Source organism: Burkholderia sp. M6-3 (assembly GCF_050858985.1).
Taxonomy (GTDB): Bacteria; Pseudomonadota; Gammaproteobacteria; order Burkholderiales; family Burkholderiaceae; genus Paraburkholderia; species Paraburkholderia caledonica.
On the sequence record NZ_CP110091.1, the window covers coordinates 3207948 to 3265618 of the forward strand.

The following is a 57671-nucleotide window of genomic DNA, read 5'->3' on the forward strand; positions in this document are numbered from 1 at the left end:
GATGCCTCCGTCCAAAGCGTGCAGGCAGACAAGTCACCTCCGGATTGCCTCGCCTTGTTCAAGGTGATGTACCGCGAAAATCCTTCGCCGTTCTCGACCATTGTCTCTGAGCACGGTCAGTGGCTGCGGAAACATGGAGTTATTGAATAAGGAGCTGCTCATGTTGCGTAGCCGTGCGCCCGACAGCGGGCTTGTGAGCAGGCTATTCGCAATGGCCGCGATAGATTCGAGGGAAAGGAAGCCAACGTCGTTTGCCGCCACAACGTGGCGGAAGAATCATTCAACGTCGGGTGGTGAGCCACTGTGCCGAAGTTGAGCCCGTTGCTGTTCAATCTGGCTAAACCAGCTCGAATATACGGACATCAGATTTGGCGTCTTTCCTGAGTGGTGAGAGAAACCATAGCCGCTCCGAATTCATTTCCGGTTGGGCGTGAGCACAAGCCATTCCGCACCACTAGTAAGCAACGCGGACGTCGTGGAAAGGACGAGTGTAGCATCGCTGCGGCTATACCATTCTGGGCGACCGTCATTGCTGACATGGTGTGCGAGATGTGCATAGCGGCGAACCGCTGTCAGAATTTTTAGCGCTCTCTGCAACTTGGTTTCGTCGTTGGTGTCCTTCGGACGGTTGTTCCGTGCCGCTTGGACGGATTCGCTTACGTCCAAGACTGCAAGAATACTGTCAAGCGCGTTGCGGCAGGTCGCAACCACCAAGCTGTATTCGCCGGCAAGCAGCTGCCGCTGGGCAGTGCGCAGCATTCCTGCTGCGCTGGACAATGACAAGGGAATGTCCCGCATGGGAAGCTCGATGCCAACTACGAATACGTCGGCGTACCCAAGTTCTCGCAAAACGTCCGCCCACTTGCTGAGATTGGCCGAGTAGTTGACTGTGTCCGCAACCGGGACGGTCCCGGTCTGCGCATGGCCCAATCCTCGGACGTCGACCTAGAATTCCAGTCCGCCACCGCCGCGCATTGTCTCGAGCGCGAGTATTTGCGTATCGGTGAGTTCGACCCGCATAAGGCAAAAGGACTGATAGGCATGGTCCTCGACCTTCAAAGACAAAGGCGATTCAAACTTACCTAGCCCTAGATATTGAAAATTTCCCCCATCGGACTTTACACTCACCAGTGCGCTGAGCGAGTCGATACGGACGTCCACACCACGTTCGCTCCGGTTAGACATGGAGAAGCGCATGCTTAACTGCAGGAATCTCACTCCGACGCCTCTTGCGCCCGTGAGCCCTGCAACGGTCAAGTCTGCGACCGGCTGCCAGTTGTATTGAAGCGTCATTGTGCCAAGTTCGCGTTAGTGATTACGTATCGTCTCTCTCAATTTGCGATTCCGTTTTAGTGTATAGCTGTAATAGTGCGTATGGTCTTGCCGTAACAAAGCGGTCGTCGTCGCTTTCGAGTTGCACAGCGGTCTTGGTGATAGCCCCGAGCAACGCGGCAGAACCATCATCATCTCTTTCCATACGCGCCTTCGTCTTGGTGACCAGCTCCTGCGCCTGTGATGGTGTCGAGGCGAGCGGTTTTACGCCATTGACTCCTTGCACCACCCATACGTCGGTCACGTCACAATAGAATCCTGGCAATTCTCGCTCGCCGGTGCGAGATACCGCGCGCTCACACAAAAACGGAACTGCGTAGTTCTTACCTTCATATTCGTGCCTCTGTGCCACGGTTCCTCCGCGAACTGCATACTGAAACTCATCAACTGACCACAGCGCAGCAACTGACTTCTACTGGTATCCGAACTCAAAGTCGCAAAAAGCGGCTTGGCGGTTTTTCTATCACGGGTTGCCTTGCTGACGGCGAATCCAATTTGCTAACTGAGTCGTAGACCCCGTAGCCTGCCTCAAGGAGACATACCGCAGCAAAACAGATGAAAATTCTTACAATGAATCTGTGAGCTAAGTTTAGCCAAGTGAGTCGCAGGTTGTTCTTGTCTTGGTTCTGCCGCGTACAAGAAAGGTAAGAGTTTGCGATACGCCAACGTTGCACCCCCTTTACGCTAATCCAACTGCGAACTTCCGAGGTGCCTATCCGATGATATCCTACCAGCTTCAACGCGCGGAAAGCATACCAAGCAAATCCCGTCAAATACAATAACGCCAATGAGATGATTCCGAACGCCATCCAGCGTGGCGCCGAACCAACCTTGTCGCCCCAGACTACTCCCTCGAAATAGGTCAGCACCGGCACGAGTGCTGCCGCTACGAGTAAGTACGTAGTTGCCTTGGAGTCCGCTACTCGCCGTCGCTCTTCCTCTTCGTCGTATAACCGACGAGCTTCCTCGAGCAGAACGTCGTGCTCGAGACGGCCGATGTTGTCACGCAACTGTGCAACATCCTTTACGCACTGATTCCGTGCGTCCTCCATATCGTTTTTTGTCGGTCTGTCGAGATATGGCCAGACCTTATCGGGCAAGCTAATGAGCTTCATCGCAAATTGATTGGAGTTCGTCGACGATGGCCGCCGTTATCGGTAAGCCGGTGCGCGTTTCAATCCACGCCCACTGGCCGTTTGGGTTGATTTCGAGAAACCAATATTTGTTGTCAGTATCCAAGACGAGGTCGATTGCGCCGAACCGCAAGCCAAAGCGCTTCACGATTGCTACGCATTTCTCCCTAATGTCGGGCGGAAGCTGCACGACACTGTGCTCTAGGTGTGGATTGTTTCCCCGCCGCCAATCGACGGACGACTCAACAGTAGTTTGCGAATGAATTGCGACGGAAAATACGGCGTTTCCTACCACCGTGACTCGAACGTCCAACGCTTTGACGATTTGCCGCTGGAAGATGATTGGCGCGACTGCGACGGCAGCATCATCGATTGCGGATGCGTCAGCGATTTGCTCTGTGAAGATGACGCGTTCGTCGTTAGCTATGCCTATAAGTGCTGTACGGAGAGGCTTGCCAATCGTCTTACCGCCGGCCAAAAGTCGCCTTGCTTCTCGCGCGTCGTTCGTGATGCATGTTTCAGGAATGGAAAATCCTAGGGCTGAAGCAATAAATAACTGGTACGGTTTGTTCTCCGCCGCGTCAATGCGTTGTGGTGAATTCAACCAGCGGGTGTCAAGGAACGCGTAGAGCGCTCTCAGCGACGCACCCCATTCGCCCTCACAGTAGGCTAGATATTGCTCCGGCACCAAACCTGCAGCATGCGGGACTCCGGGGCGTCGATAATATGCAGCACCGAATTCTGCCAGAGAAACAAGACGCTCGCCTATCGTCAGTTGGAAGCCATGTGCGCCCGACTCAGGGGTGAGGCGCAATATGCCCTGCGCTAGAGATTCGCTGTTAAGGCGAACGTATGGAACGCCACGCCGCTGCATCTCCAAAATTACGAAGTCTGTGGTTACATCTTGGCGGTTCGTGACGACTAATACTGAGCGGCTGATGATTTTTCTCCTGACATCCTTCGAACTGTCACTCGCGCTGGGTTGCGAGCGCGAACTCACGTTTGCCTCTTCCCTGCTTTTTTCGGGAAACGTCAAATACCATGGGCGCGTCTAGATGCCGCCCTTAAAAGGCCGCTCCTTACTGAAAACGCCCAGTAGCTATTCGCTAGAACCTTTAGAGTTGAACTTCAAACTTTTTGCCTAGCACATCTGACGGCGCGCCCGGAGTCTGGGTGCAATCGAGCCACTTTCGCAAACTCGCATCGAGTGCTAGCTTGGGACGGCGCATTTTACTAAGTTCCCAATGCCACCTCGTCTTTGACCTGATGCACTGTGCTCTGATTCGGCCGCGCTCATCCTTTAGCAATGCTGGGTGAATCTCACCACAAGTCTATTGGCTGTTACGCAATGGCTGCGCCGGAGTACCTCTGCTTCGAGCGTTTTATCGAGTACCGGTATCCCTGAGAAAACCTATTGCTACCCGATTGACGTCGGTCAGTCCTTTCTGAGATACGTCAGCAGCCGTCGAGATGGTAATGTGTGCCATCATTGGTCCTCTGGTGAGTGTTATTTCCCTTTGCGTAGGTCCAAATCGCGGAGCTCCTCAAGCGTGCGAACGACCGCCTCTACCTGTTCGCCATCGAAGTCATCCCGGTCCGCCTCTTCATGTGTGCCTTTGTTCAGGTAAGTCCAGATAAGGCTGGTCCCTGGGATGCCGAGAATGCGCTCCAGTGCTCCAACAATTATTTCCTTGTTGGCGTGATTGAACGAGCCTGCATCGCGCAGCTTCTTACGCAGCGCCTCGCACAGGTTTCTAAGCGCCGGCTCGGCGCCGGCACCGGCGAGTGGCACACTGAGCGTACCTAGGTCATGTGTTCCCAGCCATCGCCAGACCTTCTCGGTTAGCATCTCGAGCGCCTGCCGTGATGCAGACAAAGCTTCCCGGTCGTTCAATACGTCCCGAGCAGCTCGCGCTTTCGCAACGTAGTTCGCAGTTGGGACATTGCCGGTCACGCGCGGATGATGGTCTCCCGTATGGTGGCGGAAGAGATAAACCTGACAGTCGCGCTCTCGGGGCAGATGTTGCTGGATGTCCTTGATGAATTCGTTGCTGTGGCAGGTGACGATGATTTGAGTGTCCGCGAACGTATCGCTCTCAAATATCGCTTCCCGGATACCTCCGCGGTGGTCGTGGTCAATCGCGTTGATTGCATCGTCGAAAACAATCGTCGGTGAGTCGATGCTCTTCGCCTTTGCCAACAGAATCGCGAGGCCAAGACAGCGGACATGACCTTCACTCAGGACATGCAATGCATCAACACGTCTGTCTTGGTCGCCGCGGAAGGTGACTTCAATTTTCCCATCGTCCGTCAAGGGCAAATGCATTGCCGCAAGCTTGTCGGCGTCCAGGTCGTTGCGATTGAACTCGTTGTACAGATTGAGCGCCGTCTCGTTGAGGCCCGCCATCAATTGACTCGGGAGGTGGTCCCGGTACGACCGCAGCTCCTCGAGGAACCGGTCATACGTAGCCTTCAGCGGTGTGTCGCGGGCAATAGCGAGGCGCTCCTGTTCAGCCTCTTCTATCAGTTGAGCGTTTGCAACGTCAAAATCTTCAATGCGCTTGCTGGCGGCAGCGACGTTATCCTTAAGTGTCTGCCGTTTTTGGTCTTGTGCTTGGACCTTCAGGCGAAAATCCTCGAGACGCCTGCGCTCCTCAACGTGGGGTTGGCGGTCCTGTTGCGCTTGATGCGAAGCGGCATCTTGTGCCTCCATACGCTCCACAATTGCAAACAGTTCCCGCTGCACGTCGGGGTTGGCTGGTTGTGCAGGCTCTTTGGGATAGATGCCTGCCCACCATGCGCCGTCAGGGGCTGGCGGCAACGTAGCAAGAAACTGCGTGAGCAATGCTGGCTTCTCAGTCAGAGAAGCGAGAAACCCGGATACCAGACTGAGCATCTCTCGAAGTTCCCGGGATGCTTGGTCCACTTCGCGCTGTGCGGCAGTTTGCTTATCCTGAAGGGTGCCAAGCTCCTCGAGCTGCTTAAGTCCTGCCGATGCTTTCTCGTACGGGTTGGTCGCCACCCGCACCGGCCCGGCAAGTGGTGTATTGCACGCGGGGCACCGGTCTCCGACAGACTCCTTCAGGGCAACGACCGCGTCGTACAGCCCTTTGAACGACACTTGCTCGCTGCGGGCACGGAGGGCAGCAGTATGTCCGTCAACTGTACTCCGACACTCGTTCGCCTTTTCAAATGCTGCAATGAGTCCCAGACGCGTTACACCGATGATGTTTGGCGGCACGCGTTCCAGAATGGCATCGAGTGCATGGAGCCGGCCAGGTTCCACCTCGGAGCCAATGAACTGCTTAAGCATTTCATAGGTGGTGCCTTCGGCGTATTCGAGGCCCAACCTGGCCTCCTCGGCATCAAGCCCGCGAAGTGACTCCGCTTCGCCTTTGACGGTTTGTTGGTCAGTGGCCAGCGTGGCACGCTGCGCGGCCAACGCTTTTTGCTTGTTATCGGTCAAAACCAACTGGCCGTCGATGTTTTCATTGAAGTTGCCGACAAAGTCGCTGAACTGGCCCATGCCAAACAGCGTGGCTATCAGTTCTGCTCGTTGTGCTGGCGGCCGCGCAGCAATCCGAGAAAAGGAGTCAATTCGGTTCTTCTCTACGAAGCAGAAGCGATACGCATCGGGATTCGCGGCGACATTGATTTCATCGCCCCGGTGGCCCGTTGCCGTCAGGACGGGGTCAACGAAGCGCCCGGCATGCAAGTTCGCGAGGTACGTGCGCGCGACAATTCGCTTGGCGCCTGCTTCCTCGACCTCGCCTAGCAGCGCGTATTCCAATCCTTCGCACAAGCTAGTCTTCCCGCTTCCATTCGGGCCATAGAAGAGGACCACCTGCTTGGTCAGGTCGAAGGTTTCAGGGTTTTTGAATCCACGGAAAGGGCCAAGAGTGAACTTGCGCAGCCGCTTCCATGCCCACACGCCAGCGACGGCTTGAGCCGCCGGTGCTGGCACGGCGTCCGCAATTTCCGGCACTGAGTCGCGTATTAGCCGCGCCAGAGTAATTGAGCGCTGACTGCGTTGTCTGGTGGTGGCCGCAAGCTCATCGAAGTTCTGCAAGCAGAGCATCGCCAGACGGCGCACGTCGGCAGGCATTGCTCTATCCGGCTCGTAGAGCCGGCGGACGAAGTGTTCAAAATCTTGTTTGGCAGTAGCCATTACTGCTCCTCCCAATGTCGTTGTAATGTTCGCCGTAACTTCACCAGACCACCGCTTCTTGGAGCCCGCGGCTTTGGGCTTATTTGGTCGTCGGTTCGTCCGTCGCAGAGCGCGCAGTACTTCGAGCGAATGCCAGGGCGCCGTCAATATCGAGATGCGCCGATGCGAACGCGGCGCGCTTCACGGACATCGGTAGCGCCCAGTCCCATTTTTCCCGGTCAAGATTTTCTATCTCAGCTACGGCCTTGATGGCCGTCGCCTGGTCTAACTGACCTATCTGATGTAGAGCTGCCGTCACGCGCTCTGCGCTGCCGTTCGAAATGCCGATGACTGCGCCATTGTTAAACGCATCGAATTTGTTGGCACGTAACAGCAGAACCAGAGCGTCGTTGAGATAATCACCTTGCCACGTGGCAATAAGGGTATCCGAGCCCTCTCGGAAAATGGCGGTCCGTTCCAGTGACGCCTCGGCATAGTACCGACGCGCCTCGCGCAGCATTCCTTGGCCCGCGGCGTCCAGAAACAATACGGGTTCGGCGCCCGCCAGAAGACGCCGCATCTCGCGCCGCACCTCGTCATGAACCATCGCGCCGTTGCCATCAAATTGCGGCGGAGCGCCACCTTTGTCGGGTGTGATGTAAATGGTCTTTCCTTCCTGGTCGACTTCTTCGACACGCCAGCGCCGTCCGCCAAATATCAAGCCCTGACCTTTGGTCAGCGGGTGCGCCACTGGGAGGCTTCCAAGCTGGCGTCCGCCAGCAATCACCCGAAATTCTTCATCGCTGGCGAAAGCCGAGTAGAACTCGTAGTGGTTGACCAGTTTTTCACCGACCCCGCCGTGAAGGAGCAGCCCGTTTGACGATTGGACAAGAAGGTCCAGCTTGCCCAGATTCTGCAAGACCTCCGTGAATGAGGCCTTATCTATTGCCTCGAATGTGCCGCTGGCAATCAGGCTGGCCCAAAGCTCTGCGGCCGTACACCCACCACGCTCGGCGATGATGGACAGAATTTGCTGGATTAGAGTCGACGCATGCATTCCACCAACCCTGGGCGGCTCGAACCATCCTCGCATCAACAAACTTACCATCGCGACTGACTGGACCAGACTTTCCCGTATCCGGTCGGAAAAATCGGAATCCGCCCTAAGTTCCGATTCGACGCAGTACCCGCGCAAGATTGCCGGCTCGCCTTTGCGCCGGCCTGAGCGCCCGAGACGCTGGCGGAGGCTCGCTACCGATGGCGGTGCGCCAATCTGCGCGATGCTCTTGACTGCACCGATGTCGATGCCAAGTTCTAGGGTGGTCGTGCAGATGGCGCTGGCCGGCCTGGTACCGTCCTTGAGTGCTTGCTCCGTGTCCTCGCGGAGCTCCTTCGACAGGCTTCCATGGTGAGGCCAGAATTCGTTCGGATATCCGTCTCTTTCGCAAGCGCGGCGCAAAAGGTCGGCATAGGTCTCGACGAGCCGCCGGCTATTGGGGAATATGAGATTGTTTGAGCCACGCAGCGACTTGTACAGCTGGTTCGCGATGTCGACGGTACTTCCGGGGACGGCATCCTCCAGCACCGAGTTTTCTAAATCGGGTTCCAGTTCGATTCTGGGCGGTCGGAGGACAAAGCCCTTTATCAGGACCTTCAGTTCCTGACCGCCGCTCTTCGATTCGATGACCTCGACGGCGGCGTCGTGGCGAGGCCGAAGGAATTGCGCTGCAAGCTGCATGTCGCCGAGCGTGGCGGAAAGTCCAACGCGAGGAACCCGCCGTCCGCATGTGCGCTCGACCCGGTGCATCAGTGACTGGAGCTGCTTCCCGCGCTCAGACCCAATGAACGCATGCAATTCATCGACAACGATGTAGCGCAGCGCGCCGAATGTTGCCTGCAAGGACGAACCACGATTGACAAACATCGCTTCGAGAGACTCGGGCGTTATCAGGAGAACGCCCTTTGGATTCTTAAAGAATCGCTGCTTGCGGCTAGCTGACACGTCTCCGTGCCAACCAATCACGGGAATCTCAAGCTCTTCGCAAAGGTCATTCAATCGCGACCATTGGTCGTTGATAAGGGCCTTCAACGGGCTGATATAGAGCACCGACCCGGTACACGACTCGTCGCGCAGCAGATTCGACAGAATGGGAAGGAACGCAGCTTCCGTTTTCCCGGCCGCTGTCGCTGCTGCGATGATGATGTCACGGTCTGCATTGATGAGCGCGGGAACGGCGCGCTCCTGCGCGTCGCGTAGCTCCGTCCACCCCTCCCTCCAGACCCAACGTCGAATCTTTTCGTGGAGCAGGTCGAAGCTTCGGGAGTCAGCCGAGGCGGAAACTGGCGAGTTCATCGTCACCCTCGGTCGCAACGTCAGCCACGCCTCCCGTATCCTTCTCGACTTCGAGCGTCCCAATCAACTGCCGCCAGTCAGCCGACGGATTCTGTTCCAGAACCGCTAACAGGTTAATGAACGCCGTTATCGTCGTGCGCGGTGTTCTGAAATAGGTGTCTCCGAGCCGCATTGCGCAATGCGCCATGAAGGCCGGAATCGCCTCCTGCGGCAAAATCGCCTTGGTCGCGTCGCCGAACGCGTGGACGATACGAATCTTATCCAGGAGGACATAAAAGTCCTCAGGCGTAAGGCTGGCCAGCCGTATCACTGGACCGGTGTAGTCGACAAAACCATTCGTGGCGAACGTGTTTTCGGCAAGCCGCGACTGAAGGGCGGTGTAGCTATAGAGCCCCCGCTTCGTATCGAGCAGAAACTCGGGAGTACCCCCAAGAACGAAGCCCAATCCTTCTGCAGACCCTTGGAGCGAATCGTTGAGAATCCGCAGAATCTGTTCGTAGTTCGAGTTTCGCGCCTGGACGTTCGCGAGTTTGTACAGGTTCACCAGCTCGTCGAGGCATACCATCATCCCGCCATACCCTGCGAGTTTGACAAACCGAGCCATGAGCTTCAGTTGGTCGTACACCGATGCGTCATCAATGATGGTGCGAACCCCGAGTGCCGCCCGTGCATCGGTCTTGGTGGAGAACTCGCCGCGAAACCACCGAATCGCGTCTCCCTTGAGCTCCTCGTTTCCTTCGTCGAACCCGCGGCAGTATGCTGCGATAACTTCGGCAAAGTCGTATCCATTGACCATCTCGGTCAACTGACTGAGCTGCAAGCGAATCACCTCCTCGCTCGTTCGCCCCGAGGCCTTAGCCTCGGTTTTGGCCTGCCCGATGAACTTCTCTACGATGCCCGCGAGCGCACCGCCGTCGGGCTTCGTGCGAGTTGACATGTTCTTCGCCAGTTCGGCGTACAGTGAACGTGCCTGACCACCGGAGGCATGCAATCTTCTATCAGGATTCAGGTCCGCATGGACCGTGACCAGCTTCTTTTCGAGTGCGATGGCTCTAACGAGATTCAGGAAGAAAGTCTTCCCCGCGCCGTATTCGCCGACCACCACCCGAAAGCTCGAGCCACCGTCCGCGACACGACCGATGTCCTGAATCAAAGCTTCCAGTTCTTTTGCGCGACCGACCTGGATTAGATGTTGCCCGATGCGCGGAACGACGCCGGCGCGAAGAGACTGAAGAACCGCATCGCGGTCCTTCGGGCGAATTGTTGTCATGAGGCTAACCTTTGTGCAAATTCCTGATTGATTTCGACTGGGTCATCGCCGTCAGTCAGCGGTTCGTCCCAATGGTCGAGCGAGGCTTCGTTTACCTGTTCAATTGCGCCGTCGAGCATCAGTTCCAGGTCCGACGCCGCGTCAGAAAGCTCGGAGCGAGTCCATGACGGACGTGACAGCAGAAGGCGCAAAAATGTCGAGTGCGCGTCGTCCAGTCCTAGCAGGCTTGCAGAGCCAGTCTGTGGCTCCAGGGCTTCTTGGACAGGTTCTGCAACCGGGACCTCTTCCGCAAACACATCAGCCAATAAGGCGGAGACTTTTGCCGTCTCCATTTGCAGTGCCTCGATTTTCGAGGTATCCAGAACAAAAGCCGTTTGCTCCAAGCTGCTCGGCGCATTGCCAGCCGCTGACAACGTTCTCGATACGTTGGAGGAACGAGCAACATTGTTTCCGTGCAGGTCCCCATAAAGCCGCTGAGGGTCGAGACCAAGCATTTGGTAGAGTTTTTCCAGCATTTTTACTTCGGCCGGCGAGACAAACCCATCCGCATTTGCTGTCTGCACAAGTAACGTGGCGACGGAAACTCTTGCCTCCGCGGAAAGCTGTTCGAGCCGCTTCTTCAGGCTCACCGGTGTGGGCGGCTGGGCAATCTGCACTGCCGCGCGGGCTCTGAGCCGGTCCTGCTGTCGGGCGGTCAATTGCGGCCACGACTCAATCTGGCGATGAATCAACGCAACTTCCTGTTCGGACGCGCTACCGTCAGCGGTTGCAATCGATGCCGCCATATCCACCATTAGCGCGAAAGTCTGGTAACTGTCGTCGGCGAAACTGGTTGAGTTGCTTGGAGGCGTCGCATACAACCCGACGTAGTCGGCGCTCTTCGGAGTCCGGCCCGAGATTCGCACATCCGGTTCGATAGCAATGCCGGCCTCTCCCAGAACACGGGCAAAAGTGGTCAGCTTGTCGCGCGAGATGTTGCCCGACGCTTTGAATCGCTCGAACAGGCTGCCGAAGGTCGTCACAACGGTCACATTGCCAACATCTTTCGCCAGCGACTCGAGTTCCTGCCGAGCGCTTTCTGGCCATAGTTCGACTGGCAGCAGGAGCGCGCCTTCCAGCGACCCTTTCGCATCGGGGTCGCGGCCGAGAAATCGACTATATGCGTCAAGGGAGTCGGAGCACTCATTGACCAGTTGCTGGATTTTGTTGCGTGGCCCCGATACCGCAGCAATATCCGGGAGTGCCGTAATGTAGTCCGGGTATTCGACGTTCTGCAGTGCAGGGAACGCGGCGCGGGCAGACACCCTTAGCTTTGTCTTGTTCGCCGTGAGCATCATGCCTTCGCGAAATCGCTCTCGGTACTTCCGCAAAAACAGTTGACGAAATTCGCTTTCGCAGCGCGTCACTGGCGTGCGCTTACTTACACCTGGGTCTGATAGCGCCCAGGTGATTGCCCAATCGGGCGGAACCGGCTTCTTATCAAGCGCGGCTTGGCCAAACGCTACACGTAGGCTTAGGGGTACCTCGAAACCTCCCTTGATTGTTCCCGGCGCATGCTCGTATTGGCGCTTAGGGTGTGTCAAATGCACGAAGATAAACTCTAGCAACCCGTCAATGTATCCCGTCCTCAGGGCGTCCGAATATATTGTATTCAGGCGCCTCAGCTCATTCCCGATAGCTTCGAATTCGTCGTTCGGCACCTTTCCCTGCATCCCGTCGACGAGGACGCGCCTCTCCAGACCATACAGGTAGAAAACGGCAAAGCTTCGATGCAATCGTGGGTCCGAGCGGTCGGATGCCAACCACTGAAGGTAAGCGCTCCGCTGCTCGGCCGAAAAGCCGTTATAGCTGAGCCAGTAGTCCTCCAATCCATTGGAGACGTCGCTGGCCGAACGTGCGATGTTGGCTTTTGGATTGAGCGCGCACGCGTCGAGTCCTCTGTGCGCCTCACCCCGTCGCGGCACGCCCAGATAAAACATGCCACCACGGATTGCTACGCCGCCAATCTCAATTGTTTCGCCGACGCTGACCCAGCGGACGTTGGGCGCCGATTCGAGCGAAGGGCGAGCAATTCGATAAGACGAAGAAGTTGAATCGGATGAGAGGGTCACCGTCAGAAATTCGTCTTCGGGCTGAGCGCGACTGCCAATATTGTTTGGCGACATTGGAGGGTTTGATTTGATATCGCCTGGCTCGGCTGAGCGCGAGGGCTTGCCGCTGGAAACAGTCGACTTCTCCTTTTTCTGGCTAAAGGCAGCAACAAGCGCGGAAACGAGCAAGAAGAGAAGGAAGACGGTCCAGCCGCCCTTCGGGGCAACTACGATTGCTAGCAATAGGGCCAACACCAGCATGCCCGTGCCGGAGCCCGATTTTTTCGCCTTCCGGCCCATGGTCTCAACTCTCGCGTCTTTTGAACTATACGGGTTGACTCGTCCGGTCATTTCCGCCAATTTTCGAGCAGTATAGTACGAACAAAGCAAGGAGCCCCGCGTCGCCGGCTGCAATGCGGAATTCGTCGTCAGCCGACCAAGACGCGACGTTGCATCTGTGGAAACAGTCTGAACTCAACGGGCGAAGACCGATTTGACGGAACGACGGGCGTTCTACCTGCTATTCGTCGGATGGCGGTCAGTCACCGAAGCCGCTCCGTCGCTGTACAGCGATATAGAGCAAATCGCTGTACTAGCGATGGAAAAATCTGACGTTGTCAGTGGCCAATGTGTAAGTGTGCGCTCACTTATCTTGCGAGCCGTGGTGCCGACTTGCTCGACTGCTTCCTGGCTGACGCGCTGACCGAAATTGAGGTGGCGTCAAGAAGATTTCTGACGCCAGTTTCATGCGCCTGAGGCGTGCGCTCGACCGGATGGCCTGCGCACAAAGCGTCTTGGAATCAATGGGGACCGGTGGCGCTCCGGCACGCGGCGGCGGCGCAACGGCAGAGCGGATTCGGGAAGCGCTGGAATTGCTGGCAAAGGAGTGGCCGGAGGATTATCCGGCCGGCGCGGTGGAGTGGTTGCTACTGGAGCGTTGAGGGTTATCGACAGGCCGGGGAGGACGGCATTCTTGGACCCGACGCGCGAAATCACCCCCCGCTAATAGTGTCCCGAAAAGTCCATTTTGTCGAAATTTTCCCAGAAAAAGCGGGGGTAAAAAAGCTGCTTTTCAATCCGCAACGGCGACCCCAAATGAAAGCGTCCGAACCCTTGCTGTGCAAGGGTTTGCAGGAGAATTCACCCCCACTGTCGGACGCTTCTATTGAGACGTTTCGGACGCTTTCATTATTTCCGGGCATGGACCGCAACGCAGCCAGCCGCTCACTCTACCGTCACCGACTTCGCCACATTCCACATTTTGTCGACGTTAGATTGAAAGGCATCAACGTCTAAACCCGCTCGAAGCATTCGTAGGCGTATGCGTCGTGCGATTGCGGACGGCAAGGAACGACGAACCTATGGTCGCGAGGCTGCACCACATGTAGCTCTAGAGAAAGCCGATGGCGCACTATGGGCGTTAGGCGAACGACCAGCGCCAGCAGCAGAAGTCGCCTAATACGCCGCCTCGCGATTTGCAGACTGGAAAACGACGGTCACATCATAATGGGGCGTCGTTCCCGCGCGTTTGACGTCATTTCACGCGCCATCATCTGGACTATCGGAGCGCATCCATCGATGCCTCAGTGAGTGCCCTCCAAAGTCTCATGCCATGGTTCTCGCTACATACAGTCAGGCAACAGCGTCTCGCTGCTAATCCTAGATACTCTTCGACCACTCAGGGATTTTCTGGATGATTGTCACTGCCAAGTCCGTTCCGAAGTTATTCCGACAATGCAATTGCTTCGGTCGGTTCGCAATTTGAATCGACGCTAAATTTCATTTTCGATATTCGCCTTTATAAAACCGCGCACTGGAAAGTCAGAAATTTCCAGAAAAATCTTGCAAGCCTCTCAGACGAAAGAAAATAGCTTTGGAGTCCATGCACGTGAGTTTCGAACTCTTCGCCAACTATGACTCTACAATCCAGCACTATCGAAGCCCGAAGACCACGCCGATACGCATCTCGCGAAGGCGACCTAGCGCTAAATCAAGCAACGTTCGAGCTGGGAAATCCGTCGGCAACCCTCGTTCTCGTCTACATTACTCCGGGAACGCAAAAGGCTGACATCGCGCTGACCGAAACGCCGCGCCCGCTGCTTCGCGCTGGACAACGCCGGACGGCTTGTGCTTCGTGCTGCCAAACGTTGCATGAATTCAGATGTGGCGAAATCACGACACTCCCCCTAGAGAAACCCGAGGTGGACGGACGCCAACTAACGCCCGTTTGAAACGCTACGTATTGCAACCGACATTGCTCGCTCCAAATTCCGTTTAACTGATTGCTGGGTCGCATTGCATACCAGCGAGTTTCACGAAATGTCCGTGTTTAACGACAGCAACAGTACATGTGGTCTGACCAACACAGAAACTAGACGTCGACACCTTGGTGCGAGCCAGCCAGGAAAATCCCTCATTACTTGAAAAAACGTGTCGTAGGAAATTGGCGTCCCAATTCGACGCAATCGTCTCAGATATATCTTGCACTCCTAATCACATTTAATATGGTCGGAGCACGTCAATGAACCTGGTTTCGCAAAACAATTCGACGAACAGTCGCTATGTCGGTGCGTACCCACTCATCGAGACCACTGAAGGAAAACAGCGCATCACCGTCTTCGACGTCGACGGTCGGATTATGGAAATCCCAAGTGTCTGGCTCAACACTGCTGAGCTCAAGGACTCCTCGTTGAGACTGCAAGCAAGGAACATTTGCTACATAGCGAATGCCATGCACGAATGCATGATATTCCCGAAGCTTCCCTTTGACAGGAAGGTCCATCTCCTCAATAGAAACCACGTCGAAACATATGTCAACTATGAAGTAGGAAGGCGCCTCGAAGAGACGACCGTGCATTCGCGCGAGATGACACTCTTCAAGTTACTTGTTTTCATGGACGAGTCCAATGGTTCTCTACATCGCCCACTGAAAGACGGCCCTTATAGGGATACGCGAAAGATTACAAGCGGGAGATACGGCTATCTACCTAAGGAACTCACAGAGAATCAGATGATTTCTCTTTTGAACAATCTGCATAACGAGTGTGAGCGCGCTTTAGTGCATTTTATCTTCGACACCGGAATCCGAATCACACAGGTAGTGCAGCTGACCAATGTCTCTCTTCCCGACGAAGTGGCAGCCGCCGGTGGGCATGTCTTGATGAAGCTGGCGGCCAACAAGCAGCGAAAAAACGGTAGGCGAGAGCAGATAACTTTGCTTTCAACACCTGTTCTGGCCCGCGTGCAGCGCTATCACAACAACGACTCCGCATACAGGAAGCGGTATCCCTCCAGGCATGCATCTGGGAACCTCGTTTTTCTATCGGCGACCGGTCAACCCTGGACGAGACAGAATCTCACAAAGCAGATGCGGGCCGCGGCTTCCCGCGCGGGCTTCAATCTCGACGAACCCCGCATGTTCGACAGCGGCAGCGGCAAAAAACGGCGAGTTCAGATAAGTCCTCACGTATTGCGGCATTCGTTTGCGTGCAATGTCTTGCGTTCTACCGATTTGGGTGCGGACTACATGGAGCGACGAGTCCTTGTCCAACAGTGCCTGTGCCATAGGTCACTGGAAGCCGGCGACCCGTACGCCACCATGGTTCCGCGGCAACTTGCAGAATCAAAGGACAACACTTTCAGCAAGTACGAACAAGCTAAACGAATTGACCTTGCCACGTTCAAGGCGCCGCGCAAGCACCTTGAACGCCGCGGACATAACGCGAAATGAAAACACCGACACGCATCGAACGGCACCTTCCTGAGCCAAAAGCCGATGAGCCCTTCGCTCAGCTGGACTATCTAGTTTCTCGCATGTTCCGAAGCGCCGGGAGAGACAAGAAAAAGAAGCTGGGCTACGCGTCAAAGCACTACAGGCAATTCGTCGCCGCCACGCTTGGTGCTCAGCATCCCCTCGACATTGTCGTTGACTGGCACGAAGACGCGCTTGCTGATTTCCAGCGTTGGATTGAATTCTGTAATCCGACCGATAAGGATGGCTCCCTTTCACCCCACTCGGTTCGTCAGCTCGTGAGCGGCATGAAAGTGGTTATGGACTACGCCTATGCGAACAACTACATCGATGTTCCCGTTTATGCTCTCTCTCGTCCGCCCGGAAAACGCACGACGTTCTTGCGGTCATCGTATTCCGACGAGGAGCTCCGGGTTGTGCTGGAGGCTTTGCAACCTGCTATCCAGTGGTCGTTGAAGCTCAGCGAAGGCTATCAAGTTACGGGTAGAGGCACTGCCCCGTTTGGTAAAGCGTCAACCTTCCACAAGCAGGAAGACCTTTTGTGGTATTGGCGGAATGTGGTGGACAATCGTTCGGTCACTCGACGACAGGTTGAGCGGACTCACCACTACTTCTATCAATCAGTCACGAAAGCCTTCGGAACCTGGGACCAGTTTCTCAGGACCGCAGCCGCGCAGGAACAGACGTCAGTTACCCTGCCAACTCATGCTGCGCAGGGAGAAGACCCACGCATGAAGCCAATGAACTTCTCAGAGCCCGACAACATGGTCTGGTACTTCGAGAACGTCATGCATTGCAAGCCTCTTCCAAGCACAGAGCTAGGCCGCAAATGCTCTCCGTTGGCCGACGCAGTTAGAGCGAGGTACGGCGACGTAGAGTCCTGGTATCGCTCGATGGGGACCACTCTTTACATAGACCACGACATCGTGACTCCCCTTCTTTACAAGCTCGCCAGCGAGACCGGCCTGAACGCGGAGTGTCTGCTCACCCTGACGCGGGATTGCTTCGTTAAGGACGACGCACTGACTGGGCAAAACTACATCGTTTATTGGAAATCACGGTCGACCGGAGAAAAGCGTCTTCCTGTAACCCTTCTTGACGACGATGATGCGATTGAAGTCTCTGAAGACAAAGACGCGCCGGTCAGGTGTGTCCGACCGCTGAATTCCAAGCAAAGCATCGTGGTCGAAAGGACGGTCCAAAGAATTCTCGCTCTTACCGCGCCCTTGGTCGAAAGAGCCGCCCCGGATGCGCGAAACTTTCTGCTTTTGTACGAGCCTCGCGGGGGAGGTCAACTGGGGACGGTTGCCCCACTGACCACCGACGGCGTTTCCAAATGGAGTCTAAAGTTCTTCTTCAATGGAAAAAAGCGCGATATCAGGGACCCTACTCGAGTTGTAAATATCAGTCGATTTCGACCCACTCTTGTCACGGAAATGGTCAAGAGGGGATTCGACATCTTCGATTTAGCCGTACTGCTTGGACACCGCTCCGTACTCACAACAGCCATCTATCTGGACAAGCACGGGCTCGAACCCCAGTTTGAGCGCGAGATGAGGTATCAGCTAGACCAGATTCGGAAGAACCACCACGACGTACAAACGGGAGCGGCCCAAGAGCCCAATTCGTCCGCAACCATTCGTGTTTTTCCAACCAGCGGCCTCTGCGGATGCCGCGACCCTTTCAACCCACCGGAGCGCATCAGGCGTGCCACGAACTTCGAGGAGGGAAAAGCGTGCGGATACTACAGCATGTGCCTGACATGCAAGCACGTGGTTATTACTGAGCAGTTCATTCCACGCCTCTTCAAGCATCTGTACGTATTGGAACTGGAATTGGACAAGGGTCTCGGGAGCGAGCCCTTACGTGACCAGTTGTATCAAAGACAGATTTCCGTGCTTCGGCAGGTGCTCTCCCCAGATTTCCTCTTCTCTGCGGACACACTGAAACGTGCCGACGAACAGTCAAAATACTTCATAGACGAGCTTCACGATGACTTCCTCTATCATTAGCCTGCCCGCAGTGGTTTCACCCGCCACAAGTGATTCAAATCGGTACCAACCAGTCAAGAGGATAGCGCCGACCACGGCCGTTTCACCTGCTAGCATCTTCTCCGACGACTGCTGGTCATATTACGACGACAGCCTACGAAACTCTCTTGACTATCGCTGCGAAGTGGAAATTCACTGGAGCGATTATCGAGACGTCATGAGAGAGAGTCTCATAACCGAATTTAAGGTGCTGACATACGTCTGCATAAACAGGCATTTTGTTCTTTACTCAAAGCGAGGAGTGAAACCGAAGACTGTCGTAGCCGAAGTGAAGCGTTTGATAAGCGCAATGACTAGGTATTTGAATCTCAGGCACATCGGCTACTTTTCAGATGTCACAGCATCCGAATGGAGGTCAATGATTGACTCCGTCAAATCGCGCACTATCGTCAAAGCAATTTTGAAGAAGTTGGCCCATCCGGCTGTCGCCGATTACCTTCCCGGTGGCCAGCCTTCGCTCCGCCTCGAACACCTTCGCGCGCTACATCATGGGAGCTCCGACGCAAACGCTACTGTCGGTCTCCCGTCAGAACTATTCGGCATGCTGTCCCAAGTCTCACAGCGAACCGTTTTGGTCTTTCTAAATCTCATCGACTGCCCAGCGCGCTCCCCGGATTGCGCGCAACTGCTGCCGGTTAGCGAGGCCATGGCGTACAAGGGAAAACTTTCGCGCGCGTTCAATGAGTACAAAGACTACGCCTCGAAAGTATCAGCGAAGAAGCTAAGCCATGAGAAGCGAAAGCAGTTTAAGAAACGGTTTGAGGCGGAGTTCGGCCTCACGCTACATCTCTTTGTCGTCTATCTTAGGCTTGTTCACAGTGCCGCACTTAGTTTTGTCGCCCTGTACACGGGCATGCGAGCCTCTGAACTTAGACTTCTGCGCAAAAAGGCGCTGTTCTCGAAGGATGGACACTCCTATATAAGGACTACCGTTTCGAAGCATCGGCCACTCGCAAATGCTGTCGATTGTGACCGTTGGGTGGCGACGGATGCCCTCGTCGATGCGATGAATTGCTTGCAACTGTTGTCGGCAATCGACGGCTCGTCGTTCCTCGCTCGACAACCGACAATGCAGCCCGCGTTAGGCTCAATACAGACACAAAGACCACCTAGCCTTATAGCAATCGCGAAAGGCATGCAGGAATATTTCCGCGCCGTTGTTCGTACAGGCCGCTACGCCTCATGGAGGTTAACCCCTCAGCAGTTCCGCGAGGGATTAGCCGAGCAGATGGCGCGCATGCACGTAAAGATGCCCTACGCGTCTATGCAACTGAAACATCTGGCTGTGTCCTCTCAACGTGCGTTGCGCGGGCTTCCTGCTGACATCACCATGCGATACGGTAACTATCCGCGAACCTTGTTGTCGACCGTTGTTGGCGTCGACGCCGTCGCCCGTATCAAGACAGAGCAGGCGAGAAGTCTTTTCGGTGCGCAACGCGCATTCGCCGGAGGGGGAGCGCAATTACATCGCGAAAAAGTGGAGGCGTACTTTGCCGGCATGGGACTTGAAGGAAAGGAGCGAGAGGACTTTATCGCAAAGATTGCCCCGCATGTGTCAGTGTATGCCTCAGGCATCGGATTCTGTTCTTTAAATTTGTTGAGCGAACGTGTCTCGAGCACTCCGCCATGCTTGGGCGACTTGCAGTGTAATCCGTTCGACTGTTCCAACTCGGTTGTACCTGCATACAACCGCCCTGCAATCAAACTTCGCCTAGAGAAATGTGACGAGGCGATGGCATCGGGTGACGTCGTCGATAAGGAAAGGCTGCAACGACTGCGCAACGCTTACCTCAGCATGCTGGAACAATTGGACGAGGCATGAACAGCGGACTCCAAGAATACAAAGACACTGAGTATGACCGACTCACCGCTGCGCTGAAGGCGGCTTTGCTTCAGATTCGCTCCGACCCGCACTTAGAGGCTACGGTCGCACAGGTGTCGCGTATGGCTCATTGCTCCCGACAGGTGCTTTACAGCCCCGGCCGCAGATGGGTGGTCACACGTGTCACGCGAATAGCTCGTTCCCGAGCGCTTCGTGACAAGAAGCTAAGCCAAAGCGGCAACGGGGCTAGCATCAAAGACGATGATAGCTTTGAGAAGACATTGCAGAACATGAGGCAAGAAAATGCCAAGCTCTTTCACGAGAAGCTCCTGTTGGAAAAGGAACTCGAAGCTATCCGTGACGAGAACAAACAATTGGGACGTAACCTGGAATCTTCCGAACAGCAGTTGTATGCGCTGAGACAGGAACTTAGGCAGATGGTCAGCAGCAACGTTGTCCGTCGAAAACGATGAACGACGAGATTCCGGGTGGTCTCAAAGCACGGCCACCACGTGGGCATTAGCTTGACACTTTTGGCTGTCAAGTGAAGCCACTGGACGGCGTGCGCCACTAGCCAACATTGGTTTGACACGACTTAGGTTGCTAAAAGACGGCGTAGCCTGCGAGCACCGCCTCCACGCCGCGCATGATCTCCTTCATTTCCTGCGATTTGCCGACGAAACCATGAACGCCCGAGCGCATTGCGCGCGGCGCGAAAGTGGCGGGGTCGTGCCCTGACAGCACCATCACGCGGATGGACGGATGCACGAGTTTGAGTCGCGGAATAACGTCAAGTCCGCTGATGCGCGGAATGTCGAGATCCAGAATGACGAGGTCGGGCTTGTGCTGGCGAGCCATTTCGACGGCGGTCTGACCGTTGTCCGCCTCGATCACTTGTTCGACGCTCAGCAATTGCATTAGCTGCAACCTGACGATCATCCGAAACGCTGGGTGGTCGTCGATAATCAGAATAGTTGACATGTGTTGCGTTCCTCCTGAAAAACATCCATTGCCGGTTGCGGTCCATACGGCCCTTGCAGCTCATTGCGGCCGTCTGCTGCCATGCGCCACATGCGTGATGGACTATGACGCCCGGCGGCGATACAAAGGCACGTTAGGGAGTGGCAACGACGAGCTCGATCTCCACCCGGCGATTCGGTGCGAGACATCGCACCAGATCATCACGCCTGGTTTGCCGGCACTCGACCAGTTGATTTGCGCTGGCCAGGCCACGAGTCGCAATCGGCGAGGTAACGCCGCGAGTGCGCAAATACCGCGCTACCGTTTCTGCACGCTGCAGTGACAAGCTCTGGTTACGCGCGTTGTCGCCGAGACGGTCGCTGTAGCCGGTGATTGTCAGACCGCCGGGCGTCGCATCTGTCTTTAGCCCGCGTGCCACCCTGTCCAGCGCGCGCCTTCCGGCGGGCAGCATTGCGACATCGTTGCCGCCGTTGAAACGGAACAAGGCATCGGCGCGTAACGTGACTGTCCTAGGCGACTTCGCATTCGCCGTCGTTGCGCTCGTGGCGACGTCCTGCTTGCATTGCAACACCCTTTCAGCCGACTTACGCAAGTTGTCCTGAATATCTGAGAGACGCTTTTCGGCATTGGAGAAGCTTCGCATCCACGCGTCGTGTCCAGCTTGCATGAGCCCTACTTCGGCGCACGCCAGCGACGGTTGCGCCTCGTGACACGACGCGACGGCGGGATCCGACTTGATGGTATTGGCGATCTGCCAAAGATCGGGACGCACAGTGGACGCGGTGCGCAGCGCAGGATTAGCGGCGGATACCGGTGTGCCGCTTTCCAGGCCCATGGTAATGACCGCCGCCTCGCCGATGGCTTCTTCGACGAAACCCCAATGGTCGCCCGCTTGCCGCGTTTGTTGAGCAGCGTTGATCCAGCATTGCGCCTTTGCGCGAAAGTAACCGTTCGGTTGCGGCGGCATGCGGTCGAGCCGCGCTTGCAACGAGGCCAGCGCCGAAGCGCCGTTATGGACAATTGCGTATGTTTGGACCCATTGCGGGTTGGCGGCGCCTGCGGCCTCGTCTTGCGAAGCGCCAACGCCGGATGTAAGCAAAGTGGAATCCTGGATACCGAGCCGTTCGCGCGCGGCGTGGTCCGCGCAAGCTGTCAGCGTCAGCGCGCACAAGCACGGTTAGCGGGGTTTTCATTAAATGTCTGCGTCTCGCGCATCTTCTTATCGAGGGATAAAAGTATGACGAGACGGACAAGCCCGCGGAATGGGATGAATCTTAGAACAATGTCAAGAGTTGTCGAATGGCGTGCTGCTTCAATGAACGTGGCGATACACGCCGGCCCACGCTTATGCCCTGATTGCCCGTGCCGCATTGCGGCCGCGAAGCCACTCGAGCGCCAGCAACAGGCAGGTCGAGAAAACAATCAGGATGGTGGCGAGCGCCGCAATAGTCGGGCTGATATTTTCGCGGATGCCGGTGAACATTTGTCGTGGCAGCGTCGTCTGATCGGCGCCGGCGAGAAATAGCGTGACGACGACTTCATCGAACGATGTCGCAAACGCGAACAGCGCGCCTGAGATCACACCCGGCGCGATCACAGGCAGCGTGATGCGGAAGAACGTCTTCACCGGATTCGCACCGAGCGACAGGCTCGCGCGCACGAGGTTGTAATTGAAACCCTGCAGCGTCGCGGCCACCGTCGTCACGACGAACGGCACACCGAGCGACGCGTGCGCGAGAATCAGGCCGATATACGTATTGGCGAGACCGAGCGGCGCAAAGAACAGATACATGCCGACGCCCACTACGACGACCGGCACGATCATCGGCGAAATGAGGATTGCCATGAGCAACCCCTTGCCGCGGAAATTCGCTTTGGTGAGCCCGATTGCCGCGAGTGTGCCCAGCACGGTGGCGACTACCGTCGCGGATGGCGCAACGATAAAACTGTTCTTAGCCGCCATCCGCCACTCATCAGACGCAATCAGATTCTGATACCAACGCAGCGACCAGCCCGGAATCGGATATACCAGAAAAGTACTCGATGAAAACGACAGCGGCACGATCGCGAGCACGGGCAGAATCAGGTACAGCAGCGTGAGCACGGCGAGTGCGCGCAACGCGAAATACCATACGCGCTCGATCAGCGACGTGTGTGGCGCAAAGAGGGGCTTGGCGAGTTTCATGGCGGTGGGCTCCGTTCAGCCAAGGCTCAGCGATGAGCGCGTGAAGCGTCCGTAGATCGCATACAGCACGAGCGTGGCGGCAAGCAGCAGCCCGCCGAGCGCGCATGCCATGCCCCAGTTGATCGTCACGTTGGTGAAGTAGGCGACGTAGTAGCTGACCATCTGGTCGTTCGGTCCGCCGAGCAGCGCCGGTGTGATGTAGTAGCCAATTGCCAGAATGAAAACCAGCAACGCGCCCGCGCCGATGCCCGGATAAGTCTGCGGCACATACACGCGCCAGAATGCGGCGAACGGATGACTGCCGAGCGAGACCGCCGCGCGTTGATACGTGGGCGGAATGGACTTCATCACGCTATAAAGCGGCAGGATCATGAACGGCAGCAGGATGTGCGTCATCGAGATGTACACACCCGTGCGGTTAAACAGCAGCGCCAGCGGATCGTGCAGTAAGCCGCTACCGATCAGCGCTTTGTTCACGAGCCCTTCGCTCTGCAAGATCACGATCCATGCGGCGACGCGGACCAGGATCGATGTCCAGAACGGAATCAGCACGAGAATCATCACGAGATTCGCGCGACGCTCAGGCAGCGTCGAAATCCAGTAAGCAAGCGGGTAACCGAGCAGCAGTGCAAAAAGAGTGACTGCCGCGCCAATCACGAAAGTACGGCTGAAAACGGCGAGATAGATCTGCTGGTCGGGATCGGTCGGAATGATGTGGCCGAACGCGTCCTGCTTATGGTCGAGCGAAGCAAGCAGGTAAAACGGCGAATACGGGCTGCCGTTCTTCGCGATGGCTTGCCAGTACGCGATGTTGCTCCAGCGTTCGTCCAGTTCGGCGAACTTCGCGTGGAACTCGGCCGGAGATAGTTGCAACGGCTTGTTGTTGTCGTCGACGAACGGCATGGCGTGCGCCGACTTGGCAACGAGCGACCGGTAACCGGGAATCTCCACGTTGAGCCGTCGCGCGAGGGCACCCATGCCGTCGCTGTCGGCGATCGCGGTGAGGTCGGTCGCCAACGCGGCGTATGCGGCGTCGGGCGGCGGCGTCTTGCGATCCCACGTGCTCAATGCGCTGAGCGTATGCGGCAACGCGTTCACGACTTCCGGATTCTGCGCAGCGCGTGTCAGCAATGCGCCGATCGGCACGACGAAGATCAGCAGCAGAAAAATCGCAAGCGGCGCAATGAGCAGCAAGGCTGTAGCGCGCTTTTTCGCTTCCGCGGCCTTCAGTTCACGCTTGAGCCGGCCGGTCGATTCCGGCGTCGAATCGGCGGCGATCGTCATCGTAGTCACACCCGTTCTCCTGTCGACGGCAGTTAGTGCTTTAGCACCTACTGCCGTCCCATGCAGAGCTGTCGACGGCAGTTAGCGCTTTAGCGCTTACTGCCGTCCCATGCCTCGAAACCCACGCGCGCCGGACTCATCCCTGCGCGCGCTTCTTCACATGACCCGCTTCCTACTTCGAAGCCCACGACGAAAAACGCTGCTCCAGTTCGTCGCCATGGTCCGTCCAGAACGACAAATTCTGCAGAACCGCGTTCTTGCCGTTGGCCGGCGAGTTCGGCAGATTCGCAAGCGTCTTCGCGTCGAGCGCCTTGATCGCCGCCACGTTCACCGGACCATAGGCGATGTGGTGCGCGTAGTCCTGCTGCGGCTTCGACGAAATCGTAAAGGCGATGTACTTCTCGGCGAGCGCCTTGTTCGGTGAGCCCTTCGGAATCCCCCAATAGTCGAGGTCGTAAATGCTGCCGTTCCACACGACCTTCAGGTTCTTGCCTTCTTTCTGCGCGGCATCGATCCGGCCGTTGTACGCCGTCGACATCACCACGTCGCCGGCCACGAGGAATTGCGGCGGCTGCGCGCCCGCTTCCCACCACTGGATGTTCGGCTTCAACTCGTCGAGCTTCTTGAATGCGCGGTCCTGGCCTTCCTTGGTCGCCAGCACCTTGTAGACGTCTTTCGGTGCAACGCCGTCGGCCATCAACGCAAATTCGAGGTTGTAACGCGCGCCCTTGCGCATCGCGCGCTTGCCGGGGATCTTCTTCACGTCCCAGAAGTCGGCCCAGCCCGACGGCGCAGTCTTCAGCTTGTCGGCGTTATACGCGAGCGCCGTCGACCACACGAAAAAGCCGACGCCACAAGTTTGCGGCGCCTCCGGAATCAGATCCGATTTCTTGCCGATCTTCGACCAGTCAAGCTTTTCGTACAGACCTTCGTCACAACCTCGGCCGATGTCGCCCGATTCGACCTCCACCACGTCCCAGTTCACGTGCTTGGCCTCAACCATCGCCTTGACCTTGGCCTGCTCACCGTTGTATTCGACAGCGGTCACCTTGCTGCCGCTCTGCGACTCGAACGGCTGGTTGAAGGCCGCCTTTTGCGCGTCCCCGTTCGCGCCGCCGAAATTCACGACCGTCAGTTCGGCCGCATTGACCTGCGCCGCGCCGAGCGCGAGCGCCACAGCACCGACAGCGACGGCGCAGCGCGATTTCCCGATCTTGCTCATGGTGTGTTGCTCTCCTTTGGTGGTGGTTTCAAGCATCATTCATGCAACTTTTTTATGTGCTGCTGACCGCTCTTCTCATGCAATCATGCGCGCGTTTCACGCAATCACGCCCCCCGCGAATACCCGCAGATGCTCGGGCGCAAACTCGAGTGCGACTGGTGAGCCAGGTGCGAACGTATTGAGCGCATCGGTGCCGAGCGGCACCTTGACGAAGCACTCGTCCTGTTGCGGCAAGCCGCAACGCATGCGCACGTGGTCGCCAAAATAGATGAGTCCGCGCGCTTCGCCGCTGAGCGCATTGGCACCCGCTCGCGGCGCGCCGTTGCCGTGACTCGCCAGCTTCATGCGTTCAGGACGGATGCACGCAACTGCCGGCGTGCCCGCGCGCGCGCCGCCGATGTTGCGGCCAGTCAGCCGCGTACCGTCGACAAGGTGAAACTCGCAATACTCGCCGTCCACGTTTGCGATCGTGCCCCGCAGCTTGTTGCTGTCGCCGATGAAGTTTGCGACGAACTCGTTGCACGGCGATTCGTACAGGCGGTCCACGGTGTCGAGCTGCTGCACGATGCCTTTGTCGAACACGGCGACGCGATCGGACATGGTCAGCGCCTCTCCCTGATCGTGGGTGACATACACGAACGTCACGCCGAGCTTCTCGTGCAGCGACTTCAGTTCGTACTGCATGTGTTCGCGCAACTGCTTGTCGAGTGCGCCGAGCGGTTCATCCATCAGCACGAGTTTGGGCTCGAACACGAGCGCCCGCGCGAGCGCGATGCGCTGCTGCTGTCCGCCGGAAAGCTGCGCCGGATACCGCTTCGCGAAGCTCTCCATGCGCACCATCTTCAGCGCGTTGTTGGTGCGATGAGTACGCTCTTCGGCGGATAGCTTGCGCACCGTCAGCGGATACGCGACGTTCTGCTCGACTGTCAGATGCGGAAACAGCGCATAGTTCTGAAACACCATGCCGATGTTGCGCTTGTGGGGCGGCACGGTGTTGAGCAACGTGCCGTCGAGCCAGATCTCGCCGCCGGTGGGGAATTCGAAACCCGCGAGCATCATCAGGCAGGTTGTTTTGCCGGAACCAGACGGCCCGAGCAGCGTCAGGAATTCGCCCTGGTAGATGTCCAGATCCAGTTGTTTGACGACCAGCGTTTCGCCGTCGTACGTCTTGCGCACGCCTCGAAAGCTGACGATCACTTCATCCGTTTTCATCGCCGTAGTCTCCTCTGCCTGTCCGGCCGGCTGCCTTCGATAAGCAGCGGGCTTGCATCGATTGCGTGGCCCACTATAGACCGTTACGGTTCTACAATATGGAACCATTTCATTATTCCGGATAGAACCACTTGGATACGATCATCTTGTCGGATTGGCTCGCCGCCAGGCTTGATCGCGCGGCCGCCGAGCCGATCTACCGGCAGACTTTGCGGTTGATGCAGCAGGCGATCCTCGCCGGCCAGTTGCCGCCGGGCACCAAGCTGCCAAGCTCGCGCACGCTTGCCGAAGACCTCGGTATCGCGCGCAATACGGTGCTGCACGTGTACGACCAGTTGACCGCCGAAGGCTATGTGATCTCGACCACCGGCAGCGGGACATATGTCGCCGATACGCAGCCGGACACAGCCGCGGTCAACGCGCGGCGCAAGCCAGCAGTCACGGCAGTGGACACGGAAGGCAGGCCTGTCGCGGTTCCGGGCAAGACGGCAAAGCGCGATCTGAACGATCTGTCCAATCGCGGCCGGCGCCTGATCGGTCAGGCGGGCGTGTCTGCAAAACAGTGGGGCGCGTTCATGCCGGGCGTGCCCGACGTCGCCGAATTTCCGGCGCGAACCTGGAGCCGCCTGCAAGCGCGCTTATGGAAGGAAGCCAATCCCGATCTGCTCACCTATGCGCCGGGCGGCGGCTACCGGCCGCTGCGCCGCGCGTTGTCCGACTATTTGCGGGTCGCGCGCTCGGTGAATTGCACGCCTGATCAGATCATCATCACTACGGGTATTCACCAATCCATCGATCTCGCGGTTCGATTGCTGACCGACGTCGGCGACCGCGCGTGGGTCGAGGAGCCGTGCTATTGGGGCGCGCGCAGCGTGCTGCAGTCATCGGGTATCACACTCGTTCCAGTGCCGGTCGACGAAGAAGGCCTCAATCCGCGCGAGCAGGATTTGCAGCAACCGCCGCGTCTCGCGCTCGTCACGCCGTCGCATCAATATCCGCTTGGCATGGTGATGAGCCTCGCGCGCCGCCGCACGCTGCTCGAGTACGCGCGCCAGCACAACGTGTGGATCATCGAAGACGACTACGACAGCGAGTTTCGCTACGGCAGCCGGCCGCTAGCGTCGCTGCAAGGTCTCGACGACGCAGGTCAGGTGATCTACGTCGGCAGTCTCGGCAAAATGCTTTTTCCCGGCTTGCGCATGGGCTACATGATCGCGCCGGAGCATCTCGTGGACACGTTCCGTATGGGCATCGCCGAACTGTATCGCGAAGGTCAGTTGATGCAGCAGGCGGTCATGACAGACTTCATCATGGACGGCCATCTCACCTCGCATGTCCGGCGAATGCGAGCGTTATACGGTGAGCGCCGGCAGATTCTGATCGATGCGATTACCGCGCGGTTTGGCACCGAACTGCCCGTCATGGGTGACGAGGCCGGTTTGCATCTCGTGCTCGGACTGCCCGATCATGCCGACGATCGCGCGGTCACGGCAGCAGCGTTCGACGCTGGCGTGATCGTGAGGCCGCTCGCGAGCTACTACAGCAGCGATCCGCCCGCCATGCGCGGACTGCTGCTCGGTTACGCGTGTGTGCCGAACGAAAAGATCGGACCGGCATTCGACACGCTCGCGCGCGTGATCGAGCAGACGGCGCTGAAGACGCCGACGCGCGCGGCCTGAGGACGATGCACGAGGAGCGCGCGAAGGCGTCGCTCACTTCAGCCCAAAATCGACTCGCGTGGTCGCACCTTTATCGTTGATGCCGTCTGCGTCCAGCTTCGGTGCGACGATAAACACGCGGCTGCTGTCGATCTTGCCGTCCAGATACTGCTGCACGCTCTGCGCCCGCTGCTGCGCGAGCTGTCGCAAGCTGGCCTCGTCGATCGGCGCGTTGGCCGCGAGCGCGCTCTTCATGTCGTCGACGGGCATGCTCTTTGTCAGGCCGACGAAATTGCGCGGCTTCTTGAAGTCCGCGGATTTATAAGCCTTGGTCAGGTACTTGTCGTATTCCTTCGCATCGACGGTGACGCTCGACAAGTCCACGCTCTGGCCGTTGCCCACTACGTCCTTGATTTTCTGCTGTTTGACGAGGCGATCCACATAGCGCGCGCGCAATGCGGGCTCGTCGAGTTTCGGATCCACACGGCCGATCAGGTCCATTTTGATCGACGGTTTGGAGCCGAGCGCCTTCACGATCGTGTCGAGCTTCTTGTTGTCGTCTTCCGAGAGCTGCGCCGAGCCCGGTTCGAATTCCACATAGCCCAACTCCTCGCCACTTCCGCCGAACGCATGGGCAATCAGCGAGAACGGCGCGGTGACCGCCTTTTGCAGCAGATTGAGCACCGCATGCCAGATCAGCCCGCCAATGCTGAACTCAGGGTTCGACAACGAGCCTGACACGGGCAGATTCACGTCGATTTCGCCACGCGAATTCTTCAGCAGCGAAATGGCGAGCCGCACCGGCAATTTGGTCGCCGTGTCGTTTTCGACGTGATCGCCGAACGTCAGCTGATCAATGAACAGATGGTTGTCCGCATTTAGCTGATCGTTGTCGAGCTTGTAATGCAGATCGACGTTCAACTTGCCCTTGGTGATCGGATATCCGGCATATTTCGCGGAATACGGCGTGAGATTAGTCAGTTCGATGTCGTGCGCGCTCGCGGTCAGATCGAGCGCCGGCTTCGCAATCAGCGGATTGACGGTGCCGCGAATGGACAGCGGGCCGTTGGCCGCCAGCTTCGCCGCGATCTCCACAGGCGCAGACGTTGTCGACTGTGTACCGAACGCGCCTACCGTGCCTTGAATGCCGACCAGGTTCGCGGTGTAGTTCGGCTTGATGAAGTTATCGGTGTACGTTACACGGCCTTGCTGCAGGACAAGTTGGCCGAAATGCAGCTTGACCGGGTTTTGCGGCGGTGTTGCGGCCGTCACTGTCGCGGGTGCAGCAGACGACGCCGGCGCAGACGCAGAGGCCACCACTGGCGCCGACGAGTTGACGACAGCCGACGCCGTGGGCGGCGTCAACGGGACCGGTTCGGCACCGCCCTTGTTGTTCTTGTCGCGCGTGAGCGACTGCGCTGCGCCGCTTTCGTGCGCGACCACGTCGGTGAGATTCAGCTTGCCTTGTGCGTCCAGCAGCACGCGTCCGTAGAACTTCGTGAAGGTGACGCGCTCTGCGTCCACCGACGTGCCGTGCTCGTCGTAGTCCGCTTTCAGCTTTGACAGCGCGAGCGAACGCCATCCCGCGAACGGGTCCGAAGTTGCCTTGTCGAGCATCCGAACGTCGACAAGCGCAACGTCGCCGCGATAGCTCGCCTTCAACGACTTCGCCTGGCTCAACGCAAGATCGCCGCTGGCATTGAGCAGCGCGCTCGCGATCGCAGCATTCAACCTGCTGCCGAAATACGGTTCGAAAGCCGCGGCGTCGAGCCGGTTCGCGTTCACCTTGACAGCGACCTTCAGCGGCGTTGCCGTAACGTCGCCCTTGAGGTCGAGCGTGCCTTTCCCGTTCAGCGTGGCTTGCAGTTCGACCGGCAGCGGGCGGCCAAGGTCGTTGCTAATCTGCCGCACTTTCAACTGCAGCGGCGTGATGCCCAGTTTCACCGGCTGCGGCGTGGTGTTGTCGGTGAAATTGGCTGTGGCGTCTTTGACATTCAGTTCGCCGATCTTGTAGCGCCACGCCGGTCCTTCGGCTTGTGCCTTCTTCGCCGCATGAATCGCCGTGCGCGTCGGCTCGGCTTCATGAGCCGCCCCGAGCGACGCAAGGTTGATGCTGCCGTCTTTCAGGCGTTGCACGTCGACTGCGAGGTCTGTGGTGTCAACGCTCGTGACGTCGGCCGTGCGGGCATTCAGGTCCACCTGCTTGACCTTCACGCTGCCCTGGGCGAGCGCGATGAGCGGCTGCTTATCGCCGCGCGCCGCCACTTTCAACGAACGCAAATCGAGTTGCGTGTCCGCGATCATCACGGCAGCCGGCGACTTTGACCAGTTCGCGCCGATATTCGCCGTCGTGGAAAGCGCGCCGTCCGTCACCTGCGCAGTGGTCGCGGCGTCGAGATACGGTTGCAGCAGCGGCAAATTCAGTGACTTGACGTCGAGCTTCGCGCTCGCGGTCTTAGCGGCGAGGCTCAATGCACCCGCCAGGCCGAGTGAACCACCGCTGCGCTTCAAGTCGGTATTCAGCGTGTAATGCGCGGGTGCGGTGGCCAGCGTGGAAAAATCGGTCAGCGTGACAGCGAGTTTTTCCAGACCAGCGTCGACGGGGCGCGACGCGGCTTCGTCTCGCACGTTCACCGTACCGTCATTGAGCACAAAGCGTTTGATCGAGAGATCGAGCGGCGGTACAGGCTTCGCGGCGTCCTTCGTGGCGTCGGTCTTTGCAGCACTTTTCGCATCACTTGCGCTCGATGCCGCCGCCGGCGCGCTCGCCGATTCAGCTACCGCCTTTGCAGGGGCCGGCGTGGGTGCAAACATCCGCTCCACGCTCAGCACGCCGCTTCTGTCACGCGCGAGATTCGCGCTTGGCGCGTCTATACGAATATCGTCGAAATGGTAGAGGCTTTTCAGCGGTTCGAGCGTGCGCGCGGCGACATGCACGGCGCGCGCAGCAAAAAACGGCGCCTTGCTCGGGTCCTGCACATTCACGTCGTTCAGATCGACGGTGCCGGCAACTCGCAGCGTCGGCGCGTCGTTCGACATGACGAAGTTCAGTTTCAGATCGGTCGACAGCTTGCCCGACTGCACGATCACAGGCAGCTTTGTCGGCACGTAAGAGATCAGGCGCGGCACGTCTAGCCCGTCGAAGCGCAACGACACCTCCGACTCACGCGACGCAGCGAACGGCTTCGTTTTGCCGTCGATGGCAAGCGGACTGCCGTCGATCCGCGCGCGCAGCAACGGCTCGACGAAGATATCCGTTTTGGAAGGCAACGTAGCGATAAACGGAATGCCGAGCTTCCATTGATCGATTACATGAGTGGCGCCGAGCAGTTTGTCGTCGAATGTGATCTGGCCGTTCTCGAGACGAATGTTCGATATGGAAAAGAGCGTCGGCTTGGTATCTGGCGTGCTCGGCTGCTTCGAAAATTTTTCGATCAGATCGGTGAAATTAAAGCGCTGCGCGTCGTAGCGAACCACATGGAAGCGCGGCGAATCGACCTGGACTTCGTCGATAATCGGCGCTGCGCGAAACAGCGAACTCCACGACGGCTGTACGATGAGCCGCTCGATATCCACGAAATTGCCGGCACCGCCACGTTCGCCAATATGTACGCGGTCGGCTTCCAGTTTGAGCGTGTAGGGATTAAGCGCAATACGGCCGATAGTTGCGGGCCGGTCGAGCTGCTTGCTGAGTTGCTGTTCGGCGAGGTGGCGAATCAGCGGCGGCGCCGCGAAAAAGCCCAGCAGACCGAACAATACGATGAAGATCAGCAGACCTGCAATGACGCGCCTTGTGCGCCGCGATTGCGCGACGTCGCGCATGGTCCGCATGGAAGAGGCGAATGATGCTTTATTAATGCTTGCCATGCTCGGTTTTGGGTAATGCGGCGGCAAGCCCGCCGCTAAACGAAAATCCCGCAAGCGGCAGTATAAGTCGTGAATCTTTCGTGGGATATAAATGTAAGCTGAGCTTACACAATTGCTCGCGCGATAAAGCCGCGCGTCCGCCACTCATATGCTGCCGTGACGGACGCGCTGATCGGCCTTCGAATCTCCCGGATCAGCGGGCAGTAGACTCGCGCGAATTACTGACGCACGACGGCCGGCGGTTGCCAGGTGCCGTCGGTGGCTTGAGGCTTCGGCGCGTACAAGCGCAGCACCAGTTGCAGATCCGCGCGCGGCGCCGGCAGCCAGTTACCGCCCTTGCCGCGCGTGGACGACACGGTCACGTCGAGCGATCCGTCGCGATTGCGACGCGCGCCGTTGCGATCGCCCACCGCGATACGCGCCGGCGCACTTTCGCCTAGCGCGCCGTCTTTCGTGTAAGCGGTGATCGACCAGAAGCCGCGCACCGGCGGCAACTGATTCGGCGCAAAGTGAATTACGTAGCGATTCGCACCGTTGAGTGCGTGACCGTCGCTGTCCTGAGTGACGACCGCTCGCACTTCATCATCTTTCGTGCCGATGCCGGGCTGCGCGTACGCGGCGTATGCGCGCAGTGCGTAGTCGGGGCCGTAGTTACCCACGCCATCGCCGAACCAGCTCCAGCCATTGCCAGTCAGTAAGTTCGACGGTGGCGTCACCACGCGTTCGTGACCATCGGCGAGCCCGGCTGCAATCGCCTCCGATGCGCCAGGCAGCTTGACGGGCTGGTCCGGGGTCACACCAAGGTCGGAGAGGATTTTCAGCGCATGCGGATCGGCGGGCTCGGGCGGGTTGTCGGCCAGCGCCTGCGCGAGCCGGTTGAAGAAGCCGTTCGCGTCGAGCGCTGCGACTTGCGCGGCGGGCGTGCCCGATGCGTTCGCGGAAGCGGCGGAATCGGCACTGCTGCGCGGCGGCACAATCGACGCCGAACGCGCGTCGCCCACATAAACGGAAAGCGGCGTGACGCGGATCGCCCGTTGCAGCTTGCGAACCGCGGTCAGATCACGGGTGCCGTTCGACTGAATGCGCACGCTCACCCATGCGTTGCGGGTCGGCACATCGACGCGCTTCACGTTTTTCGGCAGATCGCCCTGCCAGCCCGGGCCGACGAAGGCGATGGCTTGAGCCTTAATGCCTGCCGCGCGGGTGGCGAACTGATCGCTCGTCGACCAGACCACGTTGGTCCACATGTCGAGCACGCGAGCGTCGACGTAGCGGCCATGCGAATCAGGCAGCGCAATGATCACGGGTTCCGTGCCGACATCCAGCCAGCCGGTCGAATCCAGCGTATCGAGGCTCGGCTGCATCGGATTGGCCGCGCCGATGGGCGGCAGCGCCTGCGCATGGCGCAGCGTATTGAGCGGCGCCCGGCCGGGGTCGGTGCCGATTGCCGCGTCGCGCGCGACGCCCATCAGTACCAACGGATAGCCGAACACGTATGAGTCGGCGACTTCGTCCTTGATCCAGCCAGTGGATTTTTGCGTCGTGGAAGGCGTCGACGCACAACCGGTGAGGAATGCGAGGCCCGCGATGGATGCGCAGGTCCAGTAATTCGAAAACAGTGCTCGGCGATTTTTTATCATTCGTTCAGTGGGCGGAACATGCTGTCCAAAAGGGAGACGCCGGCGCGAGCGCAACGGTGCTCGCGCGGTCTCCCAAAACCCAGCGCAGCCAGTCCGCGTCGCATCGCCGACAACATCGCGTTGTATCGTATCCGCGCTTCTCAGGCAAGCGCAAAGGCGTGAATAGCATTTTGTTTCCGAAGCGCGGCGCGATTTCCGTAACGGTGGCTCGCCGCCTGTTCCAGGAATGTTTGCAGTCGCGTTTGAGGCATGAGCTTGACCTTCCCATCATGGGAAGGTCGATACTAGGCTTCATCATGCCGCTCAATGCCGTCGCCAGCCTGACCCACCATGACCGAACTTGCCACTGCTTCACACGACACCGACGCCACCCCGACTCGTACCGCCGAACTCGAAATCGGCGGGATGACCTGCGCCTCTTGCGCGATGCGCGTTGAGAAGGCGCTGGCGAAGGTGCCGGGCGTCGCCTCCGCGTCCGTGAATCTGGCCACCGAGACCGCGAGCGTCAATCTGACTGCAGCCGCAGCAGCCGCCGCATCGGACGCGCTGATCGCCGCCGTCAAGAAAGCAGGCTATGAAGCCGCGCTGCTCGCGCCGCCGGATGCAGCGCCAGAACCAGACGATGCCGACGTTGCCAGCGCTCCGGAAACGACCGCTGACGCCGCCGTCCCTACCGCCGCCGAGCGCAAACGCAGCCAGACGCGTCGCGAACTGGTAGCCGTGCTCGTCTGCGCGTTGCTGACGTTGCCGCTCATCGTGCCGATGCTGGGCGAATGGTTCGGCGTGCACGCGATGCTTCCGCCGTGGCTGCAATTCGGCCTCGCCTCGATCGTGCAGTTCGTGTTCGGCGCGCGCTTCTATCGCGCGGCTTACCGCGCCGTGCGCGCCGGCGCCGGAAATATGGACTTGCTGGTGGCGCTCGGCACGTCGGCGGCCTATGGCATCAGCGTGTATCAATTAGCGACTCATCCAGACGACGCGATGCATCTTTACTTCGAAGCCTCGGCCGTCGTCATCACGCTGGTGCGCTTCGGCAAATGGCTTGAAGCGCGCGCCAAGCGCCAAACCACTGACGCAATCCGCGCGCTGCAGGCGCTGCGTCCCGACCGGGCCCGCATTCGCGTCGGCGCGGACGAGCGCGAAGTGCCGCTCGCGCAAGTCAAGGTGGGGACCGTCGTGATCGTGCGGCCGGGCGAACGGGTTCCGGTAGATGGCGCGGTGCTGGAAGGCCGCACTCATATCGACGAATCGCTGATTACCGGCGAAAGCATGCCGGTGGCCAAACAGACGGGCGACGCGGTGACCGCCGGCTCCATCAACGGCGAAGGCGCCATTGCCGTCACGACCACCGCGATCGGCGCCGAAACGACACTCGCTCGGATTATTCGCCTCGTCGAGAGTGCGCAGGCGGAGAAGGCGCCGATCCAGCGGCTCGTCGACCGCGTCAGCGAAATCTTCGTACCGACGATCCTGGCCATAGCCGCGCTCACGCTGATCGGCTGGCTGATGGCTGGCGCCGGCGGCGAAACGGCGATCCTGAACGCGGTCGCCGTGCTGGTGATCGCCTGCCCCTGTGCGCTCGGCCTCGCGACGCCTGCGGCGATCATGGCCGGAACCGGCGTCGCGGCGCGCCACGGCGTGCTCATCAAAGACGCCGAGGCGCTGGAAACCGCGCATCGCGTGAATGTTGTTGCGTTCGACAAAACCGGCACGCTGACGATCGGCCAACCGTCGGTGACAGCGTTCGAACCGGTCGGCAGCATGGACCGACACGAAGCACTGGCGCTCGCCGCCGCCGTGCAGCGCCAAAGCGATCATCCGTTGGCACGCGCCGTCGTCAAGGCGCATGAAGCGGCGGCGTCCGGTGCGCGAGTGCTCAATGCGAGCGCCGCACGGGCCGTTGCCGGTCGCGGCGTCGAAGCGGACGTCGAAGGCCGCTCGCTTGCGCTCGGCAGCGCGCGCTGGCTTCGCGAACTTGGCATCGACCTGTCGCCGGAAGCCGAGGCGCGCGCCCGCGAACTCGAAGCCGCGGGCAATACCGTGTCTTGGCTCATGCAGCGCGATTCACAATCAGGTGTCGCGCTCGCGCTGATCGCATTCGGCGACACGGTGAAGCCGACGGCGCGCGCCGCTATCGACAGGCTCCGGGCCATGGGCGTCAAAAGCGTGCTCGTGACCGGCGACAACCGGGGCAGTGCGGCGAGCGTTGCAGACGCGCTCGGCATCGACGAATTTCATGCGGAAGTGCTGCCGGACGACAAGGCCCGCGTGATCCGCGACCTGAAAATGCGCAGCGCGGGCATCGTTGCGATGGCCGGCGACGGCATCAACGACGCGCCCGCATTGGCCGCCGCCGACATCGGCATCGCCATGGCAACCGGCACCGACGTCGCCATGCACGCAGCGGGCATCACACTGATGCGTGGCGACCCGGCGCTCGTCGCCGACGCGATCGATATTTCTCGCAAAACCTGGCGCAAGATCCAGCAGAACCTGTTCTGGGCGTTCGTGTACAACCTGATCGGCATTCCGCTCGCCGCTTTCGGCTTGTTGAACCCGATGCTGGCCGGCGCGGCGATGGCGTTCTCCAGTGTGAGCGTCGTCACAAATGCGCTGTTGTTGCGCACGTGGCGGGCGAAGGTATGACGCCAAGGCGCTCGCAACGAGCGCCTCACTATTACAGAAAGCTTCCACCTGTCTAAAGAAAGCGTCGATTGCGGCCGTAAACCAGACACGTTGCCGGAGAGTGCCTATGCGCTAGCCGTGTCTTGTTTGTCCCTTTTACTCCGCATACGCTCATGGAATTTCTCTCTTTGCGCCGCGCCAGCGTCGGCGCCCGGCTCGCCGTTCTGTCATGCGTGCTGGTGGCGTTGATTTTCGCCTCCTTCACGTGGGCACTCACGCGCAGCGCCGGCACGCAGGTCAGCGACCAGGTGCTCGAGCGCATCGCAGAAAAGGACCGCTCGATCGCCGCGATGATCACGTTGTTCGACAAGGCGTTGTCCACCGAAGTCGACCGCTCGACGTCGATGTTCGCGAGCTTCCTGCCCACTACCTACACGCTCGACGAAACGCAGAAGATCGACGTAAACGGTGTGGCCACGCCCACGTTCAAGGCCGGCGACAAAGTCCTGAACATGGATTTCAGCATTCCCGACCAGTTTCTCGAACGCAGTGGCGCAGTGGCGACCATCTTCGCGCGCACCGGCGACGACTTCGTGCGCGTGACAACATCGTTGAAGAAGCAGGACGGCTCGCGTGCAATCGGCACGCTGCTCGACCGCAAAGGGCCGGCTTACGCGCTCCTCGTCGCGAACAAGCCTTATACGGGGCTCGCAGCGCTATTCGGCAAGCGCTGGATCACGCAATATCGGCCGGTTACCGATGCAAGCGGCCGCGTGATCGGCGCGCTCTTTGTCGGTGTGAATGTCGACCAGGAAATCCAGCAGGTCGAAGACGGCATTCGCAAGCTGAAGATCGGCGACAGTGGATATTACTTCGTGCTCAACGCGTCGAAGGGCCCGGATCGGGGCAAGCTGATCGTGCATCCGGCCGCCGCCGGCCAGGCCGCGGACAATGCGAACGCGCCGTATCAGCGGATGCTCGACATGAAGGAAGGCCGCCTGGAATACAGTTCCGCCGACGCCACGCTCGGCGAGAAAGGCGAGCGCAGCAAGTTCGTTTCGTTCATCACGGTGCCGGAATGGCAATGGCTAGTAGGCGGCATCGCGCCGCGCGACGAAGTAATGGCCGATATCACCGCCACGCGCAATCGCTTCCTGGTACTCGGCTTTGTGCTGGTCGGCGTGTTCGCGGTCGTGTTCCTGTTTGCGGTGCGGCGCCTCGTCAGCCGGCCGCTCGATGAAGCCGCAAAGGCATCTGAGCGCTTCGCTTCGGGCGATCTCAGCGTTCGCGTCGCGAAAAGCGCGAGCAGCCGCGCCGACGAGATTGGCCGCCTGATGCGGTCGATCGACGGCATCGGCGAAGGGCTTGCACGAATTGTTTCGCAAGTGCGCAGCGCGTCCACCGATATGTCGCACGGCACCGAGAAGATCGCCGCGGGCAGCGGCAACATTGCGTCGCGCATCGCCACACAGGCGAGCAGCCTTGAAGAAACGGCAGCGAGCATGGAGCAGATCACATCGACGGTGCAGCAGAACGCCGACCACGCGGCACAAGCGAACAACCTCGTCACGCGCGCTGCGAACGCGGCGCTCGAAGGTGGGCGTGCAGTGGAACGCGTTGTGTCCACGATGGGCGAGATCAGCCGCTCGTCGCAAAAGATTGCGGAGATCACGAGCGTGATCGAAGGCATTGCGTTCCAGACCAACATTCTTGCGCTGAACGCAGCCGTTGAAGCGGCCCGCGCGGGCGAGCACGGCAAAGGCTTTGCGGTGGTCGCCTCCGAAGTACGCGCGCTCGCTCAGCGCAGCGCGGCTTCGGTCAAGGAGATCGAAGGTCTGATCGCCGAATCGACGGCGACCGTGCAAAGCGGCTTCCAGATTGCCGAGCAGGCCAGCACGACGATGCAAGGAATCGTTCAGCAGGTCGGCCAGGTCCGCGCGATCATGGGCGAGATCAGCGTTGCGTCGCGCGAACAATCGGGCGGGATCGAACAGGTGAACCTCGCGGTCACGCAGATCGGCGAAGCCACACAGCAGAACGCGACGATTGTCGGCGAAGCGGAAGACGCGGCCGCCGAATTGCGCGATCACGCCGCGCGTCTTGCGCAAGTGGTCAGCGTCTTCAAACTCGAAAGCGGGCGGGACTGAGTCGCCGCAGGATCGCAGCCGGGCGACCGAAGCGTCGGACGTCAGAATTCGACATCCAGTTCGTCAATCTCGTCGGCTTCCTGCTGCGCGTCCGCGATCCATTGCTGCATGTCGGGCAGAGCCATGATGCGCTGCCCGTATTCCGCGATATGCGGCTCGAGCTTCACGTCGTATGTCACGAAACGCGTCACGACCGGCGCATACATGGCATCGGCCGCAGTGCGCTCGCCGAACAGAAACGGACCGCCGTACTGTTCGAGACACTCGTTCCAGATAGTCACGATGCGGTCGATATCCGACTGCGCGCGCGCCCAGACCTTGAAGTCGGGGAAGTGCGCCTTGAGGTTCATCGGCAGCGCGGAGCGCAGCGAAGCAAAACCCGAATGCATCTCGCCGCAAATCGAGCGGCAATGCGCTCGCGCGCGAATGTCTTCCGGCAGCAATGCTGCTTTGGGTTTGACTTCGTTCAGATATTCGGCAATGGCGAGCGTGTCCCAGATCTTGATGCCGTCGTGAAATAGACAAGGCACGAGAATCGAAGGCGACAGAAGTAGCAGTTCGGCGCGCGCCGCCGGATCGTCGATGGGCATCACGATCTCTTCGAACGGCAAGCCGCTGAACCGCGTCAGCAGCCAGCCGCGTAGCGACCACGACGAATAATTCTTGCTGCTGATGGTGAGCGTGGTATTCGCCATACGTATCCCCTCCTGATGGGGCGTTCAACCGACGTCCGACGGCACGCATGCACGTTGCCGTGCGCCGTTGCACCAAAGCGCGGCAAATTCGGACCGCTTTCACGACCCGCGCAAATGCTATGCCAATGTGCCGCCGCGGCTGTTGCGTGCAAACGCAATGGCATGTGACTTGCCTTCTATTCGGGCTCCTTCATTTCAACGCTTGCGCGCGGATGCATGAACCTGTTCGCCTATCCAACCTATCAAGCGTTCGCGGACATGATGCTGCCCATGCGTCACGGCGCGGCGCTGATGAACCGTTCGCTCGACACGTGGCCCGCGTTTGGCGCCACTTCGCATGGACGGTCGCTTCGCGCGGCTTGCGATCTGCTGACGCTCGCGGGCCTCACGCCCGTACGGCCGCCGTTCGAAATCGACAACGTGACAATGGACGGCAAGCCTGTTCCGGTCGTCGAAGAAGTCGCCGCGCGTACTCCGTTCTGCTCACTGCTGCACTTTCGCAAGCAGACGACTGTGCCGGCGCCACAGCCGCGCGTGCTCGTGATCGCGCCGATGTCCGGCCATTTCGCCACGCTGCTGCGCGGCACCGTGCGCACCATGCTCGCCGAGCACGACGTCTACGTCACCGACTGGCATAACCCGCGCGACGTGCCGCTAAGTCAGGGCCGCTTCGGGTTCGACGAATTCGTGCAGCAGGTAATCGACTTCACCGAAACGATTGGACCTGGCGCGCATCTGCTCGCCGTTTGTCAACCGACCGTTGCGGCGTTAGCCGCCGTCGCGCTGATGGCCGCCGACGACCATCCCGCACAACCCGCCAGCATGACGTTGATGGCAGGTCCGATCGACACGCGCATCAATCCGACGCGGGTCAACGAGCTGGCGAAAAGCAAACCGATCGAGTGGTTCGAGAGAAACCTGATTAGCGCGGTGCCGTTCGGCTTCGCAGGCGCGCATCGACGCGTCTATCCGGGATTCGTGCAGCTGAGCGCGTTCATGTCGATGAATCTGAGCCGGCATCTCGACTCGTTCGAAACCCTGCATTACGAACGGGCCAAAGGAGATCCGGCGAAAGCCGACACGATCTTCTCGTTCTACGAAGAATACTTCGCGACGATGGACCTGACCGCCGATTTTTATCTGGAAACTGTCGATACGGTTTTTCAGCGGCACGCGCTGCCGTTAGGCGAACTCACGGTGATGGGCCGGCTGGTCGATCCGTCAGCAATACGCCGTACTGCGTTGCTTACCGTTGAAGGCGAAAAGGACGACATCTGCGCGGTAGGACAGACGCTCGCCGCACAGGACATGTGTGACAAGTTGCGGCCGTACCTGAAGACTCATCATGTGCAGACCGGTGTCGGGCATTACGGCGTGTTCAATGGACAGCGATGGGAGCGGCAGATTTATCCGCGAGTGCGGGCCGTGATCTACGACAACGAACCTCGAGCCGTGCTGGTGAGTTCGCATGCTCGTACGATCCGGCCGGTGCCCGCCGCCGCGGCCGTTGCCGCCGAACTCGTGGCCGCGGCGCCGGTAGCCTCCGCGGTGGATTCCGTGGAACAGGCGGATGCGAAAGCGGTGGTTGTATCGAATGCGCAGGATTCGGGGGAAAGCAGCGCTGCCCGTCCGGACGCGAAGCCGCGGGCATCGCGCCGACGGCCGCCCGCAACGGGATGAGGGCCCGCTCGCACGCGCCGTCTGGACGCGGCGCCGTTTATGCGGTCGGGCGGAACATCTGAAACATGTTGCCTATCTCGGCGTAGTCCCCGCGATAGCCGGCGCGCATGATGGGCTGCGCGGCGTGCGTATCGAACAGACCGTCCTTCAGATACGCCTCGTTGATGTGCACGCCGACCACCTGGCCGAGCGACAGATAGTTGTCCATCGGCTTGCCGTCGAGATTATGCAGCCGCACCACCTGCAGCAGTTTGCATTCGAGCGCGGCCGGCGATTCGGCGACGTGCGGCACCTGCACGTTGCGCCCAGGCGCAGGCGTGAGTCCGGCGAGTTCGAATTCATCGACGTGCGGCGCAACGGGCGCTGACGAACGGTTCATCTGCTCGGCGAGCGGTTTCGTCGCCAGATTCCAGACGAACTCGCCGGTCGCTTCGATGTTGGCAACGCTGTCTTTGCGGCCCTCGCTGCAAAAACCGATGATCGGCGGGGAACTCGCGAATGCGCCGAAGAAGCTGTAAGGCGCGAGGTTCAGTGTGCCTTCGGTGTCGCGTGAGGAGATCCAGCCGATCAGCCGTGGCGCGACGATGGCTTTGAACGGGTCATGCGCAAGGTTGTGGCCGGCGGCGGGGTCGTAAAAGTAATGGGACATGGAGCGGAGCGTGAAAAAGGCGACGGGTATTTATACCGCAGACTGACGGGCGGCACATTGGGCCGGACCGAAAACTGGCGATGAATGCCGTACGACGCCACGGCAGCTACCCGCCTTCTGGCGGCATTTGCTCAAGTGCCGGGCCCCGGTTCGCTACCCTTGAGCAATGACGCGCTTGCGGCCTGCCTTGACTTGCGCAAGGTGTGCGTCGTCCCAGTCATAGAAGCCCGCGCCGCTGCGCACGCCCACACGCCCCGCCTGCACCTGTTGACGCAACAGGTCGAGCACGTTTTCGTCCTTCGCCAGTTCGGGCATCAGATGCGTGGAGATGTCGAGGAAAGTATCCAGCCCGCCCATGTCCGCGGCTTCCAGCGGCCCGACTATTCCCCACCGGCGCCCCAGCGACGTTTTCATGACGCGATCCACCACGTCCGGCGTTGCAGCGCCCGACCGTACGATATTGAGCGCCTCGCGCAACACCGCAAACTGCAAGCGGTTGCCGACAAATCCAGGAATCGCTTTTGTGAGAACGACCGGCTCCATGCCGATTGCGCTCATCAATTCTGCGGTCTTCGCCGTGACGTCGGGCGCGGTCGCGCTTCCAGGCACCACTTCGACGAGCGGAATCATGTGCGGTGGATTCCAGAAATGCGCGATCACGAAACGCTCTTTTGCAACCAGCGGAGCGACGAGCTGATCCGGCGGGAAGCCGCTCGTATTGCTGGCGAGAATAGCGTTCGGAGCGAGAATCGCAGTCAGCTTTTCATACAGACGGTGCTTCAACTCGAGCACCTCAGGGATCGCTTCGATGACGAAATCCGCCGACCGCATGACGTCCAGTGCGGCGTGAGTCTCGATGAGGGCGAGCGCGGCCTGTTTCGCCTTCGAGTCGATGCGGCCGGCGTCGATCAGTTCGTCGAGCACCGCTTCCGCTTTCGGCGCGACGCTCGCAAGACGCGCCGCGTCCACGTCGTGCACGACAGTCCGGTATCCGTGCAATGCACTTTGCGTGGCGATGCCAACGCCCATCAACCCCGTCCCAACGACCCCTATTACTGCCTTCGCTGCCTTGCTCACGACCGCTCCCTTTGCTGACATCGACGAAAGCGTTAGAGGATAGCGCAGTACGCAAGTGGACAATGCCGAATGCGACAAAGCCGGCCTTCCGCGAGGAAGAGCCGGCTTCGCCGGGTCACGCCGCAAGAGGCGGCGCGGTCATGTGCGAATTAGTAGCGCGGGGGCGGACGATGTTCGTCGCGACCGTGGTGACGCGGATCATAGTCGTGCGGATGGTGGCGCATCCAGTCGTCGTGATCCCAATAGCGGTGACCGTCGTAATAGCGGTCGCCATGCCACCCGATGTTGATCGACACGCCCACCGGCGTCATGTGCGGCTGACCATACACGACCGGTCCCGGACCGCGTTCCACGATCACGCGTTCTTGTGCAGACGCGCTGCCGGCTGCCAGCAAGGCGCCGCCCGCGAGCAAAGCTGCAATGATCGAACGCGATGTTTTGTTGAAGGCTTTCATAGTTCTCTCCCGTCAAGGTTGAATCGAGCCAGCGCCTTGCAGGTCGGGCTTCGAAGTTCCGGCCCGTCAAGGACGCCCTGCGCTTGAAAACAACTTTAGCGACGCAACTCGCATGAAGACGTGAGCACTTGTAAGCGCACATTTCAAAGAAAGGGACGAATTGCGGAACCGTTAGTTCCGTTCCGACGTCCGTCCGCATAAGGCTTCTGCGGCAATTTGGCCGGCTTGCGGGTTGCCGATACGTGAGGCGCCGTTACATTCATTTCGGCCGGGAAATATTCGGCGACGAAAAAGGCGCCGCCGAAGGTAGACCGACGCCCTAACGAATGCCCAGATGAAACAAAGCCACGGCGCGCTTTCGCGGACCGTGGCTCGAATGACGCACGCGCATTGACATGCGCACCCGGCGCGACGACCGCGCCCGGTTTCCAGACCTGTTATTAGTCGGACAACTTGATGCCGAACAGCGTCGCTTGCGCCTTGCGCTGACGCTCAGCTTCCCGCGAACGCGCTGCGTACGAGTAGTCCGAGTCAAGCGGCAAGTGGGGCGACGCAAAGAGGTCGCTGACCTTTTGGAACAATGCAAAGATGAAGCTCATGGCGACTCCCGGTTGATTACTGCATTTGCTAGGGTTTTCCCTTAAGAAGCATTATAGGGTTTTCCCTAGGCAAAAGCTAGTGCAATGCAACATTAATTTGCTGTGACGCGCTGGCGCGGCCTATGGGCGGTGATATTGCGTTGCAGCATTACAACGTCCCTGTTTTTATCGAGGCTTCGGTGCGCGGCGACGGACATGGAAGCGGGCGGGGGCTTGGCTTCGTGATGGCTACCTGGCGCCCGGTTTGCACGCTCTGGAGGGATTCGCGAGGCGTTCGGACGCCTTTCACTGCGGAATGCGTGGGGCGAGAAGGATGGAAGCTGCCGCCGCGGCCAGCGTTCGCCGGCACGGCAGGCAGCCGTTCGCAGGTTGTCAGTGCGAATTTGCCGTTTTCGGCTTTCTGATGTGCCGCGCGTGCACGGCGCGCTGGCCGTTCGCGGATTCCGGAACCATGAGCGCCTGCTGCGGCGCGGGCGGCGGTGTGAGCGTGGGCGGGGCGGCATGGGCGGCTGCATTGGCCATCGCCATTTGTGTGTCGAGCACGCTGGCCATCGCGGTCTGCTGGCCCTGCAACATCTGTTCGATCCGATGCTGTTGCGCGGTGGTTTCGCGGGTGAGGCGCATAAGCAGCATGGTCTGCGTAATGCCGATTGCGACCGTCATGAGCAGCGCGCCGACCACGATCGACAGCATCCATTTCATGCGACGCGAATGGTCCGTCGCTGCACGGCGCTGGTCGGCGATCACGCCGTACAGCGCGTCGACGGTGTCGGCAAAGGCCGTTGCCCGCGCACGGTCGAGTTCCGGGGCTGCGCGCTGCACGGCGGCGGCAGCCGCAGCGGCTTCCGCTCGTTGCGCTTCTTGCCAGGGTGCGGCGAACGCCGAGCCCACGTCGGCGGATGAAGCCTTAGCCGTCGTCTCACGCGTTGAGCGGTCCGCCTCGGCCGATTGGTTCGCGTTGTGCGCCGATGCCGACGCCGATGCACTGACTTCACCCTGTGCGCTCGCGGCGGACCCTTCAGCTAAGTCCGCCTGATCTGAAGCCGCCGCTTCCATCTTCCTGCCCGAAGCCGAACGCTGCGAAGATTTGCCGCCTGTCCCCGGCCGGGTTCCTACCGCAGATTCCACCGTCTCGACCTCCCGCTCGGCTGCCTGACGCAGCGCGGTGACACTGCGCGCCACCGTCGCGGCGGCCATCGCGGGGGACAGCGGAGGAATGGCCTCGCGCGGCGATACGACTGCGTCATTCTGGTCACCCAGACCGGCAGCCGGCAACGGATGCGCGGCGTCTGGCCCGGTCACCGTCGAGGGCTCGATTTCGAGACCGCTCAATTGCGCGTCTACTCGGGCCGGTTCATCGGCCTTGGCTGCTCGTGGCGCGCGGCGCGCCGCTTTTGCGTCGGCTGACATGCTGTCGCTCGGCGTATCGAGCGCGCCCACGGCCGCCAGCACGACATCGGGCAGTTCAAAGCCGTGCAGTGTGCCCTGGCGGACGTCGATGTTCATCGCTTCCAGCGTGGCACGCGTCGGATCGTCGGGGAACAGGTCGAGCGTGCTGTCGTCGCGTGAGACGTCGCTCAGTTGTGCAAGGCGTTGTGCCGAGCGCGCGGCGCGCGCCAGCTTTTTTTCGGTTTCGGTCGAGACCGTGGCCTCGCGGCGCTTCTTCGTGGAAGCGTCGCGCCGAGGCCGGGATTGCGTGGATACTGCGGAATCTGCCATAGAGAAAAGAGCGGTCGTCGCGGGGAGCGGGCGCCGGCACCGCTCGTCAATGCCATTGGAATTTTTCGAGACCGCATTGTCGCATGGCGTCCACCGCCACCGAAGCCATTCTCCGACGTTTTTCCGGTTTCAAGACGACGCGTCGTGCTGCCTGAACTCCCTGACGCCGCGCAGTTGGCGCGAGCGCGTGCAGATCTCATCCTCGCAGGTATCAAGCCCCTTGAGCGGCGGTTCATCACGGTCAAGCAGCGCCGCCAAGTCCGCCATCCGCGAGGGATCCAGCACGACATGCTCGCCAGTGAGGACTTCGGCGAAACCCTAGGCCGATACGATCATGATCAGCGCCGAGCCCACGCATACCGGCATATGCGTGCGCAATCCCGCCTCACGAAAGACGCTCGCGCTCATAGCCGATGACGCCGCAGAGCACCGCGGCCAACACCAGGGGGGAGACAAGTTCGAGGTTACCCAGCAGCGCGTTCTCTCCGTCTTGAAATTATTTGAGTGTTTTCCTCGTCGATTTTGGGCGCCGGCTGCGTTCGGTTTCCATTATCCTAAGCCGCAGGCCGCCGCTGCCCCATGCTTGTCCCATGCTTCCCCCGCGTCTGCAACCGCGGCACGTGTGCCGGTGCGGCCGGCAAATGCACTACCGCTTGACGCACGCTCGCTGACCCGAGCGCTTTGAAACATCGCGTTTGAAACATAACTATGCCCAGCAAGAATCCTGACGTAGCCCCGACCATCGCGCTCGCCGCGGGACTGCGCGAGCACTTCAACAACGTGATCCTGCCGATGTGGCGCGGGCCCGGTTTCAACGAAGCGCTCAAACTGCCGTACGAAGCGCTCAGCGCGGAACATCACCTTCCAGAGCCCGCGCAACGCTATCGGGCAATGGCCTGCGCGCGCCAACTGTTTGTGTTCTCCGAAGCCGGCGACGCAGCTCATGCGCAAGTCCTGTTCGATTCCCTTACGCACACTTTTCAGGACACGGAACACGGCGGTTGGTTCTACAGCGTCGATGCGCAAGGCGTTCCACTCGACACCACGAAAGACCTGTACACCCATGCGTTCGTCGTCTTCGCCTGCGCGGAATATGGCCGACGCTCCGGCAATCGCGACGCGCTGGAAATCGTGCATCGCACGTCCGCGCTGATTCAGTCCAAATTCGCCGCTGAAGACAATCTCTTCAATGCTTCGCTCACGGCCGACTTCACCGCAGTAACCGGCACACCGGTTCAGAACCCGTTGATGCATCTAACGGAGGCTTGGCTCGCGGCCCGCGAAGCTACGCGCGACAACGCTTTCGACGCCGCACTAAGGCGCTTGGCCGGCGCAGTCGCTCGTCACTTCGTGCATGCGCCGTCGGGCTGCATCGCCGAATTGCCGATTGGCACCCACGACAATCGCCTCGAGCCGGGACATCAGTTCGAATGGTTCTGGCTGGCAAAGCGGGCAGGCGCCCTATTCGAGGGATCAGATCTTATGGAAACACTGACGCGTGCGTTCGATTTCGCGCAACGCAATGGTGTGGATCAGGAAACGGGCGGCGTCTGTGCGTCACTCGATGAAAACGGGCGGATCAAAGATCCGACTCAACGCATCTGGGCGCAAACGGAATATCTGCGAGCACTCGCGAGCCACGACGAAGCCATCGTGCGAGCCGATCTGCCGCGGCAAATCGAACTGTTCCAGCAACGTTTCTTGCGGCCGCAAGGCTGGTTCGAATGCAAAACCTCAACAGGTGAAGTAGCGCGCGCCGACATGCCGTCGACCACGCCATATCACCTCGCAACGGCTTTTAACGCGCTGCCGGCCTGATACGGCAGGCCGACGCACAAGCGAGGCGAACGCTCGTTTGCGGCGGCCTCGCCCTCAGTCGAGATCCGCCAAACATTCGCCGCGGCGCGACTCGCTCCAGCCGCCCGGTCACTCAATACTCTTCGCGCTGCCAAGGGCCCCAATCCGCACCGGCCGATCTGGTCCGCATATACGTTGCGCTTTGGCCAGTAGGCGTGTCGGACGTGCCGCCTTGCGGCTTACGGTCGGTGGTGTGGAGGGCAAAAGCCTGGCGGTCGTCGGCGTCCACGGTGATTCGGCCGACGGGGTCCGGCGCGTCGTCTTGAGGTGATTTAGACTCCAATACCGCGAGATACGGGGTCAAACGGCTCCAGAACGACGTAAGTTCTTCTTGCAAATAATGTGTCAATGTTTTTCCTGGAAGAGTAATACAAGCAGTTTACCCTACCCGGAGGCACGTCCTTTTTTGTGCCCTCGACGCCTCGAAAAGGCCGAAGCCGGGGAATACCCGAATACTGGTTGATTGGCGTCCGTCATAAAGACGTGATACAACTCGTACTTCGCGCTCGATCTCGATTTGAGAAATAGCGGTCGCGAATGCAATACACAACATTTACTGGATCAAAAATGGCAACAGGTACTGTGAAGTGGTTTAACGATGCAAAGGGCTTTGGTTTCATCACGCCGGACGACGGCGGCGAAGACCTGTTTGCACACTTTTCGGAAGTTCAAGGCAGCGGCTTTAAGTCCCTGCAGGAAAACCAGAAAGTGTCGTTCGAAGTGAAGCAGGGCCCGAAGGGCAAGCAAGCTGCGAACATCACGCCGGCCTAAGTACCAACGGTACGTTGAGGCACGCGTAGGCGCTTGCGCCTAATACAAGAATGGCCCGCTTCCGCGGGCCATTTTTCTTTTCTGGCTGCCTGATTTTTGAGCGCGAGCCGTTTAAATCGCGCGCATTCCAGACACCGCAAATTGCCCGAATGCCGCCGGCGTTTCGTCGATCTGTTGTGTGCGCAACACAGCCGCCGAAATTTCGAACACGGAAACCGCCTGCTTCAATTGCTGAGTCTGTTGATGCAGCGAAGCCGCCGCTGCCGCAGCCTGCTCGACGAGCGCCGCGTTTTGCTGCGTCATCTCGTCCATTTGCACGACCGCCTGGTTCACCTGCTCGATGCCCGTGCTTTGCTCGAGCGACGACGCGCTGATTTCAGCCATCATCTGCGTCACGCGCGAGATCGAGGCGGACACGTTGCTCATCGCTTCGCCGGCATGCTCGACGAGCGCCGATCCGCCCTGAATCTCGGCGACTGATTCGCTGATCAGTGTCTTGATTTCCTTGGCCGACTGCGCGCTGCGCTGCGCCAGTCCGCGAACTTCGCCTGCCACGACTGCAAAGCCGCGGCCCTGTTCGCCTGCGCGCGCCGCCTCGACGGCCGCATTCAGCGCGAGAATATTGGTCTGGAACGCAATGCCGTCGATCACCGAAATAATCTCGGCAATCTTGTCCGAGCTCTGCGCAATGCCGCGCATCTTGTCCACCACCTTGTCGACCACTTCGCTGCCGCGCGAGGTCGCCTCGAGTGCCGTTTCGGCAAGCGCGTTTGCTTCGCGCGCATGATCGGCGTTCTGACGCACTGTGGCAGTCAATTCCTCCATGCTCGACGCAGTTTCTTCAAGCGATGCGGCCTGGTTTTCAGTGCGTGCGGAAAGATCGGCGTTGCCGGTCGCGATTTCATCGGCGCCGAGGTGAATGGAGTCGGCCGACTCGCGAACGGTCTGCACGGTGCGCGCGACGCTCGCCTGCATCTTGGCAAGGCCTGAGAACAGCCGGCCGATTTCGTTGGTGCCCCGGGCGGCGATCGGCTGATCGAGACGCCCTTGCGCAATCCGGTCGAAGTGACGGCCCGCTTCCTCCAGCGGTGCGACTACGCCACGGCGCAACGCCATATGCACCGCGAACGTCCCGCCGACCAGCGCCAGCAGAATCACAATGCTGACGACCCGGAACGTGGCCATGCGCGCGTCGATGGAATCGAGCGACGCGCGGCTCGCCGCATTGCCGAATTGCGTGAACTTATGCAACTCGGTCAGATAGCTGTCCTGGAACGATTGCGTCGGCTGGTCGAGAAACGCCTGGATGTTGTTTGCGTCCAGAAACTGCGCCAGTTCCGTGAGCGCGCCGTGCAGCTTCTTGTAGCGCTCGGCGAGGGCTGCGGCACGGGCGCCGTTTTCGTCGCTCGTTTTCGGCGCGCTCATGAAGGCGTTGAACGATTGCTCGGCGGCCGTCAGCTGCTCGCGCGCATGCTGAACGATTTCGGTCGGCTCCGCGCCGCCGCGCACCATGCGCGTACCGGCACGGGACAGGTTGATGCGGGCGTCCATCAGATGCTGCGTGGTTTCGTTGACGGCATCCACCTGCTTGAGCGCGATGTTTGAAAGATCGCCAACGTCGTCATGGGTGCGCGTGAGCGACCAGAAACCGAGACCTACCGTGACAAGCTGGAAAACGCAGAATGCGGCCAGGACACACAACAGGCCGGATGCGACCTTGATCTTGCTGAACATCGTGAACACCTGAAGGCAGAGAATGACGGGGAGTACCTCAGGGTTAACGGCAGCACCATTCTTTGCTTAAGGTCAAAAACTTCAAAGATCGTCTTACGTCGCATTTACGTCGGCCAACGTCTGAATTCCTACCGTCGCAAGCAACAATGCCGGGCAGATATTTCCGATTCACCTTGACGGCGCGCGTTGGCACTTCCTAGAGTGGGTAGGGACTGACGCGCGCACGCCAGTGCGCACTGCCACCGCAGGCCTTCCTCGAAGGAATCACAATGACCGACCTACTCGACCGGGCGCGCGGCGCACTGCACGCCCAGCCGTTCAGCATGCTGTTAGGCGCAGAACTGATGCACACGGGCACCGACGAACTGACGCTGAGCCTGCCGATCCGCGACGAGTTGCGGCAGCAGCACGGCTTCGTGCATGGCGGGGTAGTCAGCTATCTCGCTGACAACGCACTGACCTTTGCCGGCGCACTATCGCTCGGGCCCAAGGTCGTGACGGGGGAATACAAGATCAATTACTTACGCCCTGCGGTGAACGGCACGCTGATCGCGCGGGCGAAGGTGGTGTATGCGGGCCGCCATCAGGCGACCTGCCAATGCAACATCTTTGTGATGGACGGCAACCGCGAAAGACTCGTCGCGGTCGCGCAAGGCACGGTCAACCGGATCGCCGAGAACGGCGACCACGAACCGGCAAATTAACGCTCAGCCTTCAAACGCTCGCCGCCGGCTCCCAGTGGCTTACTCCGCTGCGTAAGTCTTCTGCGTTTGTTCGCCGAGACCTTCAATGCCGAGACGGATCGTCTGGCCGGGCTTCAGATACACCGGATTCGGCTTGACGCCCATGCCGACGCCCGGCGGCGTTCCCGTGGAAATGACGTCGCCGGGTTGCAGGCTCATGCACTGCGACACATACGAGACCAGCTTGGCGACACCGAACACCATCGTCTTCGTGCTGCCGTTCTGATAGCGGTGTCCGTCCACTTCGAGCCACAGGCTGAGGTTCTGCGGATCGGCGACTTCGTCGCGCGTGACCATCCACGGGCCGATCGGGCCGAACGTATCGAAGCCCTTGCCCTTGTCCCAGGTGCCACCGCGTTCGATCTGCCACTCGCGCTCCGACACGTCGTTGATCACGCAATAGCCTGCGACGTAATCGAGCGCGTTCGCTTCGTCCACATACTTGGCCGGTTTGCCGATCACCACGCCGAGTTCCACTTCCCAATCGGTCTTCTTCGAGCCGCGCGGAATCTCCACGTCGTCATTCGGACCGGAGATCGCGCTCGTCCACTTGTTGAAGATGACCGGCTCAGCGGGCACGGGCAGATTCGACTCGGCCGCGTGGTCCGCGTAGTTCAAACCGATGCAGATGAACTTGCCGATCTTGCCGACGCACGGGCCCATGCGCGGATTGCCGTCCACGACCGGCAGCGAAGCCGGGTCCAGCGCCCGCAGACGGGCGAGGCCCTCGTCGGTCAGCGCTGCGCCGTCGATGTCGGCAACTACGCCGGACAGATCGCGGATCTTGCCTTGCGCGTCGAGCAAGCCCGGCTTTTCCTGGCCTTTCGGCCCATAACGAAGCAGTTTCATCGTTGCACTTTCCTCTGGGTTCAGTGGTGTTCGGTTGTTACGTCAGTGCGCCGGCTTGCGACGCCCTGTCTCTATGCGTCAGTTCGACCAGCCGCCGTCGATCACATGAGCGTGGCCCGTGGTGAACGCCGATTCGTCCGACGCGAGATAGAGCGCCAGCGCAGCAATCTCTTCGGCCTTGCCGATGCGGCCCATTGGCTGGCGAGCCACGAACGCCGCCTGCACGGTTTCGAGCATCGCACCTTGCGCCGCGGCCTGCGCCGCGATCCGCTGTTCGAGCGACGGCGACGACACTGTGCCCGGGCAGATCGCGTTACAGCGTACACCACGCGTGACGAAATCCGCGGCAACCGACTTGGTCAGCCCGATCACCGCCGCCTTCGACGCGCTGTACGCGAAGCGATTCGGCACACCCTTCACGCTCGACGCCGCCGACGACATATTGATGATCGAGCCGCCGCCGCGCTCAAGCATGGCGGGCAGGAATGCGCGGATCATCCGGTACATTGCCTTCGCATTGAGGTCGAACGCAAAGTCCCAGTCTTCCTCGCTGCATTCGAGGATCGAGCCCGCGTGCACGAAGCCTGCGCAATTGAACAGCACGTCGATCGGGCCGACTTCTGCGGCCAGCGCCTTGATGGCCTCGCCATCGAGCACGTCCAGCTTGCGCGCCTCGACGGGCTTGCCCGCGAGCCCGTCAATGCGGATGTCGGTGGCGATCACGCGCGCGCCTTCGCGCGCGAACATTTCGGCGGTTGCGAGGCCGATGCCCTGTCCCGCCGCGGTGATCAATGCTGTCTTGCCGGCCAGTCTTTGTGTCATCTACGACTCCAGTTGAATGGGCTAAACGTGTTCGTCACGTCACAGTCGATAAAACGCGGCGGCGTTGCCGCCGAAAACCGCTTCGCGCTCGCTGTCGTCAAGCGACGCAAGCAGCGTGTTGGCCACCGAATGCCACAGCAGATAATCGCCGTTCAGTTCGAGCACGGGCCAGTCGCTGCCCCACATCAGCCGCGCCGGGCCAAACGTAGCAAGCATGTGCTCGACGTAGGGCCGCAGTGTCTCTTCGGTCCAGCCCGGCGATGCCTCGGTCGCGAGCCCCGACAGCTTGCAGTGCACGCCCGGCAGCTTCGCGAGCCGCGCGATTGCATCGGCCCATGTTTGCCAGCCGGCCTGACCGTAGCGGATGGGCGGCTTAGCGCCGTGATCGACCACGATGCGCAGCGACGGAAAACGCCGCACGAACGTTTCCACGTGGTCGACATGCCGTGCGTAGATCAGCGCGTCGAAGGCGAGGTCATGCGCGATCAGCGCTTCGATGGCAGGCGCGAGATCGGGATTAGCAATCCATGTATCGTCGGGCAGATCTTGCAGCATGGGCCGCACGCCCTTGAACTTGGGCTCTTGCGCGAGCGCGCCGATCAAAGCCGGGGCGGTAGGCAGCAGGAGCGGCACCCAGCCGACCACGCCGGCAATGGACGGCTCGTCGCGCGCAATGTCGAGCAGATAACGCGTCTCGTCGATGGTCGGCGCCGCCTGCACCACGACCGTTCTCTCGATGCCCGCCCTCTCTCGCAACGGTTTCAGATCCGCCGGGCCGAAAGGGCGGTACAGAATTTCGAGCTCCGGCGTAAGCCATTCATAGTCGCCGCGAGCGGGGTCCCAATAGTGCTGGTGAGCGTCGATATGCATCTTCACGTTCAGTTCTGTGGCGCGGGCGCACGAGGGTCGAGCAAGCCTTCCTCGCGCAACGCGGACCACAAGGCCCCGGGAATCGGCAACTCGAACGACGCAGCGTTCTCACGCAATTCGTCGGCACTGCGCGCGCCGGTCAGCACGGTGGCGACCGCCGGATGCGCATACGGAAACTGCAGGGCTGCGGCGGCGAGCGGCACGCCGTGGTTGCGGCAAACTGTCTCCAGTCGCGCCACTCGCTCGATGACTTCGCGCGGCGCCTCGCCGTAATTGAATTTCAGATCGCCTTCGACGCCGCGCGCCAAAATGCCCGAGTTGAACGCACCGCCTAACAGGATGCTGACGCCGCGCTTTTCGCACGCCGGCAAGAGGTCGTCGAGAGTCGCCTGTTCGAGAAGCGTATAACGGCCCGCGAGCAACGCGCAATCGATATCGAACTCGGCCATTGCGTCGAGTATTACAGCGCCTTCATTGACGCCGAGTCCCACCGCCTTGACGGCGCCGGCCGAGCGCAGTTCGTCGAGCGCGCGAAAACCACCGCCTTCAGTCAGTTGCCGCCAGTAGTGAGGATTGTTCTCGCCGTGCGTGACTCGCCCAATGTCGTGGACCAGCAGAATGTCTATATCGACGATACCCAGGCGCTGCTGGCTATCTTCGAACGAACGCAGAATACCGTCGTGCGTGTAGTCGTAAATCGCTTCGAAGGGCAATGGATCCTGCCAGCCTTCGCTGCCGTCGTAGGGGTGGGTGCGCGGTACGAAACGGCGGCCCACTTTCGTCGACAACACGTATTCGCTGCGTGGATAGCGGCGCAAAGCGTCGCCAAGACGATGCTCCGCTTTGGTGTGGCCGTAATGCGGCGCGGTGTCGAAATAGCGCACACCGGCGTTCCATGCGGCGGCGACTGTGGCGTGTGCTTCTTCTTCGGACAGATCGCGGTAGAGGCCGCCAAGCGGCGCGGTGCCGAGGCTCAATCCGGTTACTTGCAATGCGCTGCGGCCAACGCGGCGGCGCTGCTGGATTTTCGAACCGTTCGTTGCAGTCATTGAGCGTGTCTCCTTCTTGCTCCGGTCGCATGCAAGTGGTTGCTGTTGCATGTCCTTTTTATCACACGGCAAGGCAACGCTCAGTGCGGCGCCACAGTAATCGCGCGTCGAGGCGCGGCGGTGTTCGACGGCAAGCATGCCGGCCCGACCGGCTCGAACGTCTTGTACGTAAGAATGAATTCCTGATGACCCAGCATTTCAGATTTGGAAGGCGCGCCCTGCGACACGGCCACCGTCTGTTCGAACACTTCGCGTCCCACTTCGTCGAGCGTGCCGCGGCCTTCAAGGATACGGCCTGCGTCCACGTCCATGTCGCCAGACAGGTTGCGATACGTGGCGGGATTCGCGCATATCTTGATGACCGGCGAAATTGCTGAGCCGACCACCGAACCGCGTCCGGTCGTGAACAGAATGACATGCGCGCCGCACGCGATCAGTTCGCCGATTTCCGCGTTGTCGCTAATGTTCGGAAAGCCGAAACGCGGCTCGCCGTCCGGCACCACATCGAGCAGATAAAGGCCGCCGGTCGGCGGAATATCGCCCGGCTTCACGATGCCCGCAATCGGCGACGCGCCGCTCTTCGCATACGCGCCTAGCGATTTCTCTTCCTGGGTGGTGAGGCCGCCGTCCGCGTTGCCGACCGCAAAACTACCGTGGCCGAGAATCGAGTAATAGCGCGCCGCTTTCGCGACGCACGCGACAATCGCGTCGCCCAGTTCCGGTCGCGCCGCGCGGGTCTTCATGTGAAACTCGCAGCCCACCAACTCGCCGGTTTCTTCGAAGATGCAAGTCGCGCCCGCATCGATCAGATGATCGAACGCGCGGCCAACCGCCGGATTCGCGGTGATGCCGCTCGTGCCGTCCGAGCCTCCGCAGATCGTACCGACCACTAGTTCGCTGAGCGCCATTGGCACTTTCTCTTGCGCGGCGAGTTGCTTGCGCGCGCCGCGAATCCAGTCGACGCCATATTGGATCGTGCTGCGCGTGCCGCCCTTTTCCTGGATCGTCAGCACTTCGACGGGGCGGCCACTCGCGCGAACCACGTCGACGAGATAGTGCTTGTTCATGCTCTCGCATCCCAGCGAGACGAACAGCACCGCGCCGACGTTCGGATGGGTTGTGAGCCGCTCGAGCATTTTCTCCGCGTACTCATTCGGATAACAGCCGGGAAAGCCGATCAGATGAACCGGCGGCTCGCGCCCGGCAGATCCGTCGGCAAGCGTGTCGCCGAACGCGTCGAGCGGCTCGCGAAATTGTGTGACGATCTCGCGCGCCACGTGATGCGCGCACTCGACCAGATATGCGACCGCGACGACATTGCGAATGCCTTTGCGGCCGTCGCTGCGCGGATAGCCTTGCAGCATGGGCTGCTGCGCGGTGGCAGTTGCTACGGAAGTGTCAGTCATTGTCGTTCCACCGCAGCGCGAAGCCGCGTCGTTATGCGCGAATCAGTGATGTACGAATTGATGACCGGCGTCGTGCGTATAGGTCGGCAGGTAATCGCTTTCGAGGTTGTGCGTATGCAGGTGTGCCCCGCGCTGCACCGCTTGCGTCACATGGCCGATCACTGCGCCATAGCGCAGCACCTTGTCGTCCTTCGCGAGATCACGGCGCGCTACCTTGTGCCCGAGTTCGATGGTTTGCGTCAGAGTCACGCTCTCCCCTTCGATCTCCAGTTGCGTGCCGGCGTCGAGCCGCGCCGCCGCGATCAGGCAATTGTCCTCGGGACTAAGCAGGATCAGACGCGGATCCGTTTGCGGGCGGCTGGTCAAATGAGTTCTCCGTTAGACCGTGGCGACGCATGCTACGAGCGGACATGCTAAATTCACCAATGAACGCATTATTCATATATGCACTTTTCGAAGTCAAGGGGAGTGCACTGCACCAATGGTCCGTGTTTTCCCTGGACGCATCCGCTCGCAGGAATCGGCCGCCGCACTTACACTCAAGCGCCAGGTACGAACAGCCCACGGAATTACCGCACGATGGACGCAGAAGACAAAGACGATGCCGACCGTTATCGCGCTCCTGCGCTCGACAAAGGTCTCGACATCCTGGAGTTGCTTGCAGAGCAGAAGCAAGGCCTCACGCGCGCCGAGATCACCAAGCTGCTTGGACGCAACGCGAGCGAGATGTACCGGATGCTCGAACGTCTGGTCGCCCGGCAATACGTGGTGCGCTCCGCGAGCGGCGATCGTTACTCGCTGAGCCTCAAGCTGTATGCGCTCGCCCATCGTCATCCGCCGATGAACCGGCTCATCTCCGAGGCGTTGCCGCTCATGCAACGTTTCGCGGATGCCGCCGAACAGTCGTGTCACCTTGCCGTGTACGACCGCGGCAATCTGCTTGTCATCGCGCAAGTGGACGGACCGGGCACCTGGGGCATGTCGGTGCGGCTCGGATCGCGAGTCGGCCTGATCGACACTGGCTCGGGCCGCGTGATGCTCGCATTCCAGACGATCGAGCAGCGTGCTCAGATGCTCGCCGAGCACACCAAGGTGAAGGGCGAAGTGACGATAGACCGCGACGCACTCGAAGCAGCGTGCGAACGGATTCGCGCGGCGGGTTTCTCGCAGAAGGACAGCCAGCAGACGTTTGGCGTGACGGACGTGACGTTTCCGATTCTTGGCCCATCCGGCCAGGCAATCGCGGCGCTCACATGCCCTTATCTGAAGCGTATCGACGAATATGTCGCGCCTACGCTCGCAGCCGCGACCACGCTGCTGCGCGAGACCGTTCAGGCGCTGTCCATGTCCAGTGAGAAGGTTATCTGACGCGTGGTATCGGATAAGAATTCGCGCGGCTGCCTGACTCGATGCGGGCCGCTCGCGCGCATGGTTTAGAATGGCGACCCTCTCAAAAATGTCGCCGCATGAATCCGTTCATGCGCGCCCATCGATAAGCAATGGCGAAACTTCTGACCGATTCCGAATTCCAGCGTTTTTCCGAACTTCAGCAGAAGCAATCGAGCTTCACGATCACGCCTGCAGAAGCCGACGAACTCCGCGACATCGTCGCTCATGCGCAAAAGCGGCGTGACGACCGTGCGGCAGCGATGAAGAGCATCGAGACTTTCATCCAGCAATTCGACATCAGCCCCGACGAACTGTTTTCACCCGAGCAAATCGGTGAAGCCGCGCGCACGTATGGCCTGATTCCCGCCGCCAAGAAAGAACGCGTGCTGCCGCCCTCGTTCACGTTCAACGGCAAGCCGTATCAATGGACGACGCGTCAGTTGCCGGACGATATCCGCGTGCCGCTGTTCGATGCATTCAAGGCGGGGCAGTCGGTGAAGTCGTTTATCGCGACGCCGAAGGATTCGAGCCGCTGCG

At 59.8% G+C, this 57671-nt stretch carries 45 protein-coding genes and 3 pseudogenes (2 of these 48 cut by a window edge); 15 read left to right on the forward strand and 33 right to left on the reverse strand.

Annotation, left to right across the window (positions count from 1 at the left end; translation table 11 throughout):
- A protein-coding gene (locus OH764_RS31960; protein ID WP_498849979.1) for a hypothetical protein crosses the window boundary here: on the forward strand, positions 1-150 show its 3' portion. Its footprint begins 453 nt before the window's first position; only the last 150 of its 603 coding nucleotides appear in the window; its start codon lies beyond the left edge, outside the window; it ends in the stop codon at positions 148-150.
- A 264-nt stretch (positions 151-414) separates the two neighbouring features.
- On the opposite strand, the gene OH764_RS31965 is transcribed toward OH764_RS31960, so the two are convergent.
- The 9 genes from OH764_RS31965 to OH764_RS32005 form a co-directional block, all read right to left on the reverse strand.
- Positions 415-798 (reverse strand): hypothetical protein, encoded by a 384-nt coding sequence (locus tag OH764_RS31965; RefSeq protein WP_498849980.1) that lies wholly within the window; start codon positions 796-798, stop codon positions 415-417.
- Positions 799-945: 147 nt separating this feature from the next.
- On the reverse strand, positions 946-1293 hold the full coding sequence (locus OH764_RS31970; RefSeq protein WP_498849981.1) for a hypothetical protein: 348 nt from the start codon (positions 1291-1293) through the stop codon (positions 946-948).
- Positions 1294-1315: 22 nt separating this feature from the next.
- On the reverse strand, positions 1316-1684 hold the full coding sequence (locus tag OH764_RS31975) for a hypothetical protein (RefSeq protein WP_309587300.1): 369 nt from the start codon (positions 1682-1684) through the stop codon (positions 1316-1318).
- A 76-nt stretch (positions 1685-1760) separates the two neighbouring features.
- Positions 1761-2447, reverse strand: coding sequence for a hypothetical protein (locus OH764_RS31980; protein ID WP_498849982.1), 687 nt, complete (start codon positions 2445-2447; stop codon positions 1761-1763).
- Positions 2434-3465 (reverse strand): MvdC/MvdD family ATP grasp protein, encoded by a 1032-nt coding sequence (locus tag OH764_RS31985; RefSeq protein ID WP_498849983.1) that lies wholly within the window; start codon positions 3463-3465, stop codon positions 2434-2436. The genes OH764_RS31980 and OH764_RS31985 overlap by 14 nt, the downstream gene beginning before the upstream one ends.
- Positions 3466-3972: 507 nt before the next feature.
- Positions 3973-6633 (reverse strand): AAA family ATPase, encoded by a 2661-nt coding sequence (locus tag OH764_RS31990; RefSeq protein ID WP_498849984.1) that lies wholly within the window; start codon positions 6631-6633, stop codon positions 3973-3975.
- A gap of 79 nt (positions 6634-6712) precedes the next feature.
- Positions 6713-8965, reverse strand: coding sequence for a DEAD/DEAH box helicase (locus OH764_RS31995; protein WP_498849985.1), 2253 nt, complete (start codon positions 8963-8965; stop codon positions 6713-6715).
- Positions 8937-10235: an ATP-binding protein gene (locus OH764_RS32000; RefSeq protein WP_498849986.1), complete on the reverse strand. Its 1299-nt coding sequence runs from the start codon at positions 10233-10235 to the stop codon at positions 8937-8939. Before OH764_RS32000 ends, OH764_RS31995 begins: the two co-directional genes overlap by 29 nt.
- Complete coding sequence (locus OH764_RS32005) at positions 10232-12625, reverse strand: tellurite resistance TerB family protein (RefSeq protein ID WP_498849987.1); 2394 nt, start codon at positions 12623-12625, stop codon at positions 10232-10234. The genes OH764_RS32000 and OH764_RS32005 overlap by 4 nt, the downstream gene beginning before the upstream one ends.
- Before the next feature lie 503 nt (positions 12626-13128).
- Between OH764_RS32005 and OH764_RS32010 the strand changes: the two genes are divergently transcribed.
- The 5 genes from OH764_RS32010 to OH764_RS32030 all read left to right on the forward strand — a co-directional run bounded on the left by OH764_RS32010 (position 13129) and on the right by OH764_RS32030 (position 20422).
- Positions 13129-13266 carry a hypothetical protein gene (locus OH764_RS32010; protein ID WP_498849988.1) on the forward strand — a complete coding sequence of 46 codons (138 nt, stop codon included), beginning with the start codon at positions 13129-13131 and terminating at the stop codon, positions 13264-13266.
- Positions 13267-14846: 1580 nt separating this feature from the next.
- Positions 14847-16055 (forward strand): tyrosine-type recombinase/integrase, encoded by a 1209-nt coding sequence (locus OH764_RS32015; protein ID WP_498849989.1) that lies wholly within the window; start codon positions 14847-14849, stop codon positions 16053-16055.
- Positions 16052-18088: a site-specific integrase gene (locus tag OH764_RS32020; protein ID WP_498849990.1), complete on the forward strand. Its 2037-nt coding sequence runs from the start codon at positions 16052-16054 to the stop codon at positions 18086-18088. The genes OH764_RS32015 and OH764_RS32020 overlap by 4 nt, the downstream gene beginning before the upstream one ends.
- Positions 18069-19949 carry a hypothetical protein gene (locus OH764_RS32025; protein ID WP_498849991.1) on the forward strand — a complete coding sequence of 627 codons (1881 nt, stop codon included), beginning with the start codon at positions 18069-18071 and terminating at the stop codon, positions 19947-19949. The genes OH764_RS32020 and OH764_RS32025 overlap by 20 nt, the downstream gene beginning before the upstream one ends.
- A complete protein-coding gene (locus OH764_RS32030) occupies positions 19946-20422 on the forward strand; it encodes a hypothetical protein (RefSeq protein WP_498849992.1) in 477 nt (158 codons plus the stop codon). The genes OH764_RS32025 and OH764_RS32030 overlap by 4 nt, the downstream gene beginning before the upstream one ends.
- 133 nt (positions 20423-20555) lie before the next feature.
- Here OH764_RS32030 and OH764_RS32035 read toward each other — a convergent pair.
- The 6 genes and pseudogenes from OH764_RS32035 to OH764_RS32060 form a co-directional block, all read right to left on the reverse strand.
- Positions 20556-20930: pseudogene (locus tag OH764_RS32035) on the reverse strand (response regulator); the annotation flags it as partial.
- A gap of 133 nt (positions 20931-21063) precedes the next feature.
- Positions 21064-22123: pseudogene (locus tag OH764_RS32040) on the reverse strand (OmpA family protein).
- Positions 22124-22275: 152 nt separating this feature from the next.
- Positions 22276-23115, reverse strand: coding sequence for an ABC transporter permease (locus tag OH764_RS32045; RefSeq protein ID WP_027779949.1), 840 nt, complete (start codon positions 23113-23115; stop codon positions 22276-22278).
- Positions 23116-23130: 15 nt separating this feature from the next.
- On the reverse strand, positions 23131-24408 hold the full coding sequence (locus OH764_RS32050) for an ABC transporter permease (RefSeq protein WP_498849993.1): 1278 nt from the start codon (positions 24406-24408) through the stop codon (positions 23131-23133).
- Between the two features lie 163 nt (positions 24409-24571).
- Complete coding sequence (locus OH764_RS32055; RefSeq protein WP_440783621.1) at positions 24572-25621, reverse strand: ABC transporter substrate-binding protein; 1050 nt, start codon at positions 25619-25621, stop codon at positions 24572-24574.
- Between the two features lie 96 nt (positions 25622-25717).
- A complete protein-coding gene (locus OH764_RS32060) occupies positions 25718-26833 on the reverse strand; it encodes an ABC transporter ATP-binding protein (RefSeq protein WP_498849994.1) in 1116 nt (371 codons plus the stop codon).
- 131 nt (positions 26834-26964) lie between these two features.
- Here OH764_RS32060 and pdxR point away from each other — a divergent pair, with 131 nt between their 5' ends.
- Entirely contained in the window at positions 26965-28512 is a 1548-nt protein-coding gene (gene pdxR, locus OH764_RS32065) for an aminotransferase-like domain-containing protein (protein WP_498849995.1), read from the forward strand.
- A gap of 33 nt (positions 28513-28545) precedes the next feature.
- Here pdxR and OH764_RS32070 read toward each other — a convergent pair whose 3' ends face one another.
- Both OH764_RS32070 and OH764_RS32075 read right to left on the reverse strand, forming a co-directional pair.
- The gene (locus OH764_RS32070; protein WP_498849996.1) at positions 28546-32358 is read right to left on the reverse strand and encodes a DUF748 domain-containing protein; all 3813 of its coding nucleotides are present in this window, start codon (positions 32356-32358) and stop codon (positions 28546-28548) included.
- 218 nt (positions 32359-32576) lie between these two features.
- Positions 32577-33998 (reverse strand): DUF1254 domain-containing protein, encoded by a 1422-nt coding sequence (locus OH764_RS32075; RefSeq protein WP_498849997.1) that lies wholly within the window; start codon positions 33996-33998, stop codon positions 32577-32579.
- A 330-nt stretch (positions 33999-34328) separates the two neighbouring features.
- Here OH764_RS32075 and OH764_RS32080 point away from each other — a divergent pair, with 330 nt between their 5' ends.
- Both OH764_RS32080 and OH764_RS32085 read left to right on the forward strand, forming a co-directional pair.
- Complete coding sequence (locus OH764_RS32080; protein ID WP_498849998.1) at positions 34329-36644, forward strand: heavy metal translocating P-type ATPase; 2316 nt, start codon at positions 34329-34331, stop codon at positions 36642-36644.
- A gap of 152 nt (positions 36645-36796) precedes the next feature.
- Entirely contained in the window at positions 36797-38770 is a 1974-nt protein-coding gene (locus tag OH764_RS32085; protein WP_498849999.1) for a methyl-accepting chemotaxis protein, read from the forward strand.
- A gap of 41 nt (positions 38771-38811) precedes the next feature.
- On the opposite strand, the gene OH764_RS32090 is transcribed toward OH764_RS32085, so the two are convergent.
- Entirely contained in the window at positions 38812-39465 is a 654-nt protein-coding gene (locus OH764_RS32090) for a glutathione S-transferase family protein (protein WP_498850000.1), read from the reverse strand.
- 216 nt (positions 39466-39681) lie between these two features.
- Between OH764_RS32090 and OH764_RS32095 the strand changes: the two genes are divergently transcribed.
- Positions 39682-41145: a polyhydroxyalkanoate depolymerase gene (locus tag OH764_RS32095; protein ID WP_498850001.1), complete on the forward strand. Its 1464-nt coding sequence runs from the start codon at positions 39682-39684 to the stop codon at positions 41143-41145.
- A 37-nt stretch (positions 41146-41182) separates the two neighbouring features.
- On the opposite strand, the gene OH764_RS32100 is transcribed toward OH764_RS32095, so the two are convergent.
- From OH764_RS32100 to OH764_RS32130, 7 genes and pseudogenes are all read right to left on the reverse strand, one after another.
- Positions 41183-41794: a flavin reductase family protein gene (locus OH764_RS32100; RefSeq protein WP_498850002.1), complete on the reverse strand. Its 612-nt coding sequence runs from the start codon at positions 41792-41794 to the stop codon at positions 41183-41185.
- Positions 41795-41947: 153 nt separating this feature from the next.
- Positions 41948-42823 (reverse strand): 3-hydroxyacyl-CoA dehydrogenase family protein, encoded by an 876-nt coding sequence (locus tag OH764_RS32105; RefSeq protein ID WP_498851339.1) that lies wholly within the window; start codon positions 42821-42823, stop codon positions 41948-41950.
- Positions 42824-43020: 197 nt separating this feature from the next.
- The gene (locus OH764_RS32110) at positions 43021-43326 is read right to left on the reverse strand and encodes a hypothetical protein (protein ID WP_498850003.1); all 306 of its coding nucleotides are present in this window, start codon (positions 43324-43326) and stop codon (positions 43021-43023) included.
- A 440-nt stretch (positions 43327-43766) separates the two neighbouring features.
- The gene (locus OH764_RS32115; protein WP_020068569.1) at positions 43767-43925 is read right to left on the reverse strand and encodes a hypothetical protein; all 159 of its coding nucleotides are present in this window, start codon (positions 43923-43925) and stop codon (positions 43767-43769) included.
- Positions 43926-44297: 372 nt separating this feature from the next.
- Positions 44298-45644, reverse strand: a complete 1347-nt coding sequence (locus OH764_RS32120) for a hypothetical protein (RefSeq protein ID WP_498850004.1) — start codon at positions 45642-45644, stop codon at positions 44298-44300.
- Between the two features lie 129 nt (positions 45645-45773).
- Complete coding sequence (locus tag OH764_RS32125; RefSeq protein ID WP_498850005.1) at positions 45774-45929, reverse strand: hypothetical protein; 156 nt, start codon at positions 45927-45929, stop codon at positions 45774-45776.
- Between the two features lie 36 nt (positions 45930-45965).
- A pseudogene (locus OH764_RS32130) lies at positions 45966-46119 on the reverse strand (MgtC/SapB family protein); the annotation flags it as partial.
- Positions 46120-46352: 233 nt separating this feature from the next.
- Between OH764_RS32130 and OH764_RS32135 the strand changes: the two are divergent.
- On the forward strand, positions 46353-47462 hold the full coding sequence (locus tag OH764_RS32135) for an AGE family epimerase/isomerase (RefSeq protein WP_498850006.1): 1110 nt from the start codon (positions 46353-46355) through the stop codon (positions 47460-47462).
- Between the two features lie 112 nt (positions 47463-47574).
- Here OH764_RS32135 and OH764_RS32140 read toward each other — a convergent pair whose 3' ends face one another.
- Positions 47575-47850 carry a hypothetical protein gene (locus OH764_RS32140; RefSeq protein ID WP_020068573.1) on the reverse strand — a complete coding sequence of 92 codons (276 nt, stop codon included), beginning with the start codon at positions 47848-47850 and terminating at the stop codon, positions 47575-47577.
- Between the two features lie 218 nt (positions 47851-48068).
- Between OH764_RS32140 and OH764_RS32145 the strand changes: the two genes are divergently transcribed.
- A complete protein-coding gene (locus OH764_RS32145) occupies positions 48069-48272 on the forward strand; it encodes a cold-shock protein (protein WP_006047528.1) in 204 nt (67 codons plus the stop codon).
- Between the two features lie 111 nt (positions 48273-48383).
- Here OH764_RS32145 and OH764_RS32150 read toward each other — a convergent pair whose 3' ends face one another.
- Positions 48384-50006 carry a methyl-accepting chemotaxis protein gene (locus OH764_RS32150; RefSeq protein ID WP_498850007.1) on the reverse strand — a complete coding sequence of 541 codons (1623 nt, stop codon included), beginning with the start codon at positions 50004-50006 and terminating at the stop codon, positions 48384-48386.
- A 269-nt stretch (positions 50007-50275) separates the two neighbouring features.
- On the opposite strand from OH764_RS32150, the gene OH764_RS32155 reads away from it, so the two are divergent.
- Positions 50276-50710, forward strand: coding sequence for a PaaI family thioesterase (locus OH764_RS32155; protein WP_498850008.1), 435 nt, complete (start codon positions 50276-50278; stop codon positions 50708-50710).
- A gap of 39 nt (positions 50711-50749) precedes the next feature.
- Here the strand turns inward: OH764_RS32155 and OH764_RS32160 are convergent, their stop codons facing one another.
- The 6 genes from OH764_RS32160 to OH764_RS32185 all read right to left on the reverse strand — a co-directional run bounded on the left by OH764_RS32160 (position 50750) and on the right by OH764_RS32185 (position 56111).
- Positions 50750-51598, reverse strand: a complete 849-nt coding sequence (locus OH764_RS32160; protein WP_131316377.1) for an ureidoglycolate lyase — start codon at positions 51596-51598, stop codon at positions 50750-50752.
- A 78-nt stretch (positions 51599-51676) separates the two neighbouring features.
- A complete protein-coding gene (locus OH764_RS32165; protein ID WP_498850009.1) occupies positions 51677-52420 on the reverse strand; it encodes an SDR family oxidoreductase in 744 nt (247 codons plus the stop codon).
- A 39-nt stretch (positions 52421-52459) separates the two neighbouring features.
- Entirely contained in the window at positions 52460-53290 is an 831-nt protein-coding gene (locus tag OH764_RS32170) for an amidohydrolase family protein (RefSeq protein ID WP_498851340.1), read from the reverse strand.
- An 8-nt stretch (positions 53291-53298) separates the two neighbouring features.
- A complete protein-coding gene (locus OH764_RS32175; RefSeq protein ID WP_498850010.1) occupies positions 53299-54339 on the reverse strand; it encodes an aldo-keto reductase family protein in 1041 nt (346 codons plus the stop codon).
- 80 nt (positions 54340-54419) lie between these two features.
- Positions 54420-55745 carry a UxaA family hydrolase gene (locus OH764_RS32180; RefSeq protein WP_498850011.1) on the reverse strand — a complete coding sequence of 442 codons (1326 nt, stop codon included), beginning with the start codon at positions 55743-55745 and terminating at the stop codon, positions 54420-54422.
- A gap of 42 nt (positions 55746-55787) precedes the next feature.
- Positions 55788-56111, reverse strand: a complete 324-nt coding sequence (locus tag OH764_RS32185) for a UxaA family hydrolase (RefSeq protein WP_020068581.1) — start codon at positions 56109-56111, stop codon at positions 55788-55790.
- Between the two features lie 213 nt (positions 56112-56324).
- Between OH764_RS32185 and OH764_RS32190 the strand changes: the two genes are divergently transcribed.
- Both OH764_RS32190 and OH764_RS32195 read left to right on the forward strand, forming a co-directional pair.
- A complete protein-coding gene (locus tag OH764_RS32190; protein WP_498850012.1) occupies positions 56325-57113 on the forward strand; it encodes an IclR family transcriptional regulator in 789 nt (262 codons plus the stop codon).
- Positions 57114-57244: 131 nt separating this feature from the next.
- Positions 57245-57671 carry the 5' portion of a hypothetical protein gene (locus OH764_RS32195; protein ID WP_088176618.1) on the forward strand. Its footprint extends 119 nt past the window's final position, so only the first 427 of its 546 coding nucleotides appear in the window; it begins with the start codon at positions 57245-57247; its stop codon lies off the right edge, out of view.

What these genes read in the sequence shown, in the direction of transcription:
- OH764_RS31965 (WP_498849980.1), bottom strand. Translation starts at nt 798, where the DNA reads ATGCGGGACATTCCCTTGTCATTGTCCAGCGCAGCAGGAATGCTGCGC.
- OH764_RS31970 (WP_498849981.1), bottom strand. Translation starts at nt 1,293, where the DNA reads ATGACGCTTCAATACAACTGGCAGCCGGTCGCAGACTTGACCGTTGCA.
- OH764_RS31980 (WP_498849982.1), bottom strand. Translation starts at nt 2,447, where the DNA reads ATGAAGCTCATTAGCTTGCCCGATAAGGTCTGGCCATATCTCGACAGA.
- OH764_RS31990 (WP_498849984.1), bottom strand. Translation starts at nt 6,633, where the DNA reads ATGGCTACTGCCAAACAAGATTTTGAACACTTCGTCCGCCGGCTCTAC.
- OH764_RS31995 (WP_498849985.1), bottom strand. Translation starts at nt 8,965, where the DNA reads ATGAACTCGCCAGTTTCCGCCTCGGCTGACTCCCGAAGCTTCGACCTG.
- OH764_RS32000 (WP_498849986.1), bottom strand. Translation starts at nt 10,235, where the DNA reads ATGACAACAATTCGCCCGAAGGACCGCGATGCGGTTCTTCAGTCTCTT.
- OH764_RS32005 (WP_498849987.1), bottom strand. Translation starts at nt 12,625, where the DNA reads ATGGGCCGGAAGGCGAAAAAATCGGGCTCCGGCACGGGCATGCTGGTG.
- OH764_RS32010 (WP_498849988.1), top strand. Translation starts at nt 13,129, where the DNA reads ATGGGGACCGGTGGCGCTCCGGCACGCGGCGGCGGCGCAACGGCAGAG.
- OH764_RS32015 (WP_498849989.1), top strand. Translation starts at nt 14,847, where the DNA reads ATGAACCTGGTTTCGCAAAACAATTCGACGAACAGTCGCTATGTCGGT.
- OH764_RS32020 (WP_498849990.1), top strand. Translation starts at nt 16,052, where the DNA reads ATGAAAACACCGACACGCATCGAACGGCACCTTCCTGAGCCAAAAGCC.
- OH764_RS32025 (WP_498849991.1), top strand. Translation starts at nt 18,069, where the DNA reads ATGACTTCCTCTATCATTAGCCTGCCCGCAGTGGTTTCACCCGCCACA.
- OH764_RS32030 (WP_498849992.1), top strand. Translation starts at nt 19,946, where the DNA reads ATGAACAGCGGACTCCAAGAATACAAAGACACTGAGTATGACCGACTC.
- OH764_RS32045 (WP_027779949.1), bottom strand. Translation starts at nt 23,115, where the DNA reads ATGAAACTCGCCAAGCCCCTCTTTGCGCCACACACGTCGCTGATCGAG.
- OH764_RS32055 (WP_440783621.1), bottom strand. Translation starts at nt 25,621, where the DNA reads ATGAGCAAGATCGGGAAATCGCGCTGCGCCGTCGCTGTCGGTGCTGTG.
- OH764_RS32060 (WP_498849994.1), bottom strand. Translation starts at nt 26,833, where the DNA reads ATGAAAACGGATGAAGTGATCGTCAGCTTTCGAGGCGTGCGCAAGACG.
- OH764_RS32070 (WP_498849996.1), bottom strand. Translation starts at nt 32,358, where the DNA reads ATGGCAAGCATTAATAAAGCATCATTCGCCTCTTCCATGCGGACCATG.
- OH764_RS32075 (WP_498849997.1), bottom strand. Translation starts at nt 33,998, where the DNA reads ATGATAAAAAATCGCCGAGCACTGTTTTCGAATTACTGGACCTGCGCA.
- OH764_RS32080 (WP_498849998.1), top strand. Translation starts at nt 34,329, where the DNA reads ATGACCGAACTTGCCACTGCTTCACACGACACCGACGCCACCCCGACT.
- OH764_RS32085 (WP_498849999.1), top strand. Translation starts at nt 36,797, where the DNA reads ATGGAATTTCTCTCTTTGCGCCGCGCCAGCGTCGGCGCCCGGCTCGCC.
- OH764_RS32090 (WP_498850000.1), bottom strand. Translation starts at nt 39,465, where the DNA reads ATGGCGAATACCACGCTCACCATCAGCAGCAAGAATTATTCGTCGTGG.
- OH764_RS32095 (WP_498850001.1), top strand. Translation starts at nt 39,682, where the DNA reads ATGAACCTGTTCGCCTATCCAACCTATCAAGCGTTCGCGGACATGATG.
- OH764_RS32100 (WP_498850002.1), bottom strand. Translation starts at nt 41,794, where the DNA reads ATGTCCCATTACTTTTACGACCCCGCCGCCGGCCACAACCTTGCGCAT.
- OH764_RS32105 (WP_498851339.1), bottom strand. Translation starts at nt 42,823, where the DNA reads ATGGGCGTTGGCATCGCCACGCAAAGTGCATTGCACGGATACCGGACT.
- OH764_RS32110 (WP_498850003.1), bottom strand. Translation starts at nt 43,326, where the DNA reads ATGAAAGCCTTCAACAAAACATCGCGTTCGATCATTGCAGCTTTGCTC.
- OH764_RS32115 (WP_020068569.1), bottom strand. Translation starts at nt 43,925, where the DNA reads ATGAGCTTCATCTTTGCATTGTTCCAAAAGGTCAGCGACCTCTTTGCG.
- OH764_RS32120 (WP_498850004.1), bottom strand. Translation starts at nt 45,644, where the DNA reads ATGGCAGATTCCGCAGTATCCACGCAATCCCGGCCTCGGCGCGACGCT.
- OH764_RS32135 (WP_498850006.1), top strand. Translation starts at nt 46,353, where the DNA reads ATGCCCAGCAAGAATCCTGACGTAGCCCCGACCATCGCGCTCGCCGCG.
- OH764_RS32145 (WP_006047528.1), top strand. Translation starts at nt 48,069, where the DNA reads ATGGCAACAGGTACTGTGAAGTGGTTTAACGATGCAAAGGGCTTTGGT.
- OH764_RS32150 (WP_498850007.1), bottom strand. Translation starts at nt 50,006, where the DNA reads ATGTTCAGCAAGATCAAGGTCGCATCCGGCCTGTTGTGTGTCCTGGCC.
- OH764_RS32155 (WP_498850008.1), top strand. Translation starts at nt 50,276, where the DNA reads ATGACCGACCTACTCGACCGGGCGCGCGGCGCACTGCACGCCCAGCCG.
- OH764_RS32160 (WP_131316377.1), bottom strand. Translation starts at nt 51,598, where the DNA reads ATGAAACTGCTTCGTTATGGGCCGAAAGGCCAGGAAAAGCCGGGCTTG.
- OH764_RS32165 (WP_498850009.1), bottom strand. Translation starts at nt 52,420, where the DNA reads ATGACACAAAGACTGGCCGGCAAGACAGCATTGATCACCGCGGCGGGA.
- OH764_RS32170 (WP_498851340.1), bottom strand. Translation starts at nt 53,290, where the DNA reads ATGCATATCGACGCTCACCAGCACTATTGGGACCCCGCTCGCGGCGAC.
- OH764_RS32175 (WP_498850010.1), bottom strand. Translation starts at nt 54,339, where the DNA reads ATGACTGCAACGAACGGTTCGAAAATCCAGCAGCGCCGCCGCGTTGGC.
- OH764_RS32180 (WP_498850011.1), bottom strand. Translation starts at nt 55,745, where the DNA reads ATGACTGACACTTCCGTAGCAACTGCCACCGCGCAGCAGCCCATGCTG.
- OH764_RS32190 (WP_498850012.1), top strand. Translation starts at nt 56,325, where the DNA reads ATGGACGCAGAAGACAAAGACGATGCCGACCGTTATCGCGCTCCTGCG.